This window comes from Neisseria gonorrhoeae (assembly GCF_003315235.1).
In the GTDB taxonomy this organism is placed as follows: domain Bacteria; phylum Pseudomonadota; class Gammaproteobacteria; order Burkholderiales; family Neisseriaceae; genus Neisseria; species Neisseria gonorrhoeae.
The window spans coordinates 57,458-115,128 of record NZ_QNRU01000003.1 but is presented as its reverse complement, the minus strand read 5'-3'; the positions used below and the strand labels follow the sequence as shown (position 1 = coordinate 115,128).

The 57,671-nt window shown below is 49.1% G+C and carries 53 protein-coding genes, 2 tRNA genes and 3 pseudogenes (2 of these 58 running past the window's edge); 18 read left to right on the top strand and 40 right to left on the bottom strand.

What is annotated here, in order from left to right:
- The 35 genes from DFR77_RS02710 to ung form a co-directional block, all read right to left on the bottom strand.
- Positions 1-376 carry the 5' portion of a hypothetical protein gene (locus DFR77_RS02710; RefSeq protein ID WP_003693155.1) on the bottom strand. Its footprint begins 239 nt before the window's first position, so 376 of the gene's 615 nt are visible here — the first part of the coding sequence; its start codon is at positions 374-376; the stop codon falls past the left edge of the window.
- Between the two features lie 52 nt (positions 377-428).
- The gene (locus tag DFR77_RS02705) at positions 429-1,379 is read right to left on the bottom strand and encodes a hypothetical protein (RefSeq protein ID WP_228369787.1); all 951 of its coding nucleotides are present in this window, start codon (positions 1,377-1,379) and stop codon (positions 429-431) included.
- 238 nt (positions 1,380-1,617) lie between these two features.
- Positions 1,618-2,067 carry a type II toxin-antitoxin system YhaV family toxin gene (locus tag DFR77_RS02700; RefSeq protein WP_003693159.1) on the bottom strand — a complete coding sequence of 150 codons (450 nt, stop codon included), beginning with the start codon at positions 2,065-2,067 and terminating at the stop codon, positions 1,618-1,620.
- A gap of 1 nt (position 2,068) precedes the next feature.
- Positions 2,069-2,380 (bottom strand): type II toxin-antitoxin system PrlF family antitoxin, encoded by a 312-nt coding sequence (locus DFR77_RS02695; RefSeq protein WP_003693161.1) that lies wholly within the window; start codon positions 2,378-2,380, stop codon positions 2,069-2,071.
- A 403-nt stretch (positions 2,381-2,783) separates the two neighbouring features.
- Positions 2,784-3,248 (bottom strand): hypothetical protein, encoded by a 465-nt coding sequence (locus tag DFR77_RS02690; protein WP_012503624.1) that lies wholly within the window; start codon positions 3,246-3,248, stop codon positions 2,784-2,786.
- A gap of 88 nt (positions 3,249-3,336) precedes the next feature.
- Positions 3,337-4,116: a DUF1281 family ferredoxin-like fold protein gene (locus DFR77_RS02685; protein ID WP_003699934.1), complete on the bottom strand. Its 780-nt coding sequence runs from the start codon at positions 4,114-4,116 to the stop codon at positions 3,337-3,339.
- A gap of 570 nt (positions 4,117-4,686) precedes the next feature.
- Positions 4,687-5,259 carry a hypothetical protein gene (locus DFR77_RS02675; protein WP_003695237.1) on the bottom strand — a complete coding sequence of 191 codons (573 nt, stop codon included), beginning with the start codon at positions 5,257-5,259 and terminating at the stop codon, positions 4,687-4,689.
- Between the two features lie 34 nt (positions 5,260-5,293).
- Positions 5,294-5,875, bottom strand: a complete 582-nt coding sequence (locus DFR77_RS02670; RefSeq protein WP_003693172.1) for a hypothetical protein — start codon at positions 5,873-5,875, stop codon at positions 5,294-5,296.
- 235 nt (positions 5,876-6,110) lie between these two features.
- Positions 6,111-6,452 carry a hypothetical protein gene (locus tag DFR77_RS02665; protein ID WP_003693174.1) on the bottom strand — a complete coding sequence of 114 codons (342 nt, stop codon included), beginning with the start codon at positions 6,450-6,452 and terminating at the stop codon, positions 6,111-6,113.
- A 76-nt stretch (positions 6,453-6,528) separates the two neighbouring features.
- Positions 6,529-7,650: a DUF6094 domain-containing protein gene (locus tag DFR77_RS02660; RefSeq protein ID WP_033910520.1), complete on the bottom strand. Its 1,122-nt coding sequence runs from the start codon at positions 7,648-7,650 to the stop codon at positions 6,529-6,531.
- A 70-nt stretch (positions 7,651-7,720) separates the two neighbouring features.
- Complete coding sequence (locus DFR77_RS02655) at positions 7,721-7,945, bottom strand: hypothetical protein (protein WP_003695233.1); 225 nt, start codon at positions 7,943-7,945, stop codon at positions 7,721-7,723.
- Between the two features lie 552 nt (positions 7,946-8,497).
- Positions 8,498-8,755 carry a hypothetical protein gene (locus DFR77_RS02650; protein WP_003693178.1) on the bottom strand — a complete coding sequence of 86 codons (258 nt, stop codon included), beginning with the start codon at positions 8,753-8,755 and terminating at the stop codon, positions 8,498-8,500.
- 247 nt (positions 8,756-9,002) lie between these two features.
- Positions 9,003-11,486 carry an SNF2-related protein gene (locus DFR77_RS02645; protein WP_113852030.1) on the bottom strand — a complete coding sequence of 828 codons (2,484 nt, stop codon included), beginning with the start codon at positions 11,484-11,486 and terminating at the stop codon, positions 9,003-9,005.
- A 95-nt stretch (positions 11,487-11,581) separates the two neighbouring features.
- Entirely contained in the window at positions 11,582-12,073 is a 492-nt protein-coding gene (locus tag DFR77_RS02640) for a GNAT family N-acetyltransferase (RefSeq protein ID WP_003697076.1), read from the bottom strand.
- A 1-nt stretch (position 12,074) separates the two neighbouring features.
- Positions 12,075-12,353, bottom strand: a complete 279-nt coding sequence (locus DFR77_RS02635; RefSeq protein ID WP_003693181.1) for a type II toxin-antitoxin system TacA family antitoxin — start codon at positions 12,351-12,353, stop codon at positions 12,075-12,077.
- Positions 12,354-12,591: 238 nt separating this feature from the next.
- The gene (locus tag DFR77_RS02630; protein ID WP_047920287.1) at positions 12,592-12,966 is read right to left on the bottom strand and encodes a hypothetical protein; all 375 of its coding nucleotides are present in this window, start codon (positions 12,964-12,966) and stop codon (positions 12,592-12,594) included.
- Between the two features lie 271 nt (positions 12,967-13,237).
- Positions 13,238-13,792 (bottom strand): hypothetical protein, encoded by a 555-nt coding sequence (locus tag DFR77_RS02625; protein ID WP_020997331.1) that lies wholly within the window; start codon positions 13,790-13,792, stop codon positions 13,238-13,240.
- Positions 13,793-14,145: 353 nt separating this feature from the next.
- Positions 14,146-14,487, bottom strand: a complete 342-nt coding sequence (locus tag DFR77_RS02620; RefSeq protein WP_003693945.1) for a hypothetical protein — start codon at positions 14,485-14,487, stop codon at positions 14,146-14,148.
- Between the two features lie 225 nt (positions 14,488-14,712).
- Positions 14,713-15,294 carry a hypothetical protein gene (locus DFR77_RS02615; protein ID WP_003693182.1) on the bottom strand — a complete coding sequence of 194 codons (582 nt, stop codon included), beginning with the start codon at positions 15,292-15,294 and terminating at the stop codon, positions 14,713-14,715.
- 9 nt (positions 15,295-15,303) lie between these two features.
- On the bottom strand, positions 15,304-15,819 hold the full coding sequence (locus tag DFR77_RS02610) for a DUF3275 family protein (RefSeq protein WP_003693183.1): 516 nt from the start codon (positions 15,817-15,819) through the stop codon (positions 15,304-15,306).
- A gap of 1,184 nt (positions 15,820-17,003) precedes the next feature.
- On the bottom strand, positions 17,004-17,453 hold the full coding sequence (locus DFR77_RS02595; protein WP_003693186.1) for a DUF3577 domain-containing protein: 450 nt from the start codon (positions 17,451-17,453) through the stop codon (positions 17,004-17,006).
- Positions 17,454-17,716: 263 nt separating this feature from the next.
- The gene (locus DFR77_RS02590; protein WP_226876103.1) at positions 17,717-18,271 is read right to left on the bottom strand and encodes a YcbK family protein; all 555 of its coding nucleotides are present in this window, start codon (positions 18,269-18,271) and stop codon (positions 17,717-17,719) included.
- Between the two features lie 121 nt (positions 18,272-18,392).
- Positions 18,393-18,932 (bottom strand): hypothetical protein, encoded by a 540-nt coding sequence (locus DFR77_RS02585; protein WP_003693190.1) that lies wholly within the window; start codon positions 18,930-18,932, stop codon positions 18,393-18,395.
- 14 nt (positions 18,933-18,946) lie between these two features.
- Positions 18,947-20,986, bottom strand: coding sequence for a DNA topoisomerase 3 (locus DFR77_RS02580; protein WP_003693191.1), 2,040 nt, complete (start codon positions 20,984-20,986; stop codon positions 18,947-18,949).
- Between the two features lie 191 nt (positions 20,987-21,177).
- Positions 21,178-21,609, bottom strand: coding sequence for a single-stranded DNA-binding protein (locus DFR77_RS02575; RefSeq protein ID WP_003693193.1), 432 nt, complete (start codon positions 21,607-21,609; stop codon positions 21,178-21,180).
- 533 nt (positions 21,610-22,142) lie between these two features.
- Positions 22,143-22,688, bottom strand: a complete 546-nt coding sequence (locus DFR77_RS02570; protein WP_228841904.1) for a hypothetical protein — start codon at positions 22,686-22,688, stop codon at positions 22,143-22,145.
- Between the two features lie 95 nt (positions 22,689-22,783).
- A complete protein-coding gene (locus tag DFR77_RS02565) occupies positions 22,784-23,833 on the bottom strand; it encodes an AcaB family transcriptional regulator (protein ID WP_003693198.1) in 1,050 nt (349 codons plus the stop codon).
- 191 nt (positions 23,834-24,024) lie between these two features.
- Positions 24,025-25,542, bottom strand: coding sequence for a hypothetical protein (locus DFR77_RS13645; protein ID WP_003693200.1), 1,518 nt, complete (start codon positions 25,540-25,542; stop codon positions 24,025-24,027).
- Complete coding sequence (locus tag DFR77_RS02555) at positions 25,542-26,291, bottom strand: hypothetical protein (RefSeq protein WP_020996825.1); 750 nt, start codon at positions 26,289-26,291, stop codon at positions 25,542-25,544. The genes DFR77_RS13645 and DFR77_RS02555 overlap by 1 nt, the downstream gene beginning before the upstream one ends.
- Positions 26,292-26,293: 2 nt before the next feature.
- Positions 26,294-26,899, bottom strand: coding sequence for a hypothetical protein (locus DFR77_RS02550; protein WP_003693204.1), 606 nt, complete (start codon positions 26,897-26,899; stop codon positions 26,294-26,296).
- Entirely contained in the window at positions 26,889-28,409 is a 1,521-nt protein-coding gene (locus DFR77_RS02545; protein WP_003693205.1) for a ParB family protein, read from the bottom strand. The genes DFR77_RS02550 and DFR77_RS02545 overlap by 11 nt, the downstream gene beginning before the upstream one ends.
- On the bottom strand, positions 28,406-29,293 hold the full coding sequence (locus tag DFR77_RS02540; protein ID WP_003693207.1) for a ParA family protein: 888 nt from the start codon (positions 29,291-29,293) through the stop codon (positions 28,406-28,408). The genes DFR77_RS02545 and DFR77_RS02540 overlap by 4 nt, the downstream gene beginning before the upstream one ends.
- Positions 29,294-29,533: 240 nt before the next feature.
- Positions 29,534-29,716: a hypothetical protein gene (locus tag DFR77_RS02535; protein WP_003704052.1), complete on the bottom strand. Its 183-nt coding sequence runs from the start codon at positions 29,714-29,716 to the stop codon at positions 29,534-29,536.
- Positions 29,717-29,771: 55 nt separating this feature from the next.
- Entirely contained in the window at positions 29,772-29,906 is a 135-nt protein-coding gene (locus DFR77_RS14345) for a hypothetical protein (RefSeq protein WP_012503610.1), read from the bottom strand.
- Positions 29,907-30,087: 181 nt separating this feature from the next.
- Positions 30,088-30,747: a uracil-DNA glycosylase gene (gene ung, locus DFR77_RS02525; RefSeq protein ID WP_003688628.1), complete on the bottom strand. Its 660-nt coding sequence runs from the start codon at positions 30,745-30,747 to the stop codon at positions 30,088-30,090.
- Between the two features lie 80 nt (positions 30,748-30,827).
- On the opposite strand from ung, the gene DFR77_RS02520 reads away from it, so the two are divergent.
- Together DFR77_RS02520 and DFR77_RS02515 are read left to right on the top strand one after the other, a co-directional pair.
- Complete coding sequence (locus DFR77_RS02520) at positions 30,828-31,235, top strand: NfeD family protein (RefSeq protein ID WP_010358123.1); 408 nt, start codon at positions 30,828-30,830, stop codon at positions 31,233-31,235.
- Between the two features lie 14 nt (positions 31,236-31,249).
- Positions 31,250-32,197 (top strand): SPFH domain-containing protein, encoded by a 948-nt coding sequence (locus DFR77_RS02515; RefSeq protein WP_003688626.1) that lies wholly within the window; start codon positions 31,250-31,252, stop codon positions 32,195-32,197.
- A gap of 106 nt (positions 32,198-32,303) precedes the next feature.
- Here the strand turns inward: DFR77_RS02515 and DFR77_RS02510 are convergent, their stop codons facing one another.
- Complete coding sequence (locus DFR77_RS02510; RefSeq protein ID WP_113852029.1) at positions 32,304-33,374, bottom strand: AI-2E family transporter; 1,071 nt, start codon at positions 33,372-33,374, stop codon at positions 32,304-32,306.
- Positions 33,375-33,558: 184 nt separating this feature from the next.
- Between DFR77_RS02510 and DFR77_RS02505 the strand changes: the two genes are divergently transcribed.
- From DFR77_RS02505 to guaB, 8 genes are all read left to right on the top strand, one after another.
- The gene (locus DFR77_RS02505; RefSeq protein WP_003691180.1) at positions 33,559-33,834 is read left to right on the top strand and encodes an HP0495 family protein; all 276 of its coding nucleotides are present in this window, start codon (positions 33,559-33,561) and stop codon (positions 33,832-33,834) included.
- Between the two features lies 1 nt (position 33,835).
- Positions 33,836-34,459, top strand: a complete 624-nt coding sequence (gene lipB / locus DFR77_RS02500; protein ID WP_003688623.1) for a lipoyl(octanoyl) transferase LipB — start codon at positions 33,836-33,838, stop codon at positions 34,457-34,459.
- Positions 34,452-35,435: a lipoyl synthase gene (gene lipA, locus DFR77_RS02495; protein ID WP_003688622.1), complete on the top strand. Its 984-nt coding sequence runs from the start codon at positions 34,452-34,454 to the stop codon at positions 35,433-35,435. Before lipB ends, lipA begins: the two co-directional genes overlap by 8 nt.
- A 474-nt stretch (positions 35,436-35,909) precedes the next feature.
- Positions 35,910-36,374: a bacterioferritin gene (bfr, locus tag DFR77_RS02490; RefSeq protein ID WP_002217177.1), complete on the top strand. Its 465-nt coding sequence runs from the start codon at positions 35,910-35,912 to the stop codon at positions 36,372-36,374.
- Between the two features lie 27 nt (positions 36,375-36,401).
- Complete coding sequence (gene bfr, locus DFR77_RS02485) at positions 36,402-36,875, top strand: bacterioferritin (protein ID WP_002213535.1); 474 nt, start codon at positions 36,402-36,404, stop codon at positions 36,873-36,875.
- A 328-nt stretch (positions 36,876-37,203) separates the two neighbouring features.
- Positions 37,204-37,524 (top strand): helix-turn-helix domain-containing protein, encoded by a 321-nt coding sequence (locus DFR77_RS02475; protein ID WP_003688619.1) that lies wholly within the window; start codon positions 37,204-37,206, stop codon positions 37,522-37,524.
- 48 nt (positions 37,525-37,572) lie between these two features.
- Entirely contained in the window at positions 37,573-40,131 is a 2,559-nt protein-coding gene (gene glnD, locus DFR77_RS02470; protein WP_010951127.1) for a [protein-PII] uridylyltransferase, read from the top strand.
- A 146-nt stretch (positions 40,132-40,277) separates the two neighbouring features.
- The gene (gene guaB, locus DFR77_RS02465; RefSeq protein WP_003688615.1) at positions 40,278-41,741 is read left to right on the top strand and encodes an IMP dehydrogenase; all 1,464 of its coding nucleotides are present in this window, start codon (positions 40,278-40,280) and stop codon (positions 41,739-41,741) included.
- 338 nt (positions 41,742-42,079) lie between these two features.
- On the opposite strand, the gene rnr is transcribed toward guaB, so the two are convergent.
- On the bottom strand, positions 42,080-44,455 hold the full coding sequence (rnr, locus tag DFR77_RS02455; protein ID WP_113852034.1) for a ribonuclease R: 2,376 nt from the start codon (positions 44,453-44,455) through the stop codon (positions 42,080-42,082).
- An 88-nt stretch (positions 44,456-44,543) separates the two neighbouring features.
- Between rnr and DFR77_RS02450 the strand changes: the two genes are divergently transcribed.
- Together DFR77_RS02450 and DFR77_RS02445 are read left to right on the top strand one after the other, a co-directional pair.
- Positions 44,544-44,630 (top strand) — tRNA-Leu (locus tag DFR77_RS02450).
- 38 nt (positions 44,631-44,668) lie between these two features.
- Positions 44,669-44,759 (top strand) — tRNA-Ser (locus DFR77_RS02445).
- 401 nt (positions 44,760-45,160) lie between these two features.
- Here the strand turns inward: DFR77_RS02445 and typA are convergent.
- Together typA and DFR77_RS02430 are read right to left on the bottom strand one after the other, a co-directional pair.
- The gene (typA, locus tag DFR77_RS02435; RefSeq protein ID WP_003688609.1) at positions 45,161-46,972 is read right to left on the bottom strand and encodes a translational GTPase TypA; all 1,812 of its coding nucleotides are present in this window, start codon (positions 46,970-46,972) and stop codon (positions 45,161-45,163) included.
- Between the two features lie 116 nt (positions 46,973-47,088).
- Complete coding sequence (locus DFR77_RS02430) at positions 47,089-47,979, bottom strand: NAD(P)H-hydrate dehydratase (protein ID WP_047949964.1); 891 nt, start codon at positions 47,977-47,979, stop codon at positions 47,089-47,091.
- 64 nt (positions 47,980-48,043) lie between these two features.
- On the opposite strand from DFR77_RS02430, the gene DFR77_RS02425 reads away from it, so the two are divergent.
- The 6 genes and pseudogenes from DFR77_RS02425 (at position 48,044) to DFR77_RS14640 (ending at position 57,084) form a co-directional block, all read left to right on the top strand.
- Positions 48,044-48,700, top strand: a complete 657-nt coding sequence (locus DFR77_RS02425) for a cytochrome b/b6 domain-containing protein (RefSeq protein ID WP_003688607.1) — start codon at positions 48,044-48,046, stop codon at positions 48,698-48,700.
- Between the two features lie 428 nt (positions 48,701-49,128).
- Entirely contained in the window at positions 49,129-50,211 is a 1,083-nt protein-coding gene (locus tag DFR77_RS02415; protein WP_017146821.1) for an elongation factor 1-alpha C-terminal domain-related protein, read from the top strand.
- Positions 50,208-52,001: pseudogene (locus tag DFR77_RS13950) on the top strand (assimilatory sulfite reductase (NADPH) flavoprotein subunit). The gene DFR77_RS02415 and the pseudogene DFR77_RS13950 overlap by 4 nt, the downstream one beginning before the upstream one ends.
- Before the next feature lie 26 nt (positions 52,002-52,027).
- Positions 52,028-53,793, top strand: a pseudogene (cysI, locus tag DFR77_RS02405) (assimilatory sulfite reductase (NADPH) hemoprotein subunit).
- 172 nt (positions 53,794-53,965) lie between these two features.
- On the top strand, positions 53,966-55,825 hold the full coding sequence (gene ilvD, locus DFR77_RS02400) for a dihydroxy-acid dehydratase (protein ID WP_003688598.1): 1,860 nt from the start codon (positions 53,966-53,968) through the stop codon (positions 55,823-55,825).
- Positions 55,826-55,872: 47 nt separating this feature from the next.
- Positions 55,873-57,084 (top strand): annotated as a pseudogene (locus DFR77_RS14640) (CapA family protein).
- Positions 57,085-57,179: 95 nt separating this feature from the next.
- Here DFR77_RS14640 and bioB read toward each other — a convergent pair.
- Positions 57,180-57,671, bottom strand: partial view of a biotin synthase BioB gene (bioB, locus tag DFR77_RS02380; protein ID WP_010358160.1) — the final stretch only. 561 nt of this gene lie beyond the right edge of the window; the window shows 492 of its 1,053 coding nt (coding positions 562-1,053); its start codon lies beyond the right edge, outside the window; the stop codon is at positions 57,180-57,182.

The following is a 57,671-nucleotide window of genomic DNA, read 5'->3' as shown; positions in this document are numbered from 1 at the left end:
GGACTTGTCTGCCGTTGATACAGAAAATATCGGAAGTCAGGGTTTCAACCGTCCCCTGATGATGTTCGCAATATGCTTTGAAAGTTCCTACTGCATCCTCAACCGTTTTTTCATGTTCGGATTCGGATCTTGCATAGAATTTTCGTTCAATAGTTCCCGTACTTTCAAAAATCTTGCCTTGGATGATACGGCCAAGTCCCGCCAATTTACTGTCTTTCATCCAATCTTGTACAAACTTGGGATAGGGTTTGTCTAAAGAAGCTTCCAATACCCCGTCAATTTTGGCCGGCTTTGAAGCAAGATTCAAGAAATTACCTTCAGCTTGGGCATTTGAAATGGCCATAGCTGCTAATAATCCGAACATAATTTTTTTCATTGCAATATTTTCCTCATCTTATTGAAACTTAGGGTTTGTTCTAAACAGTGGTTTATGATTTAAACCAACTGGCCATGCGCTGCAGAATCCCATGCTTTTTCGGAATTTCCCTTTTCCCGGAGTGAGCTTGGAAATTCTGATGTTCTAATAAGGCTGCGTATTGGGCGGCCAAAGCCGAATATTCAGCTTCCAATAAAACATGTTTATTCCTCAGCGCCTCAAATTTTTCCTGTATTTGCTCTGCTTGTTGTTCATCGGCCTTAATTTGATTATGCAACATCAAGGCCGTCTGAAAATCCGCACTCAAAGGATTACGGAGTAGGGTGCAGAGAATTTGTTTCCGAAAGGTGTTCCGAAGTTTCTCTACATGGCGATTTATGCGGTTTTTGATTTCTTCATTATCATAATTGAGCAGCTCGTCTTCATCAATATACAAAAATGAACCCTTATCTGCCCGTATCTGAACCACCGGGATACCTATTTTCGATAAGGCTAAACATTTAGGCGCATTGGAAGCCAACCGTGATGTATGCCAAATCTCAACCGCCAATTTTCTCTGCCACCTTATCTCGTGCCTGAGCAGGGAAGTGTTACCCGGCTGATCAAATTCAAGCAAAACATCAATATAAAAAGTTTTGCCATCTATATCTATCCGATATTCGGATAATGCACGGTTCAGCCTAATAGTGACAGGCGGTTGTTGCTCGGCGTGTTCTGTGCAATTTAGAACAGTCGTCAGGCCGCCGGGTAAGTTGGATAGTTCGTTCAGCACTTGTTTGCAAAGCAAGTGGGTTAGCGATTCAGGGGCGGAAGCACCACCGGAGTCGGCTTCACTGTAATAGCGAAAAAAATTGGTCGCCTTCCTCCTGGTCAAAACCATTTTCTTTCTTGTACCGGGACGATGACGGCTGTAGTAGATCATTCCTTCCCGGTGTTTTAGCTTTGCTTCCAGCGCAGTTACCCATTCATCACCATCCGGACTCGTATAAGCAATAATTTTCAAACGATTAAAATCCTTTGGGAAGAAAAGCATCATCAGAATAAGACAACAATAAAATCCTATATATCCTGTTTGCCGCCAAAGGGCAATTTTTTCTCCCCCCCCTTTTTAGATTTGTCCGGCTCATATACGGACATGGGCAACATTATAGATAACAGCAATTATTATTACAATGTTGTAACATTCAGTCTAATACTGTATTTTGACCATGAGAATCTTCTAAGGGCTGTTTTCTTTTGCTCTATTCCTTTGATACTACTTCAAGCAGTGCAGTCCAATCTGAAGGAGGATTTCCGTTCCCCAGCATTTTTTTGAACACGGTATATGCATCATTTTTGCCGCCATAAGTTCTTTTCGTACCCGAGTCGTTTACCCATGCGAGAATGATGATTTTACTGTTTGAGTCGTAACGGAAAAACAATCGGTATCTACCCATAAACTTGGCACGTCGCCAAAATTTGTATTCCGGGCCGAGTGTCTTGCCAAGCCGATATTCCGGGCTATCCGGATTAAGGGCAATATTTTCTATTTCGCCTAAGATTCGTTCCAGCAGTTTGGCCTCTTCGGATCTACTGGATTTTTCGGATCGTTTCTGGCTTTCTATCGTAGTGGCCAGTCTGTCTAATTGCTGCGTAAAGCATTCGTGTTCGTAAATGGTATATCCGTTTATCTGCATAGGGGAATCAGGCATATTAGTCTTTCATATCTGTTTCCCAAGTCAGTTGGCGAAGGCGGTTAAAGCGTGATTGAGATGTGGGTTTGATGGAATTCGGATTTTTTGTCATAGAATTTTCCAAAAAATGCAGGAATTTTCCAACAACTGGATCATGCTCAAATTCTTCTTCCTCAGTATTGTTTTTTTCTAGCAATACCTGTCCGCCGCCTAAGACGGAAAAACGGATTTTGTCCTGTTTTTCCAGCCCCAACGCCTTGCGTACTGACTCGGGAATGGTTGTTTGGTTTTTGCTGGTCATAGTTGACACTGCATCAAAAATAATCTTCATGGTCTCTTTGCCCTGCCTTCATTCAAATTTACTGTTGCTACTTGCGACTTCAATGTCCTAGTTACGCACATCTTCTACTTAACGGCTTGGGAAATTATTGATATTGTTAAAAACTGCTTAAATTAAAGAATTCTGTTTATTGTAAGGAAATTTCCTTACAGGGTCAATACCCAACCCCTTCGACCTGCAAGGGCGTTTATGAATACCCATTTACTGACTGGCAGCGATGACACGCTTAAGTGAGGGAGCAGGCGTAGGCCGGAGGTAATTCCTGTTCCCGAGCTGTCGGCGGCGAGACCGGGGGATTGGGGGCAGAGACCCCAAAAATATCAGAGTATGGGCACAAAAAAACGGCCGCATTAGCGGCCGTTGGTTTTGAAAAAGATTATTTGAGGCACAAATGCTACTTCAAACAGGCATCGAGCTTGGATTCAGGATCACACTCTCCGAAAAACTCATCCAGGAACGCTGATAAGTCCAGTTCATACAACGTCCCCGTCCAGTCGTTATAAAACTCCAAATAATAAGAGAACGATTTGATAGGGAAAGGCTTTACATCCAATCTTTCGTATCTCAACTTTCCTTCGAAACCGAACGAATACGCACTGCATTTTGTGCTGATGCCGTGCAAAATGCCCTGGTTTTCGTTCAAAAGTCTAACAGCAGTGTGAAGGGATTCAACATCGATGCTGACTTCTAAGTCGGGTACGGTAAAGTCATACTCGTCCGTCTGCCAAATGGTATTTAATTCGTCACTACCTTCGGGCAGGTTAAGGTAAAGGAAACGTTTGCCGTTTTCCTGTTTTAGGATGAATCGGCCTTCGCATGAAGCCTGAGTGATCTCTTTGTCAATCTGATTTTCAATCATTTCTAATCTCCACAAAAAAGCGGGGGACAACCCTGCGGGTTGTCCCCGCAGGGTGAGTTGGCAATACGTCTAACGAAATCTAAGTTCTTTAATCTTCGTCATCGTATTCGCATCCAAAGTGCTCGGTAGCGAAGTCACGGACTCCATCATCTGTGCACGGATAATCGAACAATGCTCCTTCATGACCTTCATAGGTTCCTGCAAACCACATTCCTTCTTCCAGGTATTTGGCTTCAAATTCTACGTCAGGAAAACGTTTGGCGAGTTCTCTATAAATCCCTTCCGGAGGACCCCAGGCAGTGTCACAGCTGATCCGGATGCCGCTTTCCCCAACTGTCACAAAAGTGCAGTCGGGGTTTACGTCCCATTTGCAGCCCCAGTTAGCTAACCGCCAGTCATACCAATTCGGATGACCGTATTGGCGGATGTTTTCCGCAATACGCTTGGCAAATGGTCCATCGTAACGGAAACGAGATGCGACTTCAGAGTTAGCTTCAAAATGGAGAAATACTTCACCAACAGTCAGATTGTCCCAATCAAATTTTTCCGAAAAATATAGCTTTAATTCAGAGGAAAGTTCATCCGGCAATCTATATTGAACGGACCAAAAGGATTTATCGCGCTGTTCCAGCATTTCCCGTTCCAAATTGATCAACTTCTTTTCAGGTTGTTGAGCAATTTGAAACCAGGTCTGCTGCATGTAACTATCAGGCACTTCAGGAAGAATCAGCTCCTCCGGCATGGGTACAATATGCTGAAAGCTGAATTGATACCCCTTGTCGGTTTTGATCAGAATTTGCTCCGCCACTTCGGCGATACGTTGAGGATTGCCTTGAAAATGAAGGCTGTTGCTGCACCAGTTGGGCATAGTAGTCTCCTAAGCAGGAATCCCCATCCCTGCGGATAAGGAAACCCGCAGGTTGATGGGCTTGCGCCCGGGTTGATAAAAAAGCCGCCACCGGAAACCGGCGCACATTTCAGACGACAGGTGCTTTAGATAAAAGGCAAAGAAACCGAAACGGTAACTTTGCCTTTGGGAAGCGGAACGACGGTTCCGCCGGCTTGATGAAAAATGTGCTTAAGCACGGTTATTTTTTGGGGGTTTTAAGATAGATTCTCGCAACAATAACAAGAACCAGGCCGACTGCGGCCATGACCCAAGTTCCGGTAACGAAGTCCATTATTTGTCCTCCAGTTTAGAGATGTGAATGCGGATAAGGAATGAAACATACAGCATTTCAAACGACAGGAGCACCAATCCTGCCATGGCAAGATTCTTCATCTCCTCACTATATCCGTTACTCCAGACCACCACACCGATGACGGGGAATACATCCCCTTCAGGGTTGATAAAAGAGCCGTGCATCCGAAACGGATGTGCATTTGGTTAACGGCGGTATGCGGGCGGTTTGACGGACTGCCTACCGTGTAACATAGTCTAATCTTCTACCAAATACCCGTCGCTTTCAAGTCTATCGGACAAGCCTTCGTACCAAATATCGAATTCGGCGATACCGAATTTACGGATGTCGGCCATCTCGCAAAGACAGTGGTAAAGCACGCTGTTACGGTATTCGTAGCGTCCGCCGAAACTTCCGTACTGGTTGATGTATTTCGCTGTAAAACATACATCCAAGTTGGCGAAGATTTCCGCGAGTTTGCGATAAATACCGAAAGGCGGTGCCAATCCGGTTAAAAAGCAGATTTCAATAAAACCCTCTCTTTGTGTAACAAAGGTTTCGGTGGGATATGGGGAAAAACTGCTGCCCCATGCCTCGATTCTCTGTTTGGCAAGGTCAGACGTGATATTTTCGGGTAAAGGCAAAATCCGATTGAAATCAAAAGCCCAATGCTCAGGATGAACGGGGGAGCGAAATAAAATCAGTTTCGCCGCTTCGGCAACCGATTCTTTGGTTCCTTCTATTAGAAGGATGTTGTCAACTTTGATAGACATAACTATCTCCAGTAGAGTTTCTGCCCCTGCGGCCAAAAGACCGCAGGTAATGGGCATTTACCCAGTTGGAAAAGAAACACGGCGGTTATGCCTACACATTGTACAGCTCGGGCAGGATTTCGCGGTTCAGCCAGCCGGTGACGACTTCGCGCAGCACATGGCGGCAGCCATCAGTCAGAACATCAGATAGACTGAAACCGAACTCGTACAGCCCCAGCCCTTCATTCGACTGCCACTCGATGATGGCATTGATGTGGCGGCGGAAAATCCAGGCAATGTCTTCATCTGATAAATACTGCAATGCCCCCTGAAAAATAACCATTTTGTCAGGACGGTTGAAATACTGCCGATAGGCAGGCATCAGATAGCGCATGTCGGCAACGGCGGATACGCCTTCACCGGCGTATCCGTCCTCAAGGTAAGTGACGGCTGCAACGGCATCACCATTGCTACTGCTGATGCAAACCATGTCGGCATTAGCCTGTTTGGCAAACTCTTCACAGGTTTGGGCAAAGACGGCCAAATCAGCCCCTAATCCAAATCTTTTCAGTTCACGTCTAATAGCGGCCATGACACCATCCGTGTGAGCGGTCAAAACTGCACCGTTCAATTTAGCTGCCGCAGCTGCCGATTCTTCCCGATCGGGATTCATCCATACAATAAAGTTTTGCATTGTGTTGCTCCTTAAAAAGAAAACGGAGAACACAGTCCGTAGGGATTGTGTTCCCCACGGGGTTGATAAAAGAAAATGCCGTACATCCCTAAGGATGCGTGTCATGTTTAACGGCAGGACACAAGACAGATAAGGTCTGTCAGCCTGTAAAGACAGGTATTTTCAGACGGCCTTACTAAAGCCGTCTGAAAATACCTGCCCGAAGGCAGGTGAGATATATAAAAAGATTACAAGGTCAGTAATCTTCTGGGAACAGGAGTGTGGTAAGGCTTCTGTCCCATTCTGTAACAACCCAAATTTTTTGGTCCCCAATCTTGTAAGAAGACATTATTCTGCCTTCTTCACCTGGCTTGAGTGCCAGCTGATTCGGCTTGGCATCCTCAGGAGAAATATCACCCCATATGCCATGGCGGTGGGCCTCAAGCAATATTTGGGCATAAAGACTGTTCTCATACAGTTGTGCAGGCAGGTGCTCTTTTGCCCGGTAATCTACTGTTGCCGTCATAGACACTCGGCCCAGGTCAAACAGAGAGGGGGTATCACATGCGGCCGGAGCTGCCGAATCAAGTTGTTCCATTAGGCGTATCCTTAAAAAAACCGGATACACCCCTGCGGGAAGTACCCGGCAGGGTTTAAAAATTGAATAGGCCAATCTATTTGATTGTCAGGACTCGTCCAAAATCCGACGATCCTTCGGTCAAATCAATTGCGCGTATGCTTGGAGAAAACCGGTCAGTTGAAGTAATCGTGACCACAAGCCTGTCCTTCTTGCCGTACTCTTCCGATTTGGTTTCCACTTTGGTTTTATGGGTTGAACCTTTAACCAGCAGCTTTCGGCCATTGGTTGAGGTGACAACGCCATTAACTTGCCCTGCGGCTAATGCTAAAGCAGCATGCCACTGACCCAGAGCACATAAAGGCCGGCGTTTTTCGGCTATAACGGCACTGGTGCCGAAATATTGCGAAAATGATGGCCATAACGTGCGGGATTGCTGCTGTCCCAGTTCACGTTCCAATATACCCTGCTCCAATTTAAAGCTTCTGGGGCGAAAGACCTTATTGGGTGCAATAGGCACACAGTATGCAGGCATACCGGCCGGCAAAGTCTCAGGGGCATTTTCAAAATCAAGCAGGAGCCTTTGTTGGGCATCCGCCTGTTTTTTGCTGATAGAGGCTTTGTTCTTCGGTCGGATGCCGAATATAACCAACTGTTTGTAGGTATCCGCCGCAGCCCTTATCATACGGACATCCGTACAGTGGGTAGCGATTTCGCCGGTTAGATGCTCTGTCAGGGCGGCTTCCGGAACAATCATTACCAACACTCCGCCGGGCTGCAAAGTACCGAAGGTACGTGCGAAGAAAAGTTCTTCAAGCCGTTTGGTTCTTTGATTAGACAGATTGTCTTTGGCGGCAAAGCCGTAAGGAGGATTCAGAAACAGGAGGCCGACTGCCGAACCCTGCATGGTGCAGTTTTCTACATCGGATTTGATGACACTGGTCAGTCGGCTCATTGCCTCTTGAGCACGGTCTTTCTCCAGTTCAATCCCGTAAGTTTGACAACTTATTTTTTCCGATTGCAAAGTAGAAGCTAAAGAAGCCAGGGCTTCTCCTGTTCCGCAGCAAGGATCAAATATGCGTAACAAACCTCCGGCAGATGCCGGAATATCAAGGCAAGCGGCTATACGCGACAATGTGGCCTGGTCGGTGGGGAAGTATCCGTTGTCACGGTGGTTATGCGCGACACGGGGGTGCATCAGATGGTTTTGAGTTTCCATATTGGTCTCCATTCAAATAAAAAACGGAGACATGCCGTGCGGGACAGTCCCCGCAGGGTTAAATCAAAGTTTAATCGAAGGTACCGCCACGTTCTATATGACGTACCATTGTTTTAAAATTCAGCAATCCACGCGGATCCTGTCCCGGCGAGCCGGGTATCGGAATTTTTCGATCGGTCGGTAGGTGCTTCAATGCGCTGTGCTTACGACCGTTTTTGGGGAGGAACATCCATTCTCCCCCCGATACCAGTTGGCGTATAAAAAATTGATAATCTTTGTTTTTGCTATATCTCATTTCTTCTCCGATACAAAAATAGGTTTTCCTCCTGCAAATGGTTAAAAATACACGCATACGATTAAAAAAAACGTAACCGCATGACTTCCAAGAAAAATCCCACTGCCGTACAGACGTACGGAACAGCGGGATTGCGGCTTCAAGCCGGATTTATCTAAAAAGGAACGTATCAGCGTTCTATTTAAAATGCTTTGGTATTAAATAGCAACAAAGCATTTAAAAGATGGGAATACCAATTAACTTGACCGGTCATGTGTATTAGTGTCTTGCTGAGACTCGCCAAACTTTACCAGTTTAAATATGCCAAACAACATGACGGCAATCAAAAATAGTAAGCTGTAGGTCATGATCATGGTTTTTCCCTTTCCTTGGGTTCCTGTTTGACAATCTTTGATTCATATTTATCCAAGTAAAAGATAAATACTTGAGCTACATAGAATGAACCGCGTTAACGGTTTTTGTGTTCTTCCGACGTACGCGAAGTTTCAAGCTGCTTGGTAATCCAATAGCCGAAAGCAAGCACCAGGAAGAGAATAAATAGCAGACCGCCTATCAGCATGACGTATCCTTTCTGTTTAATGAATCACGGTATTTCCGTAGTTTGTCAGCATATACTTGCACAAAGTAGGCAACCAAAGCCAATACGGCTACGCCGGAAGCACGTTCGGTCAAAGAGTATGAATTGAGCCAAAACAACGGCAGCATTGCCAACAAGGCTGTTTTACCTATATCTTCCAGCAATTTGATCCAAGATTCAATGCTTTCCTTGTGAAAAGGAAGGTCGGGTTTGATGAATATAAAAAATTTCACATCGGTATCTCCATGAAAAAGGGAGATATACCGATGCCCTGTGGGGATACGGTATATCCCCACAGGGTTAAAGAAAGTTGAAAAAGAGCCGTCCGTCCCGAAGGACGTGCGCAATGGGTAACGGCAGTGCGCGGGCAGATAAGGTCTGCCAGCCTGTGAAATTCCACCTTACGGGCTTTTTCAGAAGACCTCAACACGAGGTCGTCTGAAAAAACCCACTAAACGCGGGTTAGATGCAAAAATTGCATCAATCTTGTCGGTCAACGAAGCGTTTGGCCAACTGAACTTCAACTGAACCTTCAGCCTGATTCAGAATGTCCAGACCCGAATCGGGCATATCACCGGAGGTTGACTGAGTAACGGCAACTTTTTGCCCCATCAGTTCAAGGCAAATTTGCTGCGCTGTATCGCTGTAACCGGCGAAATACACTTCCACGTCTTCCTTCTGACCAATACGCCAAGAACGGCGGGCAGCCTGCATCAGGGTATAAACGTTATATCCTGTTTGCAAAAAGTAGATGGTTGGAAATGCCAACAAGTCCAAACCGGTTTTGACCAGCTCCGGATTACAGATAACAACCTGTACGCCTGAAGCCAATTGGTCTTCAACCCAGTCTTCGCGTTGATCGGCTTTGACCGTCGCTTTCATTACCGCCGCCTTAATACCGTGCCGTTTGAAAATCTCTTTCAGACGGCCTGTCGTATCACGGGTATCGGTATAAACAGTATAGACCAGACATTTACGTCCTTTAGCCAGACTGTCTTTAACGACTTCCAGCATGTCAGCTTCTTTCGGTGAGATTTCTTCTTCATCGAACTGGGGTTCGGTATGGAAAAGAATCTTGTTTTGTCTGCGCCAGTAAACATCTTGAGGTTTGTAACAACAATCCGGCCATGACAGCAAGGCGCTCATAACAACGCCGGTAAGGGTATTGTCACGATTCCTTAATGCCACCTTCAAATGCTGCCTCAAAACACTCTCCATATTTTTATAGACCGCCTGTTGATCTTCAGTCATTTCAACCGGCCGGAAAACTTCTTTATAGCCAGGTAAAACGCCTTCTCCCAAATCACGCAGCTTAAGAAATACGGTAATAGGCAAAACATAACGCATGATGCCCAAAGGGGAAAATCCCGACGCCTTGGCGGTGCGAACGCTGTTACGCTCTGCTTTTGAGCTACTGAATGCGCCATTACTGTATTCAGTTCCAAGATGTCGGACAATATCCTTCAAAACGCCATGCTTACGCATAAACGCCATGCTTGCCGAACCCAAGGTATTCCCTTTGTTGTAACTGAAACCGTCTTCAATCATCATTTGCGGCCAAAGCCGCCACAATAGAAAGAACAGGTCTTCCGCATAACCACCCATCAGCGTACCGGTTAAGCACAGGATCTTATTACAGCAACGTGCCAAAACGCCCATGGCTTGACCTTGAGCCGTACCGTAGTTCTTGTACTCGTGACCTTCATCTACTACCAACAGCCCGAAAAAGTTCTTCGGTAAATAGCGTTTGACGAACTCGGTCGGCTGATACCCGCCTCGTCCCAGGCTGAATTCTGCTTTGCCTAAGTCTCGGTCGATACGCGCCGCCTGACGGTCGTCGAATAAAAATTCTCCGTTTTCATCCATCAAATTGGAAAACGCCTGAATGTTGTTTTCCAAGATTTCAGCCAGATACTGCTCACCATACATCCCGATGATTTTTGCTGCGGTTTTAGGACCGATGCCGGGTAGGGTGGTCATGGTTTTAAGTACGCGATCGTACACTGTGCTTACAACCCCGTCTTCACTCTGTTCCTTGCGGCACAAGGTCCAGAGCGGTTCCTTACACGGTTTGCCATGATGATTGCCTTTGCAAAAACGGCGGTTTTTAGCCAGGGCGTTTTTCACACCACCTTCAGTGTTATAAGGCTTGTTTTCCTCATCCAAGATTTCACAGCCACATTTAGGACAGTAATACTCGGAAACGGCAAAACCCTCAGAAGCACCTTCAGAAGGTATCCGGCGGCGGCGAACGGCATACGAAGGCCTCCAATGGTAGCCCATGCGCATCCGAACACGCCCCATCACAAAAAACTCCGGAACTTCGGGTTTGCGGTCAAGGGCACGGATTTGCAACAGTTTTGCCAATGTATCGGCTCCGTTAAGAATCCATACGCGGGCATTGGGTACCGTTTTGAGGATCTCTCGTCTCCACTTGTACACCAAATGAGGAGGACTCAATACCAAGGTGCGGTGCAAACCTGCTTGATGCGCGGCAGCGGCTGCTGCAACCGACATCATGGTCTTACCTGTGCCCATTTCGGCATTAATAATGGCTGCGGGTTTGTCCTCTGCCACCAATTGCTGTAATACGGCGCGCACAACTTCGCGCTGCGCCGCAAACAAAGGACGTTCCAGGTTATCCAGCACTTCTTCAAGGAGAGGATAAGTTTGTCCCTGATAGACCGGTTGGTTTTGCTCAGTAACTGCGTTAAAGAGACTATCCCCAAACTCGGCAAGAAACTGTGTCAGGGGTATGTCGGAATCCGGCAGTTCAGTTTCCGGAGATTCCTCCGGCAATACGGCAGCTTCCGTACTTTTTTGGGCAGTCTCAGCCACTTGGCGGATGATAAAGTTGAAATCAGTAGTTATTTGATTCTGACGCTCCTGCATCTCGGTCACAGTTTGATCCAGCCCTGCAAAATCCGGGAGGAGTTCGTCTATTTTTGATACGGGGTTATACATCGTATGCTCCTAAAAAAAAGACGGAGCAAACCCCGGCGACGGGGGATTGCCCCGTCAGGGTTAGAAACCGCTACCGTATGGTGCGGAAAAAGGGGTTAGCGAAGATTCGCCAAAGGAAAAAATAGATGCTTGGTGGCATCTTCGAAAGAAGTAAAGCCGAAATGCCTGTAAAAGCCGATGGCAGCTTCGTCTTTTGCCTCCACAATCAACGCATACGCGGCGATTTCTGCTTTACTGATACGTTTGAGTGCATCAGCCAAAAGTAAAGAACCCAGTCCAAACCCGCCATATTTTCCATCTACCGCCAAACGGCCCATCAGCACTGCGGGAACCGTAGGGTATCTGGGCAGCTTCTTACGAAAACCGGCGGGTATATTACTTAGGGCAACTCCTGTTGCAGCCAATGTATAGTAGCCAAGAATTTGACCGTCGGATGTAACCGCGACAAAACAAGTAGCGACTTTCCGTTTTACGTCTTGCGAAACCTGTTTTTGCAGATAGCGGTTTAAAGGTTCGGAAGGGCGCTCAAATGCATTGCGGTCATCGGCAGCATCAAGGAGGCGGATTCGGAAGTCCGGTAACGGCATTTTATCTCCCGAACAATTCGTCATGTTTTTCCAATGCTCTGCTCAATGCCCCATTCGGTTTGGACGGATTGAGCAGGGCTTGGGCAAACTGAAGTTGGTCACGTTCGGACAGCATCAGAATCTCCGCATCGGCAACTGCTTTTTGGGCAGCCTCGCGGGCAGCACTGATGACAAATTCGGACATACTGCGTCCTTGAAGTTCCGCAGCGTGTTTAAGTAAAGCACGGGTATCTGAAGTGATTCTTGCTTCAAAACGGCAATCGGCATATGTGGCAGTCATGAACATACTCCTAAATTATTTCTAGATTGTACGGCTGATTACCGTACAAAACAAGATATGAAAGGGTATTTTGTAGAAAACATCACATGCTCCAAAGTAACGGAGATATACGATCTCCATAGGTATGTATATCCCCATAGGGTTGAGTGAGAAGTGATAAAAATCCCACCGGATGCCGGAACATGGTGGGATTCAAGGTTACAGATAAAAAGCTCCGTTTAACGGAACGGGTTTAATGTTACAGGAACTTCGCGGCAGCAACGGCAACGGTAGTCGTGATACCGATAAACCAATAAATTGCATTGATTTTAGTATCGATTGCGCTAAACCGTGCATCTACGCTATTTTCAAATGAGCTGATGCGGGCATCTACACTATTTTCAAATGAGCTAAACCGTGCATCTACACTTTTTTCAAATGAGCTGATACGGGCATCTACACTTTTTTCAAAAGCGTCCAGTCGGGCATCGAAGTTCTGGGTCATGAAATCCAGTTTGTTCAAAACCTTTTCCATGTCGTCCTCCGTTTTCAAATCGATTAAGGCTACTATAGCAGCTGCATCCTGACGGTTCAAGCCGGACAGTACCTCATGCTTTTCAGATAGAGTAGGCATAAAATCCTCCTAAGTTTGGGAATATGCCTCCCCATGGGACGTATATCCCCACAGGGTTGGTAAAATTGAAAAATGCCGTACATCCCGAAGGATGCGTGTCATGTTTAACGGCAGGACACAAGACAGATAAGGTCTGTCAGCCTGTAAAGACAGGTATTTTAAGAAGACCTTACTTGAAGGCCGTCTGAAAATACCTGCCCGAAGGCAGGTAAAATAAAAGGTACATCGTACCTCGAAGATCAATAAATATCGGATTCCTCATTTTTCAAACTCAATAAGGTACATCATCGTCAGATGATTTGGCAGCTATATAAGCTGATGCCTTTTCTGCTTCGACTCGGTTCATTTCGTCCACTATCTCGCGAAGTTTTTCACTTTCACGGTGTTTGCGACAATGCGCAAGTATGGCTTGAAAAATCTGAAAATGCTTCCGATCCAGTTGTATTACCATGCGCAGCTCAACGGGTTTGCGCTTATAGAGCAAGCGCACTATATTTTGCAGAATCCGAGCACCACCGTATTTGCACGATCCAAGCAGTATGTTGCGGACATCTTGATGTTGAAACACTGTATCAGGATCATAAATGACTTTTGTAAAATCATTTTCCAATTCACAAATACGTTGTTCCAGCCAGTCAGTTGCCATTTGACTTACAGCAAGTTGGAATTCGTCATAATCCAAGTCCTTCCAGGCAAGAGGTAGTGTGAGCTCCATGGTTAGTTTGGTTCTCACGCTGGCATCTTCTAAGAACCATTTATCTAAAATACGCATAGCGACCAAAACGAGTTTCAGGTAATAAAACTCGAGTTTCTCGACGAGTTTCATTGTCTTCAAAAAGAAATTCTGCACGAAAATCACATGAGCGAGAATAAGCAGTTTGTTCGTAAATGTTGTAGCAGACAATTTGCATGACAGTCTCCAAAAAAACAGGGGAAAACATCCCCCTTTCGGAGACGCATCCCCATAGGGTTATAGAAGTATCAAAATAAGGTGAGTAGTCCCAGTAGTATTAAATAAGTGCAAGCCAAGCTTATACTGACAAGTCTTGCACTAAATTAATTCATAAGGGTTTCTTTATTTTGCGTTTCACGCAGATATAAAAATCCCACCGGATGCCGGAACATGGTGGGATTGAAGGTTACAGATAAAAAGCTCCGTTTAACGGAACGGGTTTAATGTTACAGGAACTTCGCGGCAGCAACGGCAACGGTAGTCGTGATACCGATAAACCAATAAATTGCATTGATTTTAGTATCGATTGCGCTAAACCGTGCATCTACACTTTTTTCAAATGAGCTGATACGGGCATCTACACTTTTTTCAAATGAGCTGATGCGGGCATCTACACTTTTTTCAAAAGCGTCCAGTCGGGCATCGAAGTTCTGGGTCATGAAATCCAGTTTGTTCAAAACCTTTTCCATGTCGTCCTCCGTTTTCAAATCGATTAAGGCTACTATAGCAGCTGCATCCTGACGGTTCAAGCCGGACAGTACCTCATGCTTTTCAGATAGAGTAGGCATAAAATCCTCCTAAGTTTGGGAATATGCCTCCCCATGGGACGTATATCCCCACAGGGTTGGTAAAATTGAAAAATGCCGCAACCATACGAATACGGCCGGATAACCTCAGCAGCAATATCCATCAACGGAATATACAGTCCGTCATCTGTGTAAAACTCTTATGTAACAGACTTTTTCAGAGAGCCTTTGCAAGGCCGTCTGAAAAAGCCCGCTAGGGGCTTCAGATTAAGTATGTAAGCGGCCGCTTTGTAGCATAGCGGTCAAACGCACATCAAAATCTTCCGGGATATCAACTCGTACCGCTTGAACTCCAACTACTGCGTACTCTTCATCTATACGAGGAGTAAACCGCATGATGGATTTATCAGCCTCAAGTACCGATAAAACAGCATTCTGCCAATGTTCCAATAACGGTATATCGGAGAGTTGCCGCACCAGTTCCCAAGCTGCCTTGTCCAAGTCTGCGGTAACATCATCCAACATAACCCAACCTGTTTTACTATCGAAGTTAGGTTGAATCAGAATATCCGAATACAAAAACATGTGCGTGACCGAACCATAATTAAGAGTCTGATATTTCGTCATGTATTTGCTCAGATTCAAGCAATGCTCGGCAGTCGTCAGGCGCGGACAGCTTAAAACCTCCTCCGGCCGTCTAAAACCAAGCCGTTCATTACTTACTTGCAGTTGAGCTTGGAAGGACAACATGTCTGCATCGCGGCCGTGCAGAGAAGCAAACATCAACTGTCGGTTCCAAATGAAGAAGGCATCGGCCATCAAATCATTGCGGGAAGTCAGGTAAAGCATTCCAACCTCCTATTGCAGACACCAAGTCTGCGACTGGGGCCGATAGGAATACCCTGCCTCCTTCATCATTGAACGGGCTATGTTCAGCTCGTCACGGTCTGAAAGGATATACTCACCCAAACTGATATGCTCCCGGTTTTGGGCGATCATTTCGCCGACCTGATCCGCAGTTTCCGCGTATTCAGGCAACCGGATGCCGTTTTCAGGAACCGGATCGAACGGATCGGATGGATCATCTTGCGGAGAATCCGACCCGGAAGAAAATTCCTGCGCAAATTCCGCCAGATGTTGCCAGTCAAGAGCTGCATCTAAGTAAGAGGTGGCGCCACCACCCCACTCATAAGCCTTAACTTTGAGCTGTTCAATAATGAAGTTTCCTTGGTATTCACCAGGCTCAAACTGTTTCAATATTGGGTTTTTTACATCAAATGTTCCAATTGATGTAGCTAATTTAGCTGTTTTGAAAGGGCCTCGGCGACCCTGTATGACTTGCACCGTCAAGGTGCCGGAAAGATTGATGGACATGGTATCACTCCAAAAGAAAAGGGATACCGGCCGCGGGCAGATATCCCGTGGTTGGGAAAAAACAAATTAGCGCTTAATAGCACTGTAAATCTTATCCAAATATACTTTTTGGGACATACGCAGTCCCAATCTTGTAAAAATACGTTTGTCGTTATCCAATGCCCGAATAGCCATATTCAACGCTACGGAAGCGTTTTTATGGCTATGAACATCGTTGACGCTCCTACAATACCGATTGACCGCCTTTTGGGTTCGTATTTTCGAAATACGGCCATCCGCATCAACAAGTAACAAATGATGTTCTTGTATGCATGAGACGACAACTTTCCGATGAGTATGTCGGTGGGTGAGGATGTCACCGATACGTATTCTTTCCGGTAGTAAATTTGGGGGAAGGATGGCACCTGAACGGTGAAAAGATAGATTTAGATTCATGGTAATACTCCAAAATAAAGGGTACACCATGCCCATTCGGGGAAGTGTACCCCGATGGGTTAAAAGAAATCTGCTTCAGAAAAAAGCAGCTGTACCGTACCTGAAACAGGCTTGCAATCAACGGCTATGCAATGACAGAAAAAACAGTCTGTCAGCTGTATAAAACTCTTGAAATACAGATTCTCTGAGCCGTTCTGCAAATATCAAAACGTCTTAGAGAACCTGCAAAGCAGGTTCAAATGGGGATTACCCTGGCTAATGATTACCTAGTCCGCACCGACGAAGTAATCAGATAATGGTCTGGATAGTAATAAAACCGTAACAATTACGAATAATTGCGCGCACTGGTTATACGGCTATACGCAGACAGAAGAAACGGTCTGTCAACCGGGGAAGCTTACCTGAATGACCTATGGTAGGGAGGGGCATTCAGGTAAGCTGCCCAAAGGGCAGCCTTCAAACAGTTGCTTCAAAAGCAACAAAAATAAAAAATTCGGATTGTTAAAGAACTGTATTTTTTTACTGATGCTCACAATAGATATGAGCATCGATAAAAAAACAATATTGCTGAAAGCCAAGTCTTTGAGGGGACTTACCCTTTGCTTCACTATAATTCAGGAGTTGCTTGGAAAATTAAACCGCCGTTTCGACAGAGGCTTAATTTTCCAAGCAATGAGCTGGAAAACTAAGAACGGGGAAGCCCGAAAGCTTCCTACCATTCTTAAATAATCAAAATATTCAATAGCTTTCTAAGAAGCATCAGGATTATTTTGGGTTTCATCTTGAGAGGATGATTGATACCACATATCGCCATCCACTTTAATAAATTTGAATTTCAACAACCGACCGTCGATACTTAAAGTTTCTAAAACTTCGCCCGTCTCACGATTGTTAGTTTCAAATTTTAAAGGTTGAATATCACCGGCACGGAAACCGACCACGACAGTCGGGCGTTCACGGTAATTTTTAGACAGCAATTGCGGAAATTCTTCCAAAAGGCGAGCAAAGAGCTCTTTCGCTTGACCTCCGACGATACGAAGATCGAAACGGGTTTTCTCCCCATTATCACCTCGGGAGGCTTGGATCGTACAAGCATAATAGTTGGAAGATTTTCTCTTTCCTTGAACTTCACGTGGCCGGTTTAAAAAACCGATACCATCTGCAGTCAGGTTAAAGTAGTTTTGATTAGATTGAGTCATGATATATCTCCAAAAAAACAGGGGATATATCAATCCCAAAGGGGACAGTATATCCCCAAAGGGTTAAGTTGCGGCTTTCACGGTAGCCGAACTGACTTAGAAGCCTTAAAGGCTGGCTGAAAAAGAAGTACCGTAAATTCGACGAATCGAATCTCATTCATGAACGGCTAAATGACGAGACTTTTAAGAAAAGTCACAAACTACAAAAACAATTACAATATATTCCCGATAATTTCGTATGTCAATATTTTTTCGTAAAATCTTTAACCGCGCCAATGCCGAACCCTGCCGGTATCCAAATGGACAAAACTATTATAGATACCAATACCGCCCACATTGTAGTATTTAGCCATTTGCTCAAGCTCGCCAATGCCCACCCCCCTCATAGTAAAGTCAACTGCTTTACCACGCATATGAAGTGAGTTTCTAGCAGCACCCTCAATAGTCGCATTTCGTCTTGGCGTTCTATATGCACTATTGATCGTAATCACAGGGTTTGACCGTCCTGATTGCCGTGCCCACTCCTGCATTGCATACATCAGGTTTAAAAGCCCTACGTCAATTTGAACCATGGCATTTCCATCTTTCGCATCACGCATCAGCCAACAGGCATTGCGGTAAGCATCAAGATCATATCCATTTTGTTGCTGAAAAAAACGGATTTCATGTTTCTCGCCAGTATCTGCCCGTTTGCAATTGATTGTACGGTCTCGTGACCAAAAATCAGCCATACTGGTTGCCGCTACTACATCTTTAGGCAATAACAAACCGGCAGCACCGGTCGTATATAGGGCGCCAACGCCGACAAACTTTTTCAAAAAATTTCTTCTATCCATCTGAAATTCCAAACCAATGACTCCAATCAAATTTTAAGCAACACTCAGTATTGATATGCAAACTTCCCAGTATGCTGGTAGAGGGCAACATCTTTGAGCTTCCTCAATCTCTGACAGCCACAATATCCATCGAGCACGTTTTGTTACTCTGTATATTCTTAGAAAGTTCTTTATTAAAAATTGAAAAAATTGAATCTTGGTTAAAAACCAATTTAACAAAAGTGCCAAAGAATGATATACAATAAAACAGACGAAAAAGTCCGGATATTGCTTTTGCAAAATGTGCCGGATCCTGTAACATCATGAATACTCGATGAAACGCTTCAGGATTGTCGGTGTTCAACCACAGTAAAAACAAGACCCCCAGCGGCAGGGCAGTAAGCGCAATTATTGCGGGTTTCAATAAAAATCCTAGTATAGATTTAAAGATACTCCACCAGAGGCTACTAGAATAAAACACTCTATATTGCAATTCTTGCAGTTCGCCAGGTGAAATACTCCCTACTTGAATGCCATTGATGTAAATGAATAAATCTTTATTAGCGTTGTATTGCTCCTTGTAATTATGGTTTTCATCTAGCACATACTCTATACAAGTATTTCCGAATATTGAATCGGATAATTTTTTTACCAGCTTCTTCATTTCAAAGTCCTTTTTTATTTGACCCATTCGAAGTGTTTACATTCGGGAAACCTACTACACCCCCAATACCGCTTATCAGGGTTTTCCTTGAATCCTCTCTGTCTCAGACGGCCTTCCTTACAGGTCGGACAGACATCGTCTTCATTTCGAGCGACCGCCTGTTTTTTTGTACCAGCTGAATCCGTCTGTTTTGGCGGACGAGCTTTTCCTACAGCATCCTTTTTCGCCTGCCCAACCAGCTCTGTGATCACTTTCTGCTGATAAGCCATAAATTCAGCTAAAGTTAATTTGCCGGCTTCTATCCCAGCCAAAGCCAGCTCCCATTTGGCTGTCGTTATCGGATCGGCAATCATAGTGGGAATACGGGCAATCAGATTACGGCCTTTTTCTGTCGCATAGATTTTGCTCCGTTTCTTTTCCATATAACCCATTTCAAACAAACGATCGATAATGGTAGCGCGAGTGGCTTCCGTTCCCAAGCCTTCCGTACTTTTGAGAATTTTTCTGATCTGTTCGTCTTCTACATTCTTCAAAAAGTCCTTCAAAGTCTGCATCTCATCGAGCAGAGAAGCCTCTGTAAAGCGCGGTGGCGGCGTGGTCTTTTTAGTTTCGGGATTGAAGGAAAGCGTGTCGACCTCATCGTTGACTTTCAGATGTGGTAGAGCAGGACCTTCATCGATTTGATCGCCTTCAAACACGTCCTTGCCCAAAAGAACCTTCCAACCGGAAATAACCGGTGATTGGCTGGAGGCTTTAAACAAATGTGAACATGCCTCAACCTCAACTACAGTAGAGTCATATTCAAAATCTGGATAAAACTGTGCGATATAACGGTCTCGTATCATTCGGTACACCGTTAATTCATTCTTATCCAGGACTGACAAATCAAAATTACTGGCCTTGGTCGGAATAATCGCATGATGGGAATGTTTGTTTACCTGGTTATCGTTCCATACCCTTGATTGACGTTCGGGATCAGCTTTTTCAATCACTGAAAGCATGGATTTATCGATAGTCTGTATCGCGGCAAATACATCTTTCACTTCACTCATCTGCGATTTTGGCAAGTATCTGCAAGGGGTGCGGGGATATGACGTGATCTTGTATTTTTCGTAGAGGGTTTGTGCAATTTTGAGCACTTTGGAAGCCGATAGGCCAAGTTTTTTACCGGCTTCTTTTTGCAAAGCCGAAAGGCTGTACGGTAACGGGGGCGGGGTGCTTTTACGCTCTTTATTTGAGGTAATAACCTTGCCTGTAGATTTCTCAAGCTGTTTGACAAGTGCCTTTACAGCCTCAAGGTTGGTACAGTATCCGTCAGTATTACGCCAGTTTTCAGGAACCTGCCACAGTGTAGTAAACACTGACTTGTCTGCTGTCTCAAAATCTACTGAAAGGGTGTAGTAGTTGTAAGGCACGAAAGTATCGATCTCTTTATCCCTTTGGACTACAAGCTTTAAAGTCGGTGTTTGAATCCGTCCGATCGACAAAATATGTTCTCGGCCATATCCGGCAGAATAAGCAGCTGTGTAGGCACGACTCAGGTTCATACCTACCAGCCAGTCGGCGCGGCCGCGCGCCAAACCGGCCTGATATAGGTTTTCTTTATCCTTACCCGGCATTATTGAAGATAAGGCTTTTTTTACCGATTGGGTATCTAGGCCACTCGTCCAAAATCGGGAAATCTTTTTACGGTAGCCACAGTAGTCCAATATTTCACGGGCAATAACTTCCCCTTCACGGTCTGCATCAGTAGCAATCACTACTTCATCTGCTTTGGCCAACAAGCTTTTAATGACTTTAAACTGCTTCGATACCTTCGGCGGTACCTGCATCTGCCAAACTTCAGGGAGAATGGGCAATGCGGAGATATTTCCAAAGTCAGCATATTGTTCGCCATAAGCATCTGGCGCGGCCTGTGTCAGGATATGACCAAATGCCCAGGTAACAATAGTGTCTCCATTCTGAAAATAACCATCATGCCTCCCGCCAAGAACACCAAGCACTTTACCGATGTCCTTAGCTTGAGATGGTTTTTCACATAAAAACAAACGCATTTTAAAATCCCAAGCTTTGCTTCAGCTGCAAAACAAGCCAAGATGCGATAGTCAAAAAAGCCCAAATTGCCAAAGCAATTAAGCCACCATAAATAAGGGTAACAATGAACATATCCTTAAAGTCAGCCCATAATGCAGCAAGCCAACAGTTCATTTCACGAAAAAAGGAAGTATTCTTCGTGGCCATATATTTACAATGGGATGTCATCATCAGCGTCTTCAACGTGATTATTGTCCTGAGACTGCTCACGTTTAGGACGCAACTTGATAGCTTCTACACGCTCAGTTGGAACAATGAATACATCTTGAACACGCAATTTACGAACGCGAACTTCAATACCGTCACGATTGGTATAAGACTCGTAACGTTCTTCACCGGTAACGAAAACCGGCATACCGACCTGTAATATTTTATGGAGATGGGCAGCATCACGATTCCAGTATTCGCAAGAAATCCACTCCGTTGAAACCACTTCTGATTTACCTTCGGCATTGCGTTTGAAATTAGGTGAGGCAACTGAAAAATTCAGTACGATTGAGGCTTCATCGTTTTTAGGGCTTGCTACAGGACGCAGATTAAATTCAGCACCGAGATTGCCACGAACAAAAAGTTGAACTGACATATTTTTCTCCAAAAAAAGGATTTAAAAATATGACAGAAAAGACAGGGTAAAATAACCCAATATGAGATTAAGGGTTCTATTATCATAACTAAATAAATTCCTCTTGTCAACTAGCAACTATTACAAATTAAACCTTATGCTATATCTAGCTAAAATGCCCACGGACAGTCATCGGCACAGAACCGAAGTTGACGAAAGCCGATGAATCCGCCGGCGGCATCCACTACTGTAACGGGGCGTTACAGTCATCGGCACAGAACCGAAGTTGACGAAAGCCGATGAATCCGCCGGCGGCATCCACTACTGTAACGGGGCGTTACAGTCATCGGCACAGAACCGAAGTTGACGAAAGCCGATGAATCCGCCGGCGGCATCCACTACTGTAACGGGGCGTTACAGTCATCGGCACAGAACCGAAGTTGACGAAAGCCGATGAATCCGCCGGCGGCATCCACTACTGTAACGGGGCGTTACAGTCACAAAAAAACCATCACAAAAGTGATGGCAAATGATTTTTAAGGCTATTAAATATCTTACTTAACCATGATATTACTAGGAAGATTTTTGCGATCCAAATTTTCAATTCTTAAAATTTCATCAAAAATTTCTTTCATCGAAAACAATTCTGCCAAGTCTCCGGCAATCTGCCTACCTCGGCAAAAATACTGTCTGCAATCAAAATAAACCTTCATATGTAATAACCGTTCATCAAGGCTGGCATTCGTATCATCCAACGCCGTACTAATATCGGCCCATTTAAAAAACTTCTTTCTCGACATACGGCCACTGGAAGAAACAACATTTTTGAAAAAAATCATATTCGGAATATAGTATTTTTTTAAATCCAAACCAGCCAAACTTTTATTACTCAATTTCAGATGTTCTCTTACTATAGGATATATGAGATTAAGGCCCTGACATGCTTCATGAAACGACTGAGCTTCATCAATTAATAGCTCGAAATCAACCAATTTCAATTTAATTTCTTTTTCTAAATCCTCAATCCCCCTTACCCTTAAAAGCCTTTTGTATTCCCAAAATTTTAAGTATTTTTTCATACCTGATATTTGAGTATTCATAGTATTCATATCACATCATAAAAAAATCCATACAAACAAGGGCCAATCAATACCATCTTAAAACTCGATTGTAACCCCACGTTCCAATTTCACAACTAGCCCGATAATCCATTGTCACGAACAATATCAACCAACTTATTGAGATCCTCCTGATTCATTTTTCTCTGGATATAAACCAAAGAGGGTTGTGATTCATACACCCAAACAGACAATGGAATTCTAGGCAGAATCTCTTGCTCAACAGCAGATTTCAACTTCGACAACTGCTCTGGGTCAAGCAGACTGTCACGTCGAATGCTCTTGATAGCCCTGGTCTCCATTACCGCAATATATAAATCATTCAGTAGCTTTCTCATCATCCGACCGCCATTATACAACGTGTCATTACATTGTTTATTAGCCATCATGCCTTTGATATTAAGTGTCTTAACGGCACATACAAAACTATCGTAATCCCGCAACAATTTAACCAGTTTGAAACCATAAGCCCGCAATACATTCAATCTGATATGAACAGGGTTATTGTTCTGAATCAAGGTTATCTTCATACCTGCAGCGGCCAAACTATCAATCTGAGCATGAACCTGTTTTTTCACAGTCTCAAAAAATTCCTCAATTTCGGACATCTGTTTTTCAATCTGCAATAACCGACTTTGGGCATAAGGATTATCGGACATAGCCATACCAAACAACTCGTTACTGAGTGTCAGACCATATCTGATTCCCGGCCAACGTGGGCCGTTCTTCTTGTTGTTATTGCCCTCCCACATACGGATACCTTGCTTGGTATGCATAAAAAAACCATCATCACCGGAAGAGGTCAGGCTGCCAATATTTTTAAACCGGTCGTTCTCAGAAGAAAGAATTTCATACTCCCCCCAAACCAAGTGATGCTTTCGACCTGTCTCCTTTTGTAGATGTTGCTTGAGCAGCAATTCATGTGCTTTAAACTCTTCCCACTGTTGGAACTGTTCGTCATCCTCAGTCAACTTTTGATTGACCTTATCCCCCAAAGCCAAAGCAGCACGAGCCATATCGTAACCGTCACTGAAAGGTGACTGTTTTGTTGTGACTTTGAGATCAAATTGCTGTGCAACATGGATCGCACCAGGTTTGATGATATATCTTTGTTTTGCAAATTCCATTTTTAAATCCTTATAAGTTATTAAAAAGAGCTTCATAAAGCACTGTTGTTGCATATCAGAGGCTAATTAGTCATGTACACCATCATATCTGTCCTTTGCCGATGACTGTAACGCCCCGTTACATCCGCTTCGAAGTAATAGATTTATTCGTCTTTCAAAAATTCATCAAAAATATTTTTTTAAATTAAATTTTATCTTTTGGAGTAGAACTTTCTTAAATTATTGCGGGCAAGCTCGACATCCATGGCATCTAATGAGTCCTGTTTTTGGTTATTCTGCTTTTCAAGATAAGCCTGTAATTTCTGATCCTGCTCACGCTGGAATCTAACCTGTGGGGCGACAAGAGCAGTAAAGTTACCTTGCGAAGCGCAGCGGCATAGGTTAATCAAAAGACCAAGGGGGCTAGTAACTTCTTTTTTCTGTCCCTGGATCTCATCCAAGATTTCCTGCCTCAAAGCCCAGGAACTTTTTGAGAGATGTTTTGTAAAAATCAAATCCGCCTGTTGACGCATTTGCACATTAAAAAGTTTTGGATAAATCAAATCAACATCATCAACCACTACCACATGATCTTGTTCGGAAGAACGTGGTTTGTTGGGTTCAACAGTCATGTAGTTGTAGTTATAAACCCCTTTGTAATTTATATAATAAATAATCTGCCGATTCGGCAATTCTGAACTTCCCCAATCGACACTTATGAATTTCCCACTACGACCTTTCTTAAAATTCCAATTCGACACATCCGAATATTCCCTTTCGACACTTCCGGATGTCATACTTGGGAATAGGGGGGCATCACCCTCGAAACCGCTCTGAAACCCTTTATCCAATCCATTTGGCCCTTTCCGCCAATCACATTTGGCCCTTTCCGCCAAACTGAGAATTTCGCGTTTTTTGGAGTTATATGGACTAAAGCCGTCGTCCTGTTTGCCAGCTAGAAGTTTTTTGATGGATATAACAATATCGTGACCATTTACCAGGGTAAAAATACGGCGGCTGGCCAAGAAATTTCTCTCATAAATGAGATTTAAATTCTTCAGCCTATTGCGAGCTGTCAATTGAGATTTATAAGAGAGAGAGGTTCTTTCCTCCCAATCAGCAGCAGTCAAAGTAGCAAAGGCATGACGTTGTAAATGTGGATTTTGAGAAACCAAACCAACCGCATCATTTAACACACACGACAATAATACAGCCGAGTTGATACAGCCTGTAATAGAAACCAGGTCTCGGTGATAAGCAATCCTTTTAGAAAAGTGTTTTCTAAAATACAGGGAACTTGTGTTCTGTAAATCAGCCAGCGTAAGTGCAAGTTGATCGTCAGTACCGCTCGATTTAGCGATCAACTCAGCTATGGCATCCAAGTTCACTTTGATTGCTAAAGCAGCCCCCACACCTTTACGGCATGTTTGAATAAGGTTTGTCTCAAGAAGCTTGTTTTTACAAGTGCGCTGCTCTCTCACTGTCAAACCAGTTTCAGCTTCCATCTGAGCAATAGACTTGAAAATCCAACCATCCCGTTCGGCAACCTCTTTGCTTACTCTTGTCCAATAGATTAACTGAGAAAGCATTGCAGCAGTCTTCAGAGAGCCTGTAATATCAATTAAACATCGATAGATGGCAACCCTTCGACCACCTTGCAATGCTTGCCAGCATTGTGTCAGTTCAGAGTTAAATACTTTGGGAGGGGGTAATTTGGTGGCGGTAACCATCACACACATCCGTTCAAATATTCAGAAGTAAGATCAGCAAGCATTTTCAAGCTGTATCTACAACGTCGCGCTGCTGGCATACCATCAACACAGCTCTCAATCAAACCAAAAGAGGTTAATTCGGCAATAGCTCTTTCCTGTTGCCGTCTTGACAACATTGTTGAATAAAAAACGTGCTTTTCAGCTGCATGAGTCCAAGGAGACCAGTCACCACGCTTACTCAAATCTTGATATTCAGCTTCACTTTGAAGAAACGACAAATACAAAATGGATACAAAAGCAAGACCTCTATCGGCTAATGTCTTCAGGTGAAGTTTATTAATCGAAATAGGGGGCGAAACCATGTCAAGTACATCTGATTTACCATGTTTACTTACCAAATCCTCAAAAAGAGCATCATTCAATGTGAATTGTGATTCGGTTGGCGCTACGGTTCTCCGATTAAGCAAAATACCTTTCTGCAGAAGGCTATTGCGAATATTCCGCCACTGCTTTGCGGTAATACCTGCTTCATTAAACAACAGATCATTATTCAGGCTTACCCATTCGCCAGGCAGACATTTCTCGACAAACCAACTCAAAAAATATCCCTCTGAAACAGAACCGACCGCCTGAGCAAACTGACGCACATATGTGGCCGGTTCCTCCCACAAGGCAACCAAGCTACGGATAAAGTTATCGGTTGACATGTTCTTAGATGGTACAAAACCAGTCTCATAATCATAGGAAGTAGAGAAATCCATATACATACTCATACTCCAAAGAACTTTACATCGTTAATTATTGAATGTAATTGGGCAAGGCTATAATCGGGGAATTCATCAATCAATAGCTGGTATCTAATAAACAAATCTGGCTCTTTTTCCGACTTACTCCATGCCTTCAATACCCTGACGCGAACATCAATAGATGGCATCACAATGCGCCCTTTAACGACAGGAATATTCATTTCTATACGCAATTTTTTAATTTCCGCCTTAGAAATTAATGAACATAGATTCATAATCATCAGATTGCTGGCCTTATGTTCTAACATCCATTTAAGACGCTGCATCTGTTCCATAAACCTTTGTTCGTAATGTTCCATTTCTGAAATTTTGCTTTTTAAAACCTTCAGATCAATGGAGTAGGTCACAACATCAGGACACATGGATGCTAATTTCTCAATCCGCTTCGGGTTCATTCGTTTGAGCGTGTTCAAAACATCCTCATGTTCACGAGCAACCAAAGCGTTATAAGAAGATTCACGCGGCGTATTTGGTGCGGATGCCAACCTTGTAAGTGCAAGATTGGTATAAACCGGATCCGTATTAAAAAGTCTATAAATGGGATTACTAATTAAAGGCTTACTCCTCACTCTTAGCTCCCGTTTTTCTCAAGTTGTTGTACTGTGTGCTCAGAGATAATATTTCTACGATATTGGCGTGAAATTCATGGCTGGTATTAGTTTGCCAATTCAGTAAAGAGGCAATAATGTTCTCTTTATTACCAATTCCGCAGTTCGTATATTCGTCGTACTTATCGGGGTCCTCGTAGGCAATACGAAGCTTTGAATCACTTTTAAGTGTCAGCAGGGGATTGGAACTATCACCAACATCAAACATAAAGGTGTCGATTCCACTAAGCTTCCATAAGAATGTGAAAACATTTCCGGCTTCTTCATGCAAAACATCAATAGCATAGATGGCATTTCCGGCACTTGATGCTGAAATATGCTCAAAAGCCGGATATTCGACATACCAGCCGTATGGAAAGTCCTTATGAATCTTAAAGCAATCGGACAGACTCACTTTGGCTAACAGTTTACGAACAGCAGAAAACAGTTTTTTGCTGGTTTGCTCCAAAGTAATCGGTTCGGCTTCTTTCGGCTCATCCTCTGCATCAGCTTTAGTACCATTTACTTTGGCTGGCACAAATTCCATATCCGAATCCTTTGACTCAGTGTTGTTTTCCGATACCTCTTTTTGATGCAAATTGACATCTTGTTTGACGGCTGTTTCAATTTTGTCTTTATCAGAAGAATTTTCTGTTTCAGAAAAGGCGTCAGAGCCATATTCAAATTTAAATCTGTCGAGCACGAACTGATAAAGCTCATGCACGTCTAACTCTGTTGCAGAATATTGGTTATGCCACTGCTCCAGTACATCCGACCACAAATATTGGAAAGAATCGTCCAACTGAATTGATTTAGAAATTGAGAATAGGGTAGAGTGAAGTTTTTTAATTTCTTCTACTTTTGCATGGGAAAGTTTGAATGCGTATTCTTGCAGCTCTTGTAAATTATCGGAGGCAAAAAAGAATAATCCTAAAGTCTTATGAGAAACCGTAAGGCCTTTATCAGAAAACATCACTTCCAGTTCGCGCAAAGAAAGTTTCCCTGAGTCAGATTCATCTTGGAAAATATCGCGGATTTCGGCATATTTACAGGCCTTATCCCAAAAACACATTTCAGCACGGAGTTCATTTTCAACAAGATGCGCAACCTGCAATGTAGTTTCGTCAGAGTAGGGGATGTAAATACAAGGCATCATACGGAAGCGGTTATCACCAGTTTCTTCCAAGAGTTCGCACAAGATTTTGAGACGGGTATTACCACCCTGTGCCAGTACATATTTACTTTCACCAGGTCTCTGGGTAACGTGTACAGGTTGTTGAATACCTGAAGAACGGATGGACTCTTTGATGGCCGCGTAGCTGGAAACATCATGTAAACGGCGAGGGTTTTTGTCAAAGAAATCGATTTCGCTGATTGGCAACGACATTAACATGCCCCGAGAAGGAGTATCCTCTTGGCCAAAACTCATATTTGTCTGTGCAGGGGTACCGATGTGCAGGCTCAAGGTTGCTTTATTTTGGTCCAAATTCATGATTGCACCTCCTTTTGCAGCAGGCTGGCCATGTCATTGAAACAGCTTCCACGCAGGTTCTTCTGTTCGATACCAGGGAAAATCTCATAAACAATACGGTGCATGATTTCATAAGCAGGCAGCATCTTTCCAAGCTGTTTACGCTCATGACAATGAACCGGGACTCTTAAAGTTGTAGCTTCCTTATATGCTTTGGCAGCAGGAACTGCTACGCTTAACAATTTACGTCTGTCATCTAGAGTATTGCTAAAGAAATCTTTGATAGAAGATGCGATGAATTTCGCATCATTGGTACGATCTTGTGCGTAGATGATGGCTCGTAATTGAGGCATCGGGATACGCATTGCTTCGCCTTTTTGCAGACGCTTTAGAAGTTCTTGCGTACCGGTAAGGAACTCACGGGCACTCAAAACTTCGGGCATAATTGGGCAAAGCAGGCATGTAGCAGCAAATGCTGCGGTATCTAAGAGAGGACCAACTGCACCCTGAGTATCGATTAAAACCACATCGTAGTTATTCTGTATGTATTGGGAATGCAGTTTGCTTTTGAGCAAGAAGGCACGGTCGGGACGAGAGGTTACTTCAGTCTCGACAAAAGCAGAAATGTTATTGGAAATAACAATGTCTAAATTCGGAAAAACGGTATTGGAAATTGTCGAGCGGATGATTTCTTCGGTATTTTCACCGAGAAGTAATTCAACAATACCATTTGGAGCGCGGTGGCTTATTGGATAGTATTTTGACAATGATGGCTGAACATCGCAGTCAATCATTAAGACACGCAGTCCGATATCAGCGAGAACAGCAGAGACATTAGCAATGAGTGTTGTTTTACCTACGCCACCTTTTGTAGCGGCTGCAGACAATATTACGGGTGCGGACATAATATTTCCTTATATTTAATTGATTTATAAAGAGAAAAACATCCGCAATCGAACAGGTTTAAAATATGAAATTTACATATTTATTCTAGTTCGCATAATGTATATTATGTTAAATTTATAATGGATTGAATAGATATTTTTACAATCTCATTCAAAACTCAGACACTTAAAAAATTTAATCAGAACAAATAAAAAAGCAAACAAAAATATCCATCTTTCAAACTCATATTTTGCAATAACCTAGATAAGCAAGAACAGGGGCAGAACGGATTCGCCTTTGATGTGGTGGTAGGCAACCATTCCAATATGTCCCAGCGACAAAAACAGCAATGAAAATGCCAGCGTGCCGTGAATTCCTCCGCCATTGCCGATTTGACGGGCAATGCCTGCGGCGGAACAGCGAGCATCAGGGCATACGCCCAATGCCCAATTTGGTGACGGCGGTGTTGGCGGGGCGGTTTTTACGTTGGCGGATTCCCTACCCTACGCACCAAACAGACAATATCAGCAGCAGGATTCTGACTGCACGGATATGTTGGTATGAATCGTCCGCCCAAGCGGAAAAGGCTGTCGCGCCCAAAACAGTGGCAAGAATAAATTGCTTGAATTTCATGATGTTGCTTCTTTTGCACAAAGCGTTCGGAATAGTGAAGCCCGCAGCCTATGGCTTTGCGGCAGTCGCAGCTTTACAAGCGGTATTGCAGGAAACCTTAAAACACGATCATTGCATCAAGAGCTGTTCGAATTCCGCCAAATGAACCTGACACGCAAACTTTGACGCTTGAATACGGCATTCATAGCTTCCAGTTTATCGGTTCGATACCGTGTTGACTCAAATAGCTGTTTGCCTGTGAAAAATGGCGGCAGCCAAAAAAACCGCGATATGCCGACAGAGGAGACGGATGAGGCGCGGTCAGTATCAAATGATTTTGACTGTCTATCAGCCTCCCTTTTTGTTGTGCATACCCACCCCACAACATGAAGACAAGGTGCTTGCGGTGTGTCGCAAGCTGCCTGATGACGGTATCGGTAAAGCGTTCCCAGCCTAAAAGGGCGTGCGAATGCGCCTGTCCTGCACGCACCGTCAAAACCGTGTTCAGAAGCAATATGCCCTGCTCCGCCCACGCTGTCAGGCAGCCGTGCGCGGGAATGGAAAAGCCTTCGATGTCGGTTTCCAATTCTTTGTAAATATTGAGTAAAGACGGCGGTATGCGGACACCCTGCCGGACGGAAAATGCCAAACCGTGCGCCTGCCCTACCCCGTGATACGGATCTTGTCCGAGAATGACGACTTTGACCCGGTCGAACGCTGTCAGCCGGAATGCGTTGAACACATCGGCCTCCGGCGGATAGATAATTTGCCCCGACAAACGTTCCTGCCTGACCGCATTTAAAATTTCCTGAAAATACGGCTGCTGTTTTTCGCCGCCGAGTGCATCGTGCCAAGTGTCCATATCTGCCCTATCCTTTCAAATTCGGCTATACTGCTGATATTGCGTTATTTTGTCAAACGACGCGCTTTGTGGGGAAATGTATGACTGTATGGTTTGTTGCCGCTGTTGCCGTCTTAATCATCGAATTATTGACGGGAACGGTTTATCTTTTGGTTGTCAGCGCGGCTTTGGCGGGTTCGGGCATTGCCTACGGGCTGACTGGCAGCACGCCTGCCGCCGTCTTGACCGCCGCACTGCTTTCCGCGCTGGGCATTTGGTTCGTACATGCCAAAACCGCCGTGGGAAAAGTTGAAACGGATTCATATCAGGATTTGGATATCGGAAAATATGCCGAAATCCTCCGATACACAGGCGGCAACCGTTACGAAGTTTTTTATCGCGGTACGCACTGGCAGGCGCAAAATACGGGGCAGGAAGTGTTTGAACCGGGAACGCGCGCCCTCATCGTCCGCAAAGAAGGTAACCTTCTTATCATCGCAAACCCTTAACACTCGGAGGAATTATGGAATTTTTCATTATCTTGTTGGCAGCCGTCGCCGTTTTCGGCTTCAAATCCTTTGTCGTCATCCCCCAGCAGGAAGTCCACGTTGTCGAAAGGCTCGGGCGTTTCCATCGCGCCCTGACGGCCGGTTTGAATATTTTGATTCCCTTTATCGACCGCGTCGCCTACCGCCATTCGCTGAAAGAAATCCCTTTAGACGTACCCAGCCAGGTCTGCATCACGCGCGATAATACGCAATTGACTGTTGACGGCATCATCTATTTCCAAGTAACCGATCCCAAACTCGCCTCATACGGTTCGAGCAACTACATTATGGCAATTACCCAGCTTGCCCAAACGACGCTGCGTTCCGTTATCGGGCGTATGGAGTTGGACAAAACGTTTGAAGAACGCGACGAAATCAACAGTACCGTCGTCTCCGCCCTCGATGAAGCCGCCGGGGCTTGGGGTGTGAAAGTCCTCCGTTACGAAATCAAGGATTTGGTTCCGCCGCAAGAAATCCTTCGCGCAATGCAGGCACAAATTACCGCCGAACGCGAAAAACGCGCCCGTATTGCCGAATCCGAAGGCCGTAAAATCGAACAAATCAACCTTGCCAGTGGTCAGCGTGAAGCCGAAATCCAACAATCCGAAGGCGAGGCTCAGGCTGCGGTCAATGCGTCCAATGCCGAGAAAATCGCCCGCATCAACCGCGCCAAAGGCGAAGCGGAATCCCTGCGCCTTGTTGCCGAAGCCAATGCCGAAGCCATCCGTCAAATTGCCGCCGCCCTTCAAACCCAAGGCGGGGCGGATGCGGTCAATCTGAAGATTGCGGAACAATACGTAGCCGCGTTCAACAATCTTGCCAAAGAAAGCAATACGCTGATTATGCCCGCCAATGTTGCCGACATCGGCAGCCTGATTTCTGCCGGCATGAAAATTATCGACAGCAGCAAAACCGCCAAATAAGCCGTGATGAAAATACCGTCTGAAGCTCTGTTTTCGGGTTTCAGACGGTATTTTTATTTAAACCCGAACAGGGTTGTATTCCGCTTCAAATATGTTTCGGAACCGTCTACCTGCCCCGGTAAAAACTGCCGGCAAAATATTTCTGCGCGCCCTCGCGAAGCAAGACCAAGGTTACGGCGGCCAAAGGCAATCCGGCCAACATTCCGACAAAGCCCATCAGCTCTCCGAACGCCATCAGCGAAAAGATAACCCAAAACGGCGACAGGCCGATACGGTCTCCTACAATTTTCGGCGTAATGAAAAAACTTTCGAGAAACTGACCGACGGCAAAAACCGCCCAAACAGCCAAGATTCCGTTCCACGAACCGAACTGGAGCAAGGCTGCAACAGTGGCAAGCAGCAATCCCGTAAACGCACCCAAATAGGGGACAAACACCAAAATACCGGCAACCATACCGATGGCAAATCCCGAATCCAGTCCGACTAGCATCAATCCCAAACCGTAAACCAAGCCCATAATCAGCATCACCAGAAGCTGACCGCGCAAAAATTCGCCCAATACCTCGTTCAAATTACCCGTAATGCGCGTATAAGCACCGGCAAAACGCCTCGGAACCAGTTTGGCGATGCCGCACGACCACCGCTGCCAATCCAGCAGGAAATAGTAAAGCAGCAAGGGCGGCAGCAGCAGGTTGCCGATACTGCTGACAATATTGCCGCCCTGTTTCATCAAAACGGGAAACCACGCCTTAAGCGCGTTGCTCAACTCGCCCGTATGCGCCTGAAACCACGCAATAATAGATGCCTGATCGATTTCCACATATCCGCCGATTGTATTTTTCAACCACGGCAGCAGCGTGTTCTGCATAAAACCGATTAATTGGGGCAGGCGAGATGCCAAATTATTGAACTGCCCGACCAGCATAGGGACAATAATCAACAATAATGCCAACAACAAAATCAAGGAAAACACCATCACAGACATCGAAGCGGATGCACGGTTCAAACCCTTTTTCTGCAACCATTCGACCAAAGGGTCCAACACATACGCCAGCACCGCCGCAACCGCAAACGGAGTCAAAGTATCGCCGAGCGCGTAAACCAGCCAGACCAAGGCGGCAAACGCCGCGCCGGCAACCATCCACGGCTTGATGCCCCGTCCTTTTCTCCGATACATAAAATCCACCCTTCCGAAAATAATATTGCGCGCCAGTATAGCAGAACCGCCGCGCCGTCAAAAAAGCCTCCGCCTTCCCGATAGCCTGTTATCGTGGTTTAGGCTAAAATACTGCACATCCGATGCCCTCTGAAAGGCAAACCCGCCTTCAGACGGCATACCGTACACGATAAGGCAGCACATCATGACCGAACAAAAAAACAAAGCATCCCTCATCGAATTTCCCTGCGCCTTCCCATTGAAAGTGATGGGCGCGGTGCATCCCGAGTTCGAGCAGGCGGTATTGGACACCGTCCGCCTTCACGCCCCCGACACGCAGGCGCACCACATCACCACGCGTCCGAGCAGCAAAGGCAACTATACCGGTGCCACCGTTCAGGTAAAGGTTGAAAACCAAGAACAATTGGACAACATCTACCGCGCGCTGACTTCGCACGAACTGGTCAAAGTGGTACTTTGAGATGAAAATCATACACAAAGGTTTGGTCGAATATCTGCCGACTTTTGAAGCGATGAAAACCTTTAATGCCGGACGGAATGCAGACACCGAAGACGAATTGTGGGTCGTCGAACACCCGCCCGTCTTTACGCAAGGACTGGCGGGAAAACCCGAGCACCTGCTGATTAGGGACGACATCCCCGTCGTCCAAATCGACCGGGGCGGGCAGATTACCTATCACGGGCCCGGGCAATTGGTCGTTTATACGATGATTGATTTCAAACGGCGCAAAACCAGCGTCCGCAACATCGTTTCCGCGCTTGAAAACAGCATCATCGCCACATTGGCGGAATACGGCATCGAAGCGGCGGCAGATCCCAAACGCCCCGGCATTTACGTCGGCGAACGCAAAATCGCCTCACTGGGGCTGCGTATCAAAAACGGTTCCGTCTATCACGGACTCGCACTCAACGTCAATATGGATTTAAGCCCGTTTACCCAAATCAACCCCTGCGGCTACGCCGGTATGGAAATGACGCAAATCGCGGATTTTGTCCAACCCTGCCCCGCGCCGGACGAAGTCGCCTCCAAACTCACCGCACACCTTGAAACACAACTCACACCGAAAGCAGACAACAATGAGTGAAATCAAAACCGACGACCCCAAACGCGGCATCAAACTCAGAGGCGCGGACAAAACCGCCCGCATCCCCATCAAAGTCGTCCCCCTTCAGGAAAAACTGAAAAAGCCCGAATGGATACGCGCCAAACTCCCATCGCGCAAATTCTTTGAAATCAAAGACATTTTGCGCGAACAAAAGATGCACACCGTTTGCGAGGAAGCCTCCTGCCCCAACATCGGCGAATGCTTCAGCAAAGGCACGGCGACCTTCATGATTATGGGCGACATCTGCACCCGCCGCTGCCCGTTCTGCGACGTGGGACACGGCCGTCCGAATATGCTCGACCCCGACGAGCCGAAAAACCTCGCAGAATCCGTCAAAGCCATGAACCTGCGTTACGTCGTCATCACCTCGGTTGACCGCGACGACCTGCGCGACGGCGGCGCCCAACACTTCGCCGACTGCATCAAAGCCATCCGCGAAACCAGCCCGAACACCAAAATCGAAATCCTCGTCCCCGACTTCCGAGGCCGCTTGGACATCGCACTGAAAATCCTTGCCGAAACCCCGCCCGACGTGATGAACCACAACTTGGAAACCCATCCGAGCCTGTACAGAAAAGCCCGTCCCGGTGCCAATTATCAACATTCTTTAGACTTATTAAAACGTTATAAAGAAATGATGCCGCATATCCCGACCAAATCCGGCATTATGGTAGGCTTGGGCGAAACCGACGAAGACGTGCGTGAAATTATGCGCGATATGCGGGCGCACAATATCGAGATGATTACCATCGGACAGTACCTCCAGCCTTCAGACGGACACTTGCCTGTCTTGCGCTACGTTACACCCGAACAATTCAAAATATTTGAAAAAGAAGCATACGAACTGGGCTTTACCAATGCCGCCATCGGCGCGATGGTACGTTCAAGTTACCATGCCGACGAACAGGCGGCGGAAGCCTTACGCGAAAGCCACGGCGGTTGCGGGCATCATTAAACTCGGAACACCGTTCCGAAGTAAAAAATAATTTCCTACGCTGCTGTCTGCCGCCTTGTTTGATGTAAACAACATCAATTTGAATTGTGCATGCCGTCTGAAAGTCCTTCAGACGGCATAATTTATTCCCAAAATCCGATAATCTCAAAAGAATCTGTTGGTTAATGAGAAAGATTCATTATAAATTTTGATAAAAAACCGTGCTCTATTTGTTTTTTGCTATGGTTAACAAGTGTAAATGTTCTTTATTGATGAGATGGATTCTTAGTTTTAGCAGCAAAAAAAACCGATAAGAAACAGCATACTGATTTGGAAGGCATCGGGGAATACGCCCTATTTATTTTGATAATTGTTTGTATTTTAAATAGAAAATTTGTCATGCCGACAGCTTTTGCATACAATGCACGCATCCCGAACAGCGTTACAGAACGCCGTTTAACCGCACGAAACCCAAATTAAGAAAAGAGAGATATTATGCAAGGCAATCAAGCTGTTGTTGATTACATGAACGAATTGCTGTCCGGCGAGCTGGCGGCACGCGACCAATACTTCATCCACTCCCGCCTCTACTCCGAATGGGGCTACACCAAACTTTTTGAACGTCTCAATCACGAGATGGAAGAAGAAACCACACACGCCGAAGACTTCATCCGACGCATCCTGATGCTGGGCGGTACGCCGAAAATGGCACGCGCCGAACTGAATATCGGCACGGACGTGGTTTCCTGCCTCAAAGCCGACCTGCAAACCGAATACGAAGTGCGCGACGCTTTGAAAAAAGGCATCAAACTGTGCGAAGAGGCTCAAGACTATGTTACGCGCGACCTGATGGTTGCCCAACTGAAAGACACCGAAGAAGACCACGCACACTGGTTGGAACAGCAGCTGCGCCTGATCGAGCTGATTGGCGAAGGCAACTACTACCAAAGCCAACTGTAATCCGTATTAGGAATAAAAGGAGTCCGTATGAAAGGCGACCGTTTGGTTATCCGCGAGCTGAACAAAAACTTAGGCTTGCTGCTGGTAACCATTAACCAATATTTCCTTCACGCCCGTATTTTGAAAAACTGGGGCTTTGAAGAACTGGGCGAACATTTCTTCAAACAATCAATCGTAGAAATGAAAGCTGCCGACGATTTGATTGAACGCATCCTCTTCCTTGAGGGATTGCCCAATTTGCAAGAGCTGGGCAAGCTTCTGATCGGTGAATCTACCGAAGAAATCATCGCCTGCGATTTGACCAAAGAACAGGAAAAACACGAAGCCCTGCTTGCCGCCATCGCCACAGCAGAAGCGCAACAGGATTATGTCAGCCGTGATTTGTTGGAAAAACAAAAAGATACTAACGAAGAACACATCGACTGGCTCGAAACCCAGCAGGAACTGATCGGCAAAATCGGTTTGCCGAACTACCTGCAAACAGCGGCGCAAGAGGACTAAAACACAAACCACTGCCAAATACAGCAGTCCCCTGCATCATCAGACGGCATATCCGTATAAACGGGTATGCCGTTTTTCTTTGCCGGTTTACGAATAAAATCTAAATTGATTTGAATCAATACTCGATAACGGTTTTTGTTTGATAATACCGATATGAAATCTAGATTGTTTGTTTGCTGTTTCCCAATCCGTCTTGATTTTACCTCTTTCCTCTTGATGTGTGTGTGTGTTTGGGTGTGGCTGCCGCCACCCCTTTTTTTTTGGCTTTTATGTGAAGTAAAATCCGTAACAGCAAATACTTAACTTTTAACCATTTATCCGGAAACAAATGATGGGCAACAAATTGACTCTGCCTGCCGAATTGCCTGACGAACAGGATTTGCGGGCGGTATTGGCATACAATATGCGGCTTTTCCGCGTGAACAAGGGTTGGTCGCAAGAGGAATTGGCGCGGCAATGCGGTTTGGACAGGACTTATGTGTCGGCAGTCGAGCGCAAACGCTGGAACATTGCCCTGTCGAATATCGAAAAAATGGCGGCGGCTTTGGGCGTGGCGGCGTATCAGTTGCTGCTGCCGCCGCAGGAACGGTTGAACCTGATGACCAATTCCGCCGATACCCGACAAGTGCCGTCTGAAAGCGGTATTTGACCGCCGAACCATCCGCCTCCCTTTTTCCCGCCAATCGAAAGAATAAAAATGCCTGAAAACCTGTCTTCAGCACTGGAAACCTTCAAACAGCAGCGCAATGCCGCCGAAGCGCATTATTTGAAAGCCAACCGCGTGTCGGTATTTTTCAGAGAATACACGGCGGCAGTCGAAACCTTGCTGGCGGCATTGTGGGCAGAACATTTTCAAAACAGCGCGTTATGCCTGATGGCGGTAGGCGGCTTCGGGCGCGGCGAACCGTATCCCTGTTCGGATGTGGATTTGGCGGTTGTCTCCCCTGCCCCGCTTTCAGACGGCATTCAGGAACAGATTGCCCGATTTATCCAAACTCTGTGGGATTGCAAACTAATGCCGTCTGTAAAAAGCGGCAGCGTTGACGAACTGTGCGAAAGCGTGCGCGACGATATTACGGGGGACACAGCGTTTTTAGAGGCTAGGTTTTTGTTTGGCAACCGCCAAACAGCAGACGAATTGGCGGAAAAAATGAACGTGCAACGCAATGTAGCGGCATTTATCGAAGCAAAATTGGTGGAGATGGAACACCGCCACGCCAAATCGCAAGGTTCGGGGGCGGTGTTGGAGCCGAATATCAAAAGCTGTCCGGGCGGTCTGCGCGACATCCACACCCTGCTTTGGATAGCGAAGGCGCAAGGCTTGGCGGCCAACCTGCCCGACCTGCTCAAACAGCGGATTTTGACACGTGCCGAAGCCGGTATGCTTTCGCACGGCTACCGCCGCCTCGCCCACATCCGCATCCGGCTGCATTTAAACGCCAAGCGCGCCGAAGACCGCCTGCTTTTCGATTTGCAGCCGCAAGTTGCCGAAAGTATGGGTTATCAAGATGAAAACCGCCGCCGTCAAAGCGAAGAACTGATGCGCGTGTTTTACCGTGCGGTCAAAACCGTCAAACAACTGGGCGGCATCCTCACGCCCATGCTGCGAAGCCGCGTTTCCTCCACGCCGGTGCGCGTTACCCTGCGGATTGACGACGACTACATCCAAGTCAACAACCAAATCGCCGCGCGGCACACCGATATTTTTTTCAGACGGCCCGAACACATTTTCAAAATCGTCGAAATCATGCAGCAGCGCAACGACATTACTGCGCTCGAACCGCAAACCCTGCGCGCATGGTGGGGGGCGACGCGCAAAATCAACCGCAGCTTCTACCAAAATTCTGAAAACCGTCGCCGCTTCGCCGGTTTTTTCCGCAGCGGCAACGGACTGACCCAAACCCTGCGCTTTCTCAACCTCTACGGCGTGTTGGGCCGCTATCTGCCCGCGTGGGAAAAAATCGTCGGCCTGCTTCAACACGACTTGTTCCACATCTATCCCGTGGACGACCACATCCTTGCCGTCGTCCGCAACGTCCGCCGCCTTGCCCTAGATATGCACAGCCATGAGCTGCCCTACGCCTCCGCGCTGATGCAGTCCTTTGAAAAACAAGACATCCTCTACCTTGCCGCCTTCTTCCACGACATCGCCAAAGGACGCGGCGGCGACCATGCCGTACAAGGCATCGCAGACGCGCGCCAATTTGCCGCCGACCACTTCCTGACCGAAGAAGAAAGCGACCTGCTCGCCTGGCTGGTTGAAAACCACCTCCTTATGTCTGCCGTCGCCCAAAAAGAAGACATCCAAGACCCCGGCGTACTCGATGCCTTCTGCAAACGCGTCCAAACCCACGAACGCCTCAGCGCGCTCTACCTCCTGACCATTTCCGACATACGCGGCACCAATCCCAAGCTGTGGAACGCCTGGCGCGCCAGCCTGCTGGAAAGCCTGTTCCACGCCGCCGGACGCTGCCTCGCAGGCAACGACGGCAACCCGCACGCCCTCTTCGGCCGCCGCCGGCAGGAAGCCGCCGACTTACTTACCCGCGCCGCCGTCCCCGAAAAACAGCAGAAAAAACTATGGAACGCGCTCGGTTCCGCCTATTTCGCCCGCCATCAGTCCCGCGAAATCCTGTGGCACGCCGCCAACCTCGTACACGACTTTGAACCCCCCATCGTCCGCAGCCGCATCCTACCCCAAAGCGACAGCTTTCAAGTGATGGTCTTTATGCCCAACGGCCCGCGCCTGTTCGCCCGCCTCTGCCGCATCTTCAGCCGCCACGGCTTCGATATCCTCGCCGCCCGCGCCTTTATCACCGAACACGACTACATCCTCGACACCTTCATCGTGCAAATCCCCTCGCAGCACGCCCCCGAAGACTACCCCGACATCCAAAGCGCGCTCGAAGCCGAACTCAACAGCTTTATCCACGGACACACCGTTGCCGAAACCCAAAGCTGCAACCGCCGCATCAGCCGCCGCAGCCGCTATATGCCTATTGCGCCAAGCATCACCATCACCCCCGAAGAAGACTATCCGGACCGGTATTCCGTCGAAATCACCGCCGTCAACCGCCCCTTCCTGCTCGCCGACATGGCGGAAGTCTTCTTCGCCCACAACGTCAGCCTGCGCTACGCCAAAATCTCCACGTTGGACGAACGCGTCGAAGACAGCTTTACCGTCTTCAGCCCCGACTTGAAAAACCCAAAAATCCAGTCCTCATTGAAACAGGCTTTGCTGGAACAGTTGGCATAAGCACCCTGCCGGTTTTCAGACGGCATCCCGCCGCCACGCCGTATGCCGTCTGAAGGCGGGGGATATTGCAAACAATATAAACTGTCAAGCCGCCGGCAACGTGCTATAATGCCGTGCATCTTGCACAAACCGAAAGACCGAGCATTATGCGTATCGTAGAAAAAGCCTATACTTTCGACGATGTTTTGTTGGTTCCCGCACATTCGACCGTGCTGCCGCGAGACGTTAAACTTCAAACCAAGCTTACCCGCGAAATCACACTCAACCTCCCCCTGCTTTCCGCCGCGATGGATACCGTTACCGAGGCGCGCCTCGCCATTTCGATGGCACAGGAAGGCGGCATCGGCATCATCCATAAAAACATGCCGCCCGAAATGCAGGCGCGCGCCGTTTCCAAAGTAAAACGCCACGAAAGCGGCGTGGTCAAAGACCCCGTAACCGTTGCGCCGACAACGCTCATCCGCGAAGTCTTGGAAATGCGCGCGCAGCGCAAACGCAAAATGTCCGGCCTGCCCGTCGTTGAAAACGGCAAAGTCGTCGGCATCGTAACCAACCGCGACCTGCGTTTTGAAAACCGCGTCGATTTGCCCGTTTCCGCCATTATGACCCCGCGCGAACGTCTGGTTACCGTCCCCGAAGGCACAAGCATAGACGAAGCGCGCGAACTGATGCACACGCACAAAGTCGAACGCGTTTTGGTTCTGAACGAAAAAGACGAACTCAAAGGTCTGATTACCGTTAAAGATATTTTAAAAACCACCGAGTTTCCCAATGCCAACAAAGACTCCGAAGGCCGTCTGCGCGTCGGTGCGGCAGTCGGCACCGGCGGCGACACCGACGAGCGCGTCAAAGCCTTGGTCGAAGCCGGCGCGGACGTGATTGTCGTCGATACTGCCCACGGTCATAGCCAAGGCGTGATCGACCGCGTGCGTTGGGTCAAAGAAACCTATCCGCACATCCAAGTCATCGGCGGCAACATCGCCACTGCCAAAGCCGCATTGGATTTGGTCACCGTCGGCGCGGATGCCGTCAAAGTCGGTATCGGTCCGGGATCGATTTGCACCACCCGTATCGTGGCAGGCGTGGGCGTGCCGCAACTGACCGCCATTCACAACGTTGCCGAAGCCCTCAAAGGCACGGGCGTTCCGCTGATTGCCGACGGCGGCATCCGCTTCTCCGGCGACATCGCCAAAGCCCTCGCCGCAGGCGCGTACAGCGTCATGCTCGGCGGTATGTTTGCCGGCACGGAAGAAGCCCCGGGCGAAATCGAACTCTACCAAGGCCGCTCGTACAAATCCTATCGCGGTATGGGTTCCTTGGGCGCGATGAGCCAAGGTTCTGCCGACCGCTACTTCCAAGACAAAACCGACAGCACCGACAAATACGTCCCCGAAGGCATCGAAGGCCGCGTTCCCTACAAAGGCCCGATTGTGAACATCATCCACCAACTGACCGGCGGTTTGCGTTCCAGTATGGGTTATTTGGGTTGCGCCAATATTGCCGAAATGCACGAAAAAGCCGAATTTGTGGAAATCACTTCCGCAGGTATGAGCGAATCGCACGTTCACGACGTTCAAATTACCAAAGAAGCGCCGAATTACCACCGCTGATTTGAACAGCCTTTTCAAGGCAAAATGCCGTCTGAAACCTAATTTCCGTGTTTCAGACGGCATTTTTTGTCCGTTCAAGGCAAGCCGCACGGGCTGATTGCGCGGACGGGCAAAGCCATTCTGACGGACACGCCGAAAGAATGAAAATGCCGTCTGAACGCCGTTTGCACCCCGTCTGCCGAATACCGTCGGCCTTTAAAACGGCGGTGGAAATAAACGCAATCTTTCAATACGGGCGTTTCGATTGGTCGGAAATGATGCGCCGGCCGCCATATCAAAAAATCGGGCGGCGGCTTCGGGAAAGTATGCCCCGCCCTCCCCAAGCCGCCCCGTCAGCATTATGATTTGCCTTTCCGTTTTTTGACCTTAATCGGAACCGGTTTCTTTGCCTTTTTCCCCGATTCGGCAACGGCAGGCACGCCCCTTCCCCTTACTTTGCCGCATCGGGCTGTTTTTTTCTCGGCGGTGGTTTTCGATTTCCCTTTCCCCGCCGCCCCTGCCGGTTTGGCAGATGCGGATAATTTGACCTTCCGCCGCCTGCCGCTTTCTCCGGCAATTAGGACAAAGTCGATTTTTCCATCATCCAAATCGGCACGCGCGACCCGGACGGCAACCCTGTCCCCCATATTGAAACGGATGCCGCTGCGTTCGCCTTCGATTGCCATGATTTCGGGGCGGAAGTTGAAATAATCTTCGCCCAAATCGCTGATATGTACCAGACCGTCGATATGGATATCGTCCAAAGTGACAAATATTCCAAAATTTGCCACCCCGGAGATTTTGCCTTCAAATATTTCACCGACCTTATCGCGCATATAATAAGTTTTCAGCCAGTTTTCCACATCGCGGCCAGCATCGTCGGCACGGCGTTCGCAAAACAAAGTATGCACGCCCAAAGCCTGCCAGCTTTTGTTTGGCGTGTAGGTTTTCCGGTTCAATACGGCTTTGATGGCACGGTGGACGGTCAGGTCGGGATAGCGGCGGATGGGCGAGGTAAAGTGGGCGTATGCTTCATAAGCCAAACCGAAATGCCCTTCGCAATGCGGTTCGTAAACCGCCTGCTGCATGGAGCGCAACATCATGACTTGCAGCAATTCGGCATCCGGCCTGCCTTTGAATTGTTCGGCAAGCGCGGCATAGTCTTTCGGCGACGGGTTGTCGCCGCCGCCAAGTTGAAGCCCCAACAGACCGAGCTGCTCGCGCAGGGTGGCGAGTTTTTCGGGCGTGGGGCCCAAATGGTTGCGGAACAAAGCCGTATGTTTGTTTTTCAACAGAAAATCCGCCGCGCAAACATTCGCCGCCAGCATACATTCTTCAATCAGCTTGTGGGCATCGTTGCGGACGACGGGGACAATTTTTTCGATTTTGCCGTTGTCGTCGAAAATCATCTGGGTTTCGACGCTTTCAAACTCCACCGCCCCGCGCGCCAGACGTTTTTTCTGCAAAATTTTAAACAGCTTGTAAAGCGTGTCGATTTGGGCTTTGTGCGGATTCCCGATGCCGTCTGAAAGCCATTTCCAAACTTGGTTGTAGGTCAGGCGGGCATGAGAGCGCATCACGGCGGGATAGAAGCGGTATTCTTTGATATTGCCCGCATAGGTAACGACCATATCGCACACCATACACAAACGCTCGACATCGGGATTGAGCGAGCAGATGCCGTTGGACAGGTTTTCCGGCAGCATCGGAATCATACGGCGCGGGAAATACACGCTGGTACTGCGTTCTTGAGCATCTGCATCAATCGCATCGTCAGGGCGGACATAATGGCTGACATCCGCAATCGCCACGACCAGACGGTAATTGCGTCCGACTTTTTCGGCAAACACCGCGTCGTCGAAATCGCGCGCCGTTTCGCCGTCTATCGTTACCAAAGGAAGGTCGCACAAATCGACGCGGCCTTTCAAATCGCTTTTGCGTACATGGTCGGGAATTTTTTTCGCGGATTTGGCACACGCTTCACTGAATCGGTGCGGCAAATGATGCTTGCGCACGGCAATTTCGATTTCCATCCCGCTGTCGGCATAATCACCCAAAACTTCAATGATTTTTGCCACTGCAGGCCGGTTTTGCTCGGGATAAACCTCAATTTTACCGACGATAACCTGACCGGATTCGGGTTTGAAACGCGCCACGCCGTCCGGTTCCAACACGATGCTTTGGTTCAGACGCTTGTCTTCCGGCTCCAAAATCGCCACGCCCCTATCCATATAGAAACGGCCGACAACTTTGCTTTGCGCGCGTTCGACAATATCCAGAACCGTCCCTTCGCGGCGGCCCCTGCGGTCGATACCCGCAGGACGGACGGTAACGGTGTCGCCGTGCATGACACCACGCATCTGGCGTTCGTATAAAACGAAATCCCCTTCGTCCATCGGCATGAGCGGCACGGCGAAGCCGAAACCGTCCTTATGCGCCTCGACGCGGCATTTGACCAAATCCAGCTTGTCCGCCGCGCAAACTGCGCCTCGGCGGTTGATTAAAACCTGACCGTCCCGCGCCATCGCCTTCAGACGGCGTTCAAAAAAGACATACTCGTCTTCCGTAATCGACAGCTCGCGTGCAAGCGATTCGATTTTTGAAGGCACACCTTTGCGCTCCAACAATTCGATTATCCATTCCCGACTGGGCAAAGGATGTTCATAACGCTGTTTTTCACGACTTAAAAACGGGTCTTTTTCCCGTAAATTTAAAGATTTAATATTTTTATTCATTTTGACTGTTGACATTCTCTTTATGAACTATATAATAGCAACTTCTTTGTGGCAGGACACTGTACCGCAAAACAGCAAATAAAGCAAAGCCCGGGTGGCGGAATTGGTAGACGCGCCAGCTTCAGGTGCTGGTATCCTCACGGGTGTGGAAGTTCGAGTCTTCTCCCGGGCACCAAATAACAAATTATCCCGATTAGGATAATTTCCGCCATTAGAGAGGTGGATGAGTGGTTTAAGTCGCACGCCTGGAAAGCGTGTATACGTGAATAGCGTATCGAGGGTTCGAATCCCTTCCTCTCTGCCAAATACAAATCCCAAACTTTTACAGTTTGGGATTTTTTGTTACTTACGTATTGATTTTATTTTATTGCGTAAAATCAGCCACAACCTATTACCCTACGTTACCATTGATTACTATCCGTTACCGTTTTTTTATGGTATGTTTTGCGGTATGTTTTATCCTCTTCCTAAGCCTGTAAGGACTCAAAAGGCGTATCCCTTCAAACGATATTGTTCGACATGCTGCCGGGAAACCGAACCCGATACCGAAACGCGACGGGGCGATATGCCGCTGGAAAAATGGCGGCAGTTTCTTGATTGGATAGGAAAAACTCCGTCTGAAACAGCTTCAAGAAGCCGCAAAGCCCGTCCGAATAAAAAATACCGTCTGAAATTTTTCAGACGGCATCGCGTATCATTTAAACATTAATCCAGCTTTTTAAAATGACGGCGGCGTTCCAATTCGCTCAGGTAACGCTTGCGCAGGCGGATGGATTGCGGCGTGATTTCCACCAGCTCGTCATCGTCGATAAACTCGACCGCGCCTTCCAGCGTCAGTTTGATCGGCGTGGTCAGGCGCACCGCTTCGTCGGTACCGCTGGCACGGATATTGGTGAGTTTTTTGCCTTTGAGCGGGTTGACCACCAAATCGTTGTCGCGGCTGTGGATGCCGATAATCATACCTTCGTAGATTTTGTCGTTGGGCGATACGAACATACGGCCGCGGTCTTCAAGATTCCACAAGGCGTAAGCAACCGCCTCGCCCTGCTCTTGGGACACCAGTACGCCGTTGTGGCGGCCGGGCATATCGGGTTTGACGGGCGCGTAGTCGTCGAACACGTGGCTCATCAGCCCGACGCCGCGCGTCAGGGTCATGAATTCGCCTTGGAAACCGATCAAGCCGCGCGCTGGAATATGGTATTCGAGGCGGGTGCGTCCGTTGCCGTCGCTTTCCATATTGGTCAGTTCGCCACGGCGGCGGCCGAGTTCTTCCATTACCGCGCCTTGGTTGTCGTCGGGTACGTCCACAGTCAGGTTTTCATAAGGTTCGCATTTTTGACCGTCGATGTCTCGGTACACGACGCGCGGCTTGCCGACGGCGAGTTCGTAGCCTTCGCGGCGCATATTTTCCAGCAAAATCGTCAGGTGCAGTTCGCCGCGCCCGGATACGCGGAACACGTCGGCATCGGCGGTGTCTTCCACGCGCAGGGCAACGTTGGTCAGCAATTCTTTTTGCAGGCGGTCGCGGATTTGGCGGCTGGTCACGAATTTGCCTTCTGTACCTGCGAGCGGGCTGGTGTTTACCATAAAGTCCATCGTCAGCGTCGGTTCGTCCACGCTCAACATCGGCAGGCCTTTGGGGTTGTCTTTATCGGTGATGGTTACGCCGATGCCGATGTCTTCGATACCGGAAATAATCACGATGTCGCCGGCTTCGGCTTCTTCAAGCGGCACGCGTTCCAAGCCTTTGAAACCCAAAAGCTGGTTGATGCGGCCTTGGGCGATTTGCTGCTCGTGGTTCATCACGGCAACGGTTTGACCGGGTTTGATGCGTCCGTTCAAGATACGACCGATACCGAGGCGGCCGGTGTAGTTGTCGTAGTCGAGTTGGGAAATTTGCAGTTGCAGCGGCTCGTCCGCGCTGCCGCTCGGTGCAGGCGTGTATTTTAGGATGGTGTCGAACAGCGGGCGCATATCGCTGCTCTCGTCGGTTTCTTCCAGCTTGGCAAAGCCGCTCAAACCTGAAGCGTAAACAATCGGGAAATCCAACTGCTCGTCGGTCGCACCCAAGTTGTCGAACAACTCGAAAGTCTGGTCGATAACCCAGCTCGGACGGGCGGACGGTTTGTCGATTTTGTTGATGACGACAATCGGTTTCAGCCCCAAAGCCAAGGCTTTTTTGGTCACGAAACGGGTTTGCGGCATCGGACCTTCCTGTGCGTCCACCAACAAGACGACGCAATCCACCATCCCCAAAACGCGCTCCACTTCGCCGCCGAAGTCGGCGTGTCCCGGCGTGTCGACGATATTGATGTGGCAGCCTTCGTAATCGATGGCGGTGTTTTTGGCGAGGATGGTGATGCCGCGTTCTTTTTCAAGGTCGTTGCTGTCCATCACGCGCTCGTCAACCTGCTGGTTGGCGCGGAATGTGCCGGATTGGCGCAGCAGTTGGTCGACCAATGTGGTTTTGCCGTGGTCGACGTGTGCGATGATGGCGATGTTGCGGATTTGTTTCATAATTAATGTTTTTCAAAAACTGTAAGAGATAACTGCGTATTATACCACGATTTACCGGACAGTATTTGGAAAATGAAGATGCCGTCTGAAGCCCTTGCCTTTCAGACGGCATCTTCTTACATACTTTCAGTTATCCAGTTGCGCAGCCACCTTGCCGCCGGGGCGATTTCCCCTGCCGACAGCCCAGCCGCAATGCCTGCCGATTCCTTTATAACATCCGCCGCCGCGCCGTGCAGCCACGCGCCCGCGCAGGCGGCTTCAAAAACCGGCACGCCCTGTGCGAGCAGACTGCCGATGATGCCGCCCAATACGTCGCCACTGCCCGCCGTTGCCAATCCCGCATTGCCGCTTTCGTTGACATAGATTTCCGTATCGGACGCGGCAACCAATGTTTTGTGCCCCTTTAAAACCACGGTTGCACCGAGAATTGCCCCTATCTTCCTTACTGCCGCCGTCCGATCCGCCTGAACCTGTGCAACTGTCGTTCCAAGCAGGCGCGCGGCTTCGGCGGGGTGCGGCGTTAAAATCAGGTTTTTACACCCGCGCGCCAGATTTCGGGTTTCGGCATCGGTTGATAATATGTTCAGCGCGTCCGCATCCAAAACGACGGCTTCGTCTCGATTCCGCGCCAGCACTGCCGCCACCGTTTCCACTGCCGCCGCATCTGTACCCAATCCGCAACCCGCCGTCCAAGCGTTTATGCCTTGACGCTTGGTCAAACTGTCTGCCGTGTCCAACATAATCTCGGGAAAACCGGCAATGACGGCAAAAGGCAGCGTATCCTGATTGAAACCTGCCCGCACCTTACCGCAGCCGAGATACATTGCCGCCGATGCCGCCAATACGGGCGCGCCGCTCATCCCTGCCGATCCGCCGACTACGGCGAGCGTGCCGAAAGTCCCTTTGTGCGAATCTTCCGCACGGGCTTTGAAAACATGGGGAAAACGCAATGCCGTCTGAAGCATCCGGCGGCGGCTTTCGCCTGAAAGATCGAAAACGGGAAACATTTCCCCTCCAATCGGTTAAAATTAAGGCTCGAAAACAAACCGATTCTACCGCCGGAAACCGATTATGAAAAACAAAACCAAAGTCTGGGACTTCCCCACCCGCCTTTTCCACTGGCTGCTTGCCGCATCCCTGCCCTTTATGTGGTATAGCGCAAAAGCCGGCGGCGATATGCTGCAATGGCACACGCGCGTCGGGCTGCTCGTCCTTTTCCTGCTCGTATTCCGCCTCTGCTGGGGCATTTGGGGCAGCGATACCGCCCGTTTCTCCCGTTTCGTCCGAGGTTGGGCAGGTATACGCGGCTATCTGAAAAACGGCATTCCCGAACATATCCAGCCCGGACACAACCCCTTGGGCGCACTGATGGTCGTTGCGCTTTTGGCCGCCGTCTCATTTCAAGTCGGCACGGGGCTTTTTGCCGCCGATGAAAACACCTTCAGCACCAACGGCTACCTCAACCATTTGGTTTCCGAACATACGGGCAGCCTTATACGGAAAATCCACCTCAACTTTTTCAAGCTGCTCGCCGTTTTTTCCGCAGTCCACATCGCCGCCGTCGCCGCATACCGCATATTCAAAAAGAAAAACCTCGTCCGCCCGATGATAACCGGCTTCAAATACATCGAAGGCAAAACCTCAATCCGCTTTGCCGGCAAAGCCGCGCTTGCCGCCGCATTATCGGTTGCCGCGCTTGCCGCAGCCGCCATCCTGCTCCTGTCCTGAAACCCGACATCATGCCGTCTGAAGCCCTTTTCTGCCTTTCTGACGGCATTTTCCCCACCGCACAAACGGTCTGAATGCCCGAAACGGCTTCAGGCCGTTTTTCCGTCCAAAACCGTTATATAGCGGATTAACAAAAATCAGGACAAGGCGGCGGGCCGCAGGCAGTACAAATGGTACGGAACCGATCCGCCCGGTGCTTGGGCGCCTTAGGGAACCGTTCCCTTTGAACCGGGGCGGGACAATGCCGTACCGGTTTTTGTTCATCCGCTATAAAACGGAAAACCGCCGCATCCGCAGCCGCCCCCCATATAGCTTTCAGCTTCTAACAAATGCCTTTTTATTATTTAAAATGACCCGCATTCCGACAAAAATGCCGCGACGCACCGTATCGGAAACAAGGTGCGGGCAAACAGCAAAGGAGTCAGCCAGTGAATTATTTTCCCATTTTCGCCAACCTCTCCGGCCGCCCCGTATTGGTCGTAGGCGGCGGCGCGGTCGCCGCACGCAAAATCAGCCTGCTGCTGAAGGCGGGCGCAGAGGTCGGGGTTGCCGCAAAACACCTGAATGCCGAACTCTCCGCGTTGGCGGCGGAAAACAAAATCCTGTGGCTTGCCAAAGAATTTCGTGCCGAACACATCCGCACGGTTTTCCTCATCATTGCGGCAAGCAGCGACCAAGCCCTCAACCGGCGCGTTTTCCATCTTGCCGAAAGCTGCCAAAAGCCGGTCAACGTGGTGGGCGACCGTGACCATTGCAGCTTCATCTTCCCGTCGGTTATCGACCGCGACCCTGTTCAGATTGCCGTTTCCAGCTCCGGCAGCGCGCCCGTCCTCGCCCGCCTGCTGCGTGAAAGGCTGGAAGCCTTGCTGCCGCCGTCTTTGGGCGATATGGCGGAAATTTCAGGAAGGTGGCGCGATGCCGGTTTTTATTTCCCCGTCCAACTGGTCGTCCGCCAAGATGCCGACAAGGCCGACGGTTTCCGAGGCTATCAGGGGCGCATCGAACGCGGTTCGGTCACCGTCGGGCAAACCGTCCGCATCGAACCGAACGGGCTGACCGCCGAAGTGTCCGAAATCATCGCGCCGAAAGGGGAAGTGGCGCAGGCTTTTGCCGGCGAGGCGGCAACCATCCGGCTGGACCGCGACATCGATGTTTCGCGCGGCGATCTTTTTGTCGATAAAAATTTCCCGCTCGCCCCGCAAAAACATCCGGAAGCCACGCTTTGCTGGTTTGACGAACGCCCGCTCAACACCGCGCGCAAATACCTGCTCAAGCACGGCACGCAAACCGTGCCGGCAAAAGTCGGGGAAATTGAAAGCGTTTTGGATGTCCGCACGCTGGAACAAGAGGCCGGCGCGGAATCCTTAAAGATGAACGACATCGCCAAAGTCCGCATCAACCTTCAAAAACCCGTTACGGCAACGCCTTATGCGGAAAACACCGCCGCCGGTTCGTTTATCCTGATAGACGAAGCGACATACGGTACTGTTGCGGCAGGTATGATTTTATGAGTGAACACGATATGCAGAACACAAATCCGCCATTACCGCCTATGCCGCCCGAAATCACGCAGCTCCTGTGTCGGGGCTGTCCGGCTACGCTTGGGCAAAAGCAGGAAACGGGGCATCCGCAGGGCTGCCCGCGCTTCAGACGGCATTGCCGGCGGCAGAACCTTTTTCCGTAACCGTCCTTTCCGCCTCGCAAACCGGCAATGCGAAATCCGTTGCCGACAAAGCGGCGGACAGCCTGAAAGCCGCCGGCATCCAAGTCAGGCGCGCCGAACTGAAAGGCTACAAGGCGAAAAACATCGCCGGCGAACGCCGCCTGCTGCTGGTTACGTCCACCCAGGGCGAAGGCGAACCGCCGGAAGAAGCCGTCGTGCTGCACAAACTGCTGAACTGCAAAAAAGCCCCGAAATTGGACAAACTCCAATTTGCCGTACTGGGTTTGGGCGACAGCTCCTATCCGAATTTCTGCCGGGCGGGCAAAGATTTCGACAAACGTTTTGAAGAATTGGGCGCAAAACGCCTGCTCGAACGCGTTGATGCGGATTTGGACTTTGCCGCCGCCGCAGACGGATGGACAGGCCGCATTGTCGCGCGCTTAAAAGAAGAAGCCGCAAAAAACCGGGCAACGCCCGCGCCGCAGGCAACGTCCCCCCGCCGGCCTTCAGACGGCATCGGAGGGCAGGTACTGCAAGGCAGACCCCTTTCCCGCCGCCCTGCTGGCCAATCAGAAAATCACCGCCCGCCAATCCGATAAAGACGTGCGCCACATCGAAATCGATTTGAGCGGTTCGGATTTGCACTACCTCCCGGGCGACGCGCTCGGCGTTTGGTTTGACAACGATCCGGCACTGGTCGGGGAAATCCTAGACCTGCTCGGCATCAATCCGGCAACGGAAATACAGGCGGGCGGAAAAACCCTGCCGGTTGCCTCCGCACTGTTATCCCATTTCGAACTCACGCAAAACACCCCCGCCTTTGTCAAAGGCTATGCCACGTTCGCCGATGATGACGAACTCGACCGTATTGCTGCCGACAACGCCGTTTTGCAAGGCTTTGTGCAAAGCACGCCGATTGCCGGTGTGCTGCACCGCTTCCCGGCAAAACTGACGGCGGAACAATTCGCCGGCCTGCTGCGCCCGCTTGCGCCGCGCCTGTATTCGATTTCCTCGTCGCAGGCGGAAGCGGGGGACGAAGTGCACCTGACCGTCGGCGCAGTGCGTTTCGAACACGAAAGGCGCGCCAGGTCGGGCGGCGCATCGGGTTTCTTTGCCGACCGGCTGGAAGAGGACGGCACGGTGCGCGTGTTTGTGGAACGCAACGACGGCTTCAGGCTGCCCGAAGACAGCCGCAAGCCGATTGTGATGATCGGCTCCGGTACCGGCGTCGCACCGTTCCGCGCCTTCGTCCAACAACGTGCCGCAGAAAATGCGGAAGGCAGAAACTGGCTGATTTTCGGCAATCCGCATTTTGCCGCCGACTTCCTCTATCAGACCGAATGGCAGCAGTTTGCCAAAGACGGCTTCCTGCACAGATATGACTTCGCCTGGTCGCGCGATCAGGAAGAAAAAATCTATGTGCAGGACAAAATCCGCGAACAGGCGGAAGGACTTTGGCAATGGCTGCAGGAAGGCGCGCATATCTATGTGTGCGGCGATGCGGCAAAAATGGCAAAAGAAGTGGAAGCCGCCTTGCTGGATGTGATTATCGGGGCAGGGCATTCGGACGAAGACGGCGCAGAAGGATATTTGGATATGCTGCGCGAAGAAAAACGCTATCAGCGTGATGTTTATTGATTAAATATAATCGGGAGGAACACAAAATGACCGTACAGGCCAAGACAAAAGGTTTGGCGTGGCAAGAAAAGCCGCTATCCGACAACGAACGTCTGAAAACCGAAAGCAATTTTTTACGCGGCACGATTTTGGACGATTTGAAAGACCCGCTCACGGGCGGCTTCAAAGGCGACAACTTCCAACTCATCCGCTTCCACAGTATGTATGAGCAGGATGGCCGCGACATCCGCACCGAGGCAAAACTCGAGCCCTTGAAATTTATGCTTTTGCGCTGCCGGCTGCCGGCGGGATCATCAAACCGTCCCAGTGGATAGAACTGGACAAATTCGCCCGGGAAAAGAGTCATTACCGCTCCATCCGGCTAACCAACCGGCAAACCTTCCAATTTCACGGCGTGCCGAAAACCAAGTTGCAGACGATACCCCGCCTCTTGCACAGCCTGGGTTTGGATTCCATCGCTACGGCGGCGGATATGAACCGCAATGTGCTTTGCACCTCCAACCCGATCGAGTCCGAGCTGCACCGGCAGGCTTACGAATACGCGAAAAAGATTTCCGAACACCTGCTGCCGCGCACGCGCGGTTATCTGGATATGTGGGTGGACGGCAAAAAAGTTCAAAGTTCCGACGACTTCCTTCAAGAAGGCGAGCCGATTTTGGGCAAAACCTATCTGCCGCGAAAATTCAAAACCGCAGTCGTCATCCCGCCCTTGAACGATGTGGACTGCTACGGTAACGATTTGGATTTCGTCGCCGTTTCAGACGGCAACGGACAGCTTGCCGGCTTCAATGTTTTGGCGGGCGGCGGGCTTTCGACGGAACACGGCAACGGCAACACCAAAACCTATCCGAACATTTCACTGGAACTGGGTTTCGTGCCTCCGGAACACGCACTGAAGGCCGCCGAAGCGGTGGTAACCACGCAGCGCAACTTCGGCAACCGCAGCCACCGCAAAAACGACCGCACCCGCTACACCATTCAAAATATGGGCTTGGACAACTTCCGCACGGAAGTCGAACGCCGTATGGGTATGCCGTTCAAACCCATACGGCCGTTCAAGTTTACCGGGCGCGGCGACCGCATCGGCCGGGTGAAAGGCATAGACGGCAACTGGCATTTGACCCTTTTCATCGAAAGCGGGCGTTTGGTTGACGAAGGCGGGAAACAGCTTCTGACCGGCGTGTTGGAAATCGCCAAAATCCACAAAGGCGGCTTCCGCATCACCGCCAACCAAAACCTCATCGTGGCAAATGTGCCCGAAGGAGGCAAAGCCCGGATCGAACAGCTCGCCCGCTCATACGGGCTGATACGCGACGGTGTCAGCAAGCTGCGCGAAAATGCGATGTCGTGCGCTTCCTTCCCGACCTGCCCGCTGGCAATGGCGGAAGCCGAACGCGTGTTGCCGGACTTCATCGGCGAGCTGGATAAGATTATGGCGGAACACGGCACGTCGGACGACTACATCGTTACCCGCATTACCGGCTGCCCGAACGGCTGCGGACGGGCGATGTTGGCGGAAATCGGACTGGTCGGCAAAGCCGTGGGACGCTACAACCTCCACATCGGCGGCGACCGCGAAGGCGTACGCATCCCCCGCCTCTACAAAGAAAACATCACCCTGCCGGAAATCCTTTCCGAATTGGAAGACCTGATCGGCAAATGGGCGGCGGGACGCGATACCGACGAAGGTTTCGGCGATTTCGCCATACGGACGGGCATCGTCAAACCCGTGTTGGATGCGCCCGTCGATTTTTGGGACGCATCCAAAGCCGTCCCGATTGCGCGCGCCTGAACCCGTCCCCCGCATTCCTGCGGGGATGCTCTTTTTTGCCGCACACGTTTCCATTCCGCAAAATTCCGATACTTGGTATAAAATACCCCCTTTTCCCACTCTAAAAAACCGTACCCGATGCCGTCTGAAACAGCCCTGCCTTTCAGACGGTATAGGCACAAGGAAACACACTATGCCAGAATACCGCTCCAAAACCTCCACCCACGGCCGCAATATGGCGGGCGCGCGCGCATTGTGGCGCGCCACCGGCGTGATGGAAACCGACTTCGGCAAGCCCATCATCGCCGTTGCCAACTCCTTCACCCAATTCGTGCCCGGCCATGTCCACCTGCACAATATGGGCCAGCTGGTTGCCCGCGAGATTGAAAAAGCGGGTGCAATTGCCAAAGAATTCAACACCATCGCCATCGACGACGGCATCGCCATGGGGCACAGCGGTATGTTGTACTCCCTGCCCAGCCGCGATTTGATTGCCGACTCCATCGAATATATGGTCAACGCCCACTGCGCCGACGCGCTGGTGTGCATTTCCAACTGCGACAAAATCACCCCGGGAATGCTGATTGCCGCCATGCGCCTGAACATCCCCACCATCTTCGTCTCCGGCGGCCCGATGGAAGCGGGCAAGGTCATCGGCGTGGCAAACATCCAACCCGAACGCCGTTTGGACTTGATTGACGCCATGATCGAATCGGCGGACGACAATGTCAGCAACCGGCAAGTCGAAGAAGTCGAACAAAACGCCTGCCCGACCTGCGGCTCGTGTTCGGGTATGTTTACGGCAAACTCGATGAACTGCCTGACCGAAGCGCTCGGTCTGTCCCTGCCCGGCAACGGTTCGTATTTGGCGACCCACGCAGGCCGCAAAGAATTGTTCCTCGAAGCAGGGCGTATGATTGTCGAAATCACCAAACGCTATTACGAGCAAGACGACGAAACCGTGCTGCCGCGCAGCATTGCCACCAAAAAAGCGTTTGAAAACGCCATGACGATGGATATTGCGATGGGAGGCAGCACCAATACCATCCTGCACTTGCTCGCCGTCGCCAACGAAGCGGGCGTGGATTTCAAAATGGCAGACATCGACCGCTTAAGCCGCGTCGTGCCCTGCATCTGCAAAACCGCGCCCAACAACCACGACTACTATATGGAAGACGTGCACCGCGCCGGCGGCATCTTCGCCATTCTGAAAGAACTTGACAAAGCGGGCAAACTGCACACCGACGTGTACACGATCCACGCGCCGACACTGAAAGACGCGATTGAAAAATGGGACGTCACCAATCCCGAAAACACCCGCGCCATCGAACGTTTCAAAGCGGCTCCCGGCGGCGTGCGCACCACTCAGGCGTTCTCGCAAAACCGTATTTGGAAAACCCTCGACCTTGACCGCGAAAAAGGCTGTATCCGCGACGTGGCACACGCCTACTCGCAAGACGGCGGTTTGGCGGTCTTATTCGGCAACATCGCCGAGCGCGGCTGCGTGGTAAAAACCGCAGGCGTGGACGAGAGCATCCTCAAATTCACCGGCCGCGCGCGCGTGTTTGAAAGCCAGGAAGCCGCCGTCGAAGGTATTTTGGGCAACCAAATCGTCGCCGGCAACATCGTCATCATCCGCTACGAAGGCCCGAAAGGCGGCCCGGGTATGCAGGAAATGCTATACCCGACCTCCTACCTGAAATCCAAAGGCTTGGGCAAAGCCTGCGCCCTCTTAACCGACGGACGCTTCTCCGGCGGCACATCAGGTTTGTCCATCGGACACGCCTCGCCCGAAGCGGCGGAAGGCGGCGCAATCGGTTTGGTACACGAAGGCGATACGATTGAAATCGACATCCCCAAACGCAGCATCCGCCTTGTCATTTCCGATGAAGAGCTTGCCGCACGCCGTGCCGAAATGGAAGCTCGCGGCAGCAAAGCGTGGAAACCGGAAAACCGCGACCGCTACGTCTCCGCCGCATTAAGGGCTTACGGCGCGATGGCGACTTCCGCCGACAAAGGCGCGGTGCGCGACGTATCGCAAATCGAGAGATAAGCCCCAAAACGTGCGGCAAATGCCGTCTGAACAGTAAAGGTATGATTATTAACAAATTTACCTGGGCGATGGCGGTATTTTCCGCAATTTTGGCCCTCGTTATCGGCAGCGGCTTTACCGCGCTCGAGTATGTAAAAGAGCCGCCTGCCGCCCCTTATGCTGTTTCCGCGCCGAAAACCGCCGGGGTCAAGCCTCGGCGCATCCTGCCGGAACGGAATCCCCCGTGCTGCCGATTGACGGTTCAAACCCCGCGCCCGTTTCAAACACCGGCGATGCGGACGGACAGGATACGCCTGACGGAAAGGCAGCAGATACCGTTTCCATCATCGGGGTCGGCGGCATTATGCTCGGCAGCAATTATCCGGTCGATTACCCGCCCGATACCAATATCCTGAAACACGTCGAATCCGTCTTGGAAGATGCGGACATTACCGTCGGCAACCTTGAAGGTACGCTGTTTGACGAAGGCGGTACGCCGAAAAAATGTGCAAACCACCAAAATATGCTATGCATTCCGAACGCCCTCCGCATACGGGCAATACCTTGCCGACGCGGGATTCGACTACCTCAGCCTCGCAAACAACCACAGCAACGGCTTCGGCGCGCAAGGCATCACGGCAACGGCAGGCAACCTTGACGAATTGAACATCAAATATTCGGGCATCGAAAACAGGTTTGAAACCGCCATCCTGAAGAAAAACGGCGTGAGATACGGCTTCGTCTCCTTCGCCCCCAACCTTGCCGCCGTCAAACTGAACGATTACGCCAAATTCAAAAAACTGATTCGGAAAACCAAACAAAAAACCGACATCGTCATTGTGATGTTCCACGGCGGCGCGGAAGGGAAACAGGCTGAACACCTGCCGTTCGATACCGAAATCTTCTATGGGGAAAACAGGGGCAACGTCGTCGAGTTTGCGCGGCTCGCCGTCGATTCCGGCGCGGATGTCGTATTCGGGCAGGGGGCGCACGTTACTCGCGCCGTCGAACTTTACCACGACCGCTTCATCTCTTACAGCGGCGGCAACTTTGCCACCTACGGCATCAGCGGCATTGCGCCGATTTTCAAAATTATCACCGACAAACAGGGGCGGTTCGTTTCCGGCAACATTATCCCCATCACTCAAGTCGGCGATAAAATCCCCAAAATCGACCCTGAAAAAACTGTTATTGAGCGGATTATTTATCTGAACCATAGCGACTTCCCCAACGGGAACGGACTGGATGTCTCGCCCGGCGGCGACATCACGCGCCGGTAAAAAGATATTGGAAATTCCGTCCGAACAAATGCCGTCTGAAAGCCTTTTTTCAGGTTTCAGACGGCATTCAAGTTTCAGACGGCATTTTTCAATCGTCAATAATCCGCTTTAATCCCGGAGGCTTTTTCCACTTCGGCGACCTCGCCTTCCGGCTCAAACTGCAAGGGATACAGGTTAAGCTTTTCCATCAGGATTCTATCGCCGTCCTCATCAGGATTGCCTGTGGTCAACAGCTTGTCGCCGTAAAAAATCGAGTTCGCACCCGCCATGAAGCACATCGCCTGCATCGCTTCAGGCATATTGCTGCGCCCTGCCGAGAGGCGGACATAACTTTGCGGCATCGTAATCCGCGCTACGGAAACCGTACGGACAAATTCGGTCCAATCCAAATCTTCGGCATCGGCAAGCGGCGTGCCTTCCACTTTGACCAACCGGTTAATCGGCACGCTTTCGGGCTGCGGGTCGAGGTTGGCGAGGCTGGCAATCAGCCCGGCGCGTTCGGCGCGGGTTTCGTTCATCCCGACGATGCCGCCGCAGCAGACTTTCAAACCGGCGTTGCGGACTTTGCCCAAGGTATCCATACGGTC

Bases quoted from the DNA above. Each gene is read 5' to 3' on its own strand.
- DFR77_RS02655 (WP_003695233.1), bottom strand. From the start codon at position 7,945: ATGAGATATAGCAAAAACAAAGATTATCAATTTTTTATACGCCAACTG.
- typA (WP_003688609.1), bottom strand. From the start codon at position 46,972: ATGAAACAAATCCGCAACATCGCCATCATCGCACACGTCGACCACGGC.
- DFR77_RS02430 (WP_047949964.1), bottom strand. From the start codon at position 47,979: ATGTTTCCCGTTTTCGATCTTTCAGGCGAAAGCCGCCGCCGGATGCTT.
- DFR77_RS02615 (WP_003693182.1), bottom strand. From the start codon at position 15,294: ATGCTTTACCTGACTTCCCGCAATGATTTGATGGCCGATGCCTTCTTC.
- DFR77_RS02555 (WP_020996825.1), bottom strand. From the start codon at position 26,291: ATGTATATGGATTTCTCTACTTCCTATGATTATGAGACTGGTTTTGTA.
- DFR77_RS02475 (WP_003688619.1), top strand. From the start codon at position 37,204: ATGATGGGCAACAAATTGACTCTGCCTGCCGAATTGCCTGACGAACAG.
- DFR77_RS02510 (WP_113852029.1), bottom strand. From the start codon at position 33,374: ATGTATCGGAGAAAAGGACGGGGCATCAAGCCGTGGATGGTTGCCGGC.
- DFR77_RS02685 (WP_003699934.1), bottom strand. From the start codon at position 4,116: ATGCCCAACTGGTGCAGCAACAGCCTTCATTTTCAAGGCAATCCTCAA.
- DFR77_RS02505 (WP_003691180.1), top strand. From the start codon at position 33,559: ATGACCGAACAAAAAAACAAAGCATCCCTCATCGAATTTCCCTGCGCC.
- DFR77_RS02620 (WP_003693945.1), bottom strand. From the start codon at position 14,487: ATGCCTACTCTATCTGAAAAGCATGAGGTACTGTCCGGCTTGAACCGT.
- lipB (WP_003688623.1), top strand. From the start codon at position 33,836: ATGAAAATCATACACAAAGGTTTGGTCGAATATCTGCCGACTTTTGAA.
- rnr (WP_113852034.1), bottom strand. From the start codon at position 44,455: ATGAATAAAAATATTAAATCTTTAAATTTACGGGAAAAAGACCCGTTT.
- DFR77_RS02610 (WP_003693183.1), bottom strand. From the start codon at position 15,819: ATGTCCATCAATCTTTCCGGCACCTTGACGGTGCAAGTCATACAGGGT.
- DFR77_RS02515 (WP_003688626.1), top strand. From the start codon at position 31,250: ATGGAATTTTTCATTATCTTGTTGGCAGCCGTCGCCGTTTTCGGCTTC.
- DFR77_RS02540 (WP_003693207.1), bottom strand. From the start codon at position 29,293: ATGTCCGCACCCGTAATATTGTCTGCAGCCGCTACAAAAGGTGGCGTA.
- DFR77_RS14345 (WP_012503610.1), bottom strand. From the start codon at position 29,906: ATGAAATTCAAGCAATTTATTCTTGCCACTGTTTTGGGCGCGACAGCC.
- DFR77_RS02585 (WP_003693190.1), bottom strand. From the start codon at position 18,932: ATGAAGAAGCTGGTAAAAAAATTATCCGATTCAATATTCGGAAATACT.
- DFR77_RS02520 (WP_010358123.1), top strand. From the start codon at position 30,828: ATGACTGTATGGTTTGTTGCCGCTGTTGCCGTCTTAATCATCGAATTA.
- DFR77_RS02695 (WP_003693161.1), bottom strand. From the start codon at position 2,380: ATGAAGATTATTTTTGATGCAGTGTCAACTATGACCAGCAAAAACCAA.
- DFR77_RS02670 (WP_003693172.1), bottom strand. From the start codon at position 5,875: ATGCAAAACTTTATTGTATGGATGAATCCCGATCGGGAAGAATCGGCA.
- DFR77_RS02640 (WP_003697076.1), bottom strand. From the start codon at position 12,073: ATGCCGTTACCGGACTTCCGAATCCGCCTCCTTGATGCTGCCGATGAC.
- DFR77_RS13645 (WP_003693200.1), bottom strand. From the start codon at position 25,542: ATGGTTACCGCCACCAAATTACCCCCTCCCAAAGTATTTAACTCTGAA.
- DFR77_RS02570 (WP_228841904.1), bottom strand. From the start codon at position 22,688: ATGAATACTCAAATATCAGGTATGAAAAAATACTTAAAATTTTGGGAA.
- DFR77_RS02545 (WP_003693205.1), bottom strand. From the start codon at position 28,409: ATGAATTTGGACCAAAATAAAGCAACCTTGAGCCTGCACATCGGTACC.
- DFR77_RS02565 (WP_003693198.1), bottom strand. From the start codon at position 23,833: ATGGAATTTGCAAAACAAAGATATATCATCAAACCTGGTGCGATCCAT.
- lipA (WP_003688622.1), top strand. From the start codon at position 34,452: ATGAGTGAAATCAAAACCGACGACCCCAAACGCGGCATCAAACTCAGA.
- DFR77_RS02575 (WP_003693193.1), bottom strand. From the start codon at position 21,609: ATGTCAGTTCAACTTTTTGTTCGTGGCAATCTCGGTGCTGAATTTAAT.
- DFR77_RS02625 (WP_020997331.1), bottom strand. From the start codon at position 13,792: ATGAAACTCGTCGAGAAACTCGAGTTTTATTACCTGAAACTCGTTTTG.
- DFR77_RS02700 (WP_003693159.1), bottom strand. From the start codon at position 2,067: ATGCCTGATTCCCCTATGCAGATAAACGGATATACCATTTACGAACAC.
- bfr (WP_002213535.1), top strand. From the start codon at position 36,402: ATGAAAGGCGACCGTTTGGTTATCCGCGAGCTGAACAAAAACTTAGGC.
- DFR77_RS02630 (WP_047920287.1), bottom strand. From the start codon at position 12,966: ATGCCTACTCTATCTGAAAAGCATGAGGTACTGTCCGGCTTGAACCGT.
- guaB (WP_003688615.1), top strand. From the start codon at position 40,278: ATGCGTATCGTAGAAAAAGCCTATACTTTCGACGATGTTTTGTTGGTT.
- bfr (WP_002217177.1), top strand. From the start codon at position 35,910: ATGCAAGGCAATCAAGCTGTTGTTGATTACATGAACGAATTGCTGTCC.
- ilvD (WP_003688598.1), top strand. From the start codon at position 53,966: ATGCCAGAATACCGCTCCAAAACCTCCACCCACGGCCGCAATATGGCG.
- DFR77_RS02675 (WP_003695237.1), bottom strand. From the start codon at position 5,259: ATGCCCATTACCTGCGGTCTTTTGGCCGCAGGGGCAGAAACTCTACTG.
- DFR77_RS02425 (WP_003688607.1), top strand. From the start codon at position 48,044: ATGAAAAACAAAACCAAAGTCTGGGACTTCCCCACCCGCCTTTTCCAC.
- glnD (WP_010951127.1), top strand. From the start codon at position 37,573: ATGCCTGAAAACCTGTCTTCAGCACTGGAAACCTTCAAACAGCAGCGC.
- DFR77_RS02690 (WP_012503624.1), bottom strand. From the start codon at position 3,248: ATGATTGAAAATCAGATTGACAAAGAGATCACTCAGGCTTCATGCGAA.
- DFR77_RS02645 (WP_113852030.1), bottom strand. From the start codon at position 11,486: ATGTATAACCCCGTATCAAAAATAGACGAACTCCTCCCGGATTTTGCA.
- DFR77_RS02665 (WP_003693174.1), bottom strand. From the start codon at position 6,452: ATGGAACAACTTGATTCGGCAGCTCCGGCCGCATGTGATACCCCCTCT.
- DFR77_RS02595 (WP_003693186.1), bottom strand. From the start codon at position 17,453: ATGACTCAATCTAATCAAAACTACTTTAACCTGACTGCAGATGGTATC.
- ung (WP_003688628.1), bottom strand. From the start codon at position 30,747: ATGGACACTTGGCACGATGCACTCGGCGGCGAAAAACAGCAGCCGTAT.
- DFR77_RS02660 (WP_033910520.1), bottom strand. From the start codon at position 7,650: ATGGAAACTCAAAACCATCTGATGCACCCCCGTGTCGCGCATAACCAC.
- DFR77_RS02635 (WP_003693181.1), bottom strand. From the start codon at position 12,353: ATGACTGCCACATATGCCGATTGCCGTTTTGAAGCAAGAATCACTTCA.
- DFR77_RS02580 (WP_003693191.1), bottom strand. From the start codon at position 20,986: ATGCGTTTGTTTTTATGTGAAAAACCATCTCAAGCTAAGGACATCGGT.